This window comes from Oscillospiraceae bacterium (genome assembly GCA_034925865.1).
In the GTDB taxonomy this organism is placed as follows: Bacteria; Bacillota; Clostridia; order Oscillospirales; family SIG627; genus SIG704.
In genome coordinates this window covers 57,672-115,342 of record JAYFRN010000029.1, presented here as the reverse complement: position 1 = coordinate 115,342, position 57,671 = coordinate 57,672, and the positions used below count along the sequence as shown (strand labels likewise).

Sequence of the window (57,671 nt, the reverse complement as noted above, 5' to 3'; positions counted from 1 at the left end):
CGGTTCAAACATAATGCCGGTAATATCCTGCTTGTCTTTCTGATAACGCAGGATAAAACCAAACTTATGCGCGTTTTCCGCAAGCCATTTGGCGGCTGCTTCATCGGCAAATGACTGCTTGGCAGTATCGAGATTATGCATATCACAGCATAAACCTGTCTGGTGTTCGCTTGTGCCCGGAGGCGCGGTTCCGACGGCGGCTTTCTTTTTCGCTTCGGCTTCGGAACAGCCGTCCCGGCTCATAATACTATTTACACTGTTGTTGAAAAGGTATTCCTGGGTATAATAACTGCGGTATCCGCTGGTGACCGAAACGTCGGTGAAGCCGTTCGCTCGCATTTCGATATAAAGCGCCTCGAGAGCTTTTTCGGCGACAAGACACATCTGTTGAGCATCACGGTCTTTACGTGTGTCCGCGATATCGGTCAGATCTGACGGCTTATAATCGTTGCTGACAGAATGAGTTGAGTTTACAAGAATCAAATAATCATCCCTGTTTTCGGGATTCATGTATTTTTCATAATCCGAGAGATTAGAAATGAAGTCGGGCTTCGGGACAGGATCTGAAAAATCGTCTGGACGGCCGGGTTTCGTGTTGCCTGATATTTCCGAAGTCAAAGGAATAGAGGCCTCAACCGAAGCGGTTTTCTGAGTATATTCAAGCTTATCGGCGGTCTTTCTGAGAATGTAGTATCCGTTTTTATCGATTTCAAGTGAAATACCGATGATATCTGTGGTATAGAAATCAACAGGAAGGTATACTTCTCCATTCATTATATGGCAGGGAGCCGAGAGGCTTATGTTGGTGCCGTTGACAACCGCGTTTATATCTCCGTCGGAGAAGTTGGCGTATTCGCCGGAATAAAAAATAAAGCTTCTGATTTTGCCGGAACCGGTTACCGTCATTTCGGAAAAAGGATTAATTGCTATAATAGGCAGATACGGCTTTCCGTCCGGTGTCATGAACTGCGAAATATATTTTTTATATGTTCCGTTTTTATTTGATGAGGATTTTGGCGCTATTTCAATTTTGACGATTGTTTCTTTGGGTTTTGCCGAATGACCCGGGAGCAGCTTTATGCCGATAACAGCAAGATATGAAACCGAAATTATTGCGTAAAAAAACGCAAAAATCAATATATACGCGGGAAGACGTGAGAAAAAGCGCCGTCTGTTTTCACGGCGTCTGTTTTCACGACGTCTGTCCAGGGAGGATGTCTTGCGGATTCCCGAGGCATTTTTTACGGTTTGGGTCTTCATTATATGATCCTTTAAATATTGGCGTTTTTAAAAATTTTAGAACTTTCAGCTATCTGATTTTTACTTACAGCTTTTTTATTATATCAAATATGCCTTGCATTTTCCATAGTAATTGAAAATTTAACAAATTCAGCTGTTTTTAGTTAAAACACACTTGATTTTATAAGCGTGCGGCATTAAAATAAACTGATATATTATTAATGTTTTAAACACGGTGAAAGATGTATGCGAGATTTTTTAAGCCGCCTGCAAAATGAAAGCGTGAAGCTGTCAAAATCACAGCGTCGCCTCTCGGATTATATAACAGAGAATTACGATAAGGCGGCATATATGACCGCCGCGAAGCTTGCTGCTACCGTAGGCGTTTCCGAGTCTACAGTAGTGAGATTTGCCGACGAGCTCGGGTTTGACGGATATCCGGAGTTCTCGGTATATTTAAAAGAGATCGCCAACCGCAAGCTCACTTCAATTCAAAGAATTGCCTTGTCGGACGAGAGAATAGGCAATGTCAGCATACTTGACAGTGTTTTGTCCTCGGATATAGATAAGATCAAAAGAACAATTGAGAACATTGACCGCGCCGCCTTCGATGCGGCAGTCGATGCAATTTGCTCCGCGAGAAGCATATACATAATCGGAGTGCGCAGCTCGTCGGCCCTGGCTATGTTCCTCGGCTATTATTTGAATCATATTTGCGAAAATGTCCGGCAAATCACAGCGATTAGCGGAGTCGAACTGCTGGAACAGCTCATTCACGCTTCGGAAGGTGATGTCGTGTTCGCCATAAGCTTTCCGCGTTATTCAAAACGTATAATACGCGCTGTCGAGTATGCGAGTAAAAAGGGCGCGCGTATAATATCACTTACCGACGGGATGGAATCGCCTCTTGCTCCGATGTCAGATGTGTGTCTGTGCGCCCAGAGTGAAATGGTCTCCTTTGCCGACAGTCTTACGGCGCCGTTCAGCCTGCTCAACGCGTTGATCATTGCGATCGGGAGAAAGAAAAAGGACAGTGTCAGTAAAATCTACGGAGAGCTAGAGTCTATATGGGAGGCTCATGAGGTTTATGATAAAACAAACGAATGATACGGCGCGCGTATGTGTGATAGGAGCCGGGGCTTCCGGAATGACCGCCGCGGTATTTTGCGCGCGGCAGGGAGTTTCTGCCGTTATTTATGAACGGAACAGCGAACCTGGCAGAAAGCTTTTGATTACCGGAAAGGGAAGATGCAATGTAACAAACGACAGCAATGTGCGCGATGTTATAGAAAACATTCCGTCCGGCGGCCGTTTTTTATATTCGGCTATATCTGCATTCAGTCCCTCTGATACGATCGCTTTTTTTGAATCAGCCGGAGTAAAGCTGAAAACCGAACGTGGCGGAAGAGTTTTTCCGGTTTCGGACAGCGCGAAGGATATACGCGACGCGCTTGTCAGGGAGATGATGTCAACGGGACTGATTGAAAAAATAAATGCCCGGGTAATATCTGTTTCACATACGGACAATGGCTTTTTGGTGCGTACAGCGGGAACGGAAAGATCATTCGGCGCAGTCATCATTGCGACCGGCGGGCTAAGCTATCCGAAAACCGGCTCCACCGGAGACGGATATGATTTCGCGAAAGCGCTGGGGCATACGGTGACACCGCTTTATCCGTCGCTTGTGCCGCTTGAATGCGCGGGAGCTGTATGCAGGGAGCTTATGGGGCTTTCGCTTAAAAATGTGGCGGTCAGGTTTTACGATAACGGCGGCAAATGTCTGTATGAGGATTTTGGAGAAATGCTTTTCGCTCATTTCGGAGTGAGCGGTCCGGTGATACTAAGCGCATCCGCGAAGTTAGGAATTTTAAAGCGAGGTGAAAGCTGCCGGCTTTCGATAGATTTAAAGCCTGCGCTCGACCGCGAAACGCTTGACAGACGCGTGCTCAATGATTTTTCGGAGAATAAAAACCGTGAATTTTCGAATTCGCTTGCCCGTCTTCTTCCCGCAAAGCTTATCCCCGTAATCGTTGCCTTATCCGGAATATCGCCTGAAAAACGGGTAAACGAGATAACAAAAGAAGAAAGGGCGCGGTTTGTCTCACTGTTAAAGGATTTCACCTTGACTGTCATGGGGACGCGTCCTATCGACGAGGCTATTATTACCTCAGGCGGAATCCCCACGGAAGAAATAAATCCCAAGACAATGGAATCTCTGATATGTCCACGCTTGTTTTTCTGCGGCGAAATAATAAACTGCGACGCGTATACGGGCGGATATAATCTTCAGATAGCGTTTTCAACGGGTAAAAAAGCGGGGGAATCCGCCGCAATGCGTAGCTCGTATTAATAAATAAACGCTTTAATAACGAAATGGCAGATCAATGAACAGTTATTATGATAAGATAAGGAGTTTTCTGGCTCCTATAATTCATTTTTTGTTCCGATCCAGAGCAAAGGGAACGGAAAACATACCGCAGAACGGCGCGGTGATAATAGCTCCGAATCATTTTTCGTTTATCGATCCGTTTCTGGTGGCGGCGCATATGTCACGTCGGTTGACTTTTTTAGCAAAAGCGGAGCTTTTTAAAACGCCGTTCATCGGGAACATTATGAAAAAAATCGGCGCTATACCGATTAACCGCGACGGAAAAGACTCCGCCGCTCTTCGCGCCGCTATCAAAGCGCTGAGGGAAGAAAATGTGATTGTTATATTTCCGCAGGGAAAACGTTACCGCGGTAAAAAGCCCGAAAAAAGTCAGTTAAAATACGGAATAGGCTTTCTTGCCAATATAACAAAAGCTCCCGTTATTCCGACGGGAATATATACTCGGGGTTTTCGCAGCATATTATTCAGAAAATCCTTTGTTTCCTTCGGCAAACCGGTTTTTGCCGAGATATCCGAGGGAATAGAGGGAATAAAGGAAACAAACGAAGAAGTGAGCGAAAGAATACTTGCGCAGATAATGGACGAAATTGAATCCGCGCAATCGTCGGCCGTTTTCTCGGAATGATCGCGCTTATTATTAACTCGCATAAAATAATTACCACTCAAAGAGAGAAAGGCTATGGTATATGAGCACTTTACTTTCTCACGTTTATAATTTGCTGATTAATAATAATCTTACGATGCATGAGTTATTTTCAGAATCGCGAGGGCTTGCACAAGAAAGCTCATGGTACAAAATACAGGAAATCCATGTTAATTTAAAGAAAGACGGATACGCGTATGAGTATTATCATATCAAAACACGCGGGCTTTTGCTTTGGTGTCAGGCGCGCCGCCGCAATGACCGAACGCGCGCTTTGCGAAAGCGGCGGCAAGCGCGTGAATTTACTGGGCAAGCTGATTCATAATGACGATTATATTGCTGAGCTTGAGGCAAAGGGCGCGCGTGTCATAAGCGAAGAAGATATCCCATCGCTAATACCGGAGCTGGACGAGGTAGTTCTGCGTTCTCACGGAGTTCCGTTTTCTCTTATACAAAAACTTGAATTTTCTGGTATCGCATATATTGACACGACATGCCCGTATGTAAAAAAAATCCACTTGATTGTCCGCGACGAGCTCGCGCGCGGAGCAAAGCTTCTGATCGTTTCCGGCGACGCGTTTCATCCGGAGGTACAAGGAATAGTCAGCTTTGCCGCCGGAGCAAAGGTAATTATCGCTCCGACGCCTGAAAAACTGGAAGAATCATATTTTCCGGAGGATCGTGATCTGCCCGCCATAATGCTTGCTCAAACGACTCAGAATGTAAATATTTATAAAAAAAGTTTGAAAATCGCTAAAAAGCTATATACAAATCTATTTATTTTTGATACAATATGCAAAGTGACGGAAGAAAGACAGTCGGATTGCCGCAGGATTGCGGCCAATTCCGACTATATGCTTGTAATTGGCGGCGAAAATAGTTCGAACACCGAAAAGCTGGTTTCTATCGCGAAGGAATATTGTCCTGCGAAGAGAATCAGCAATTTCCGGGATATCCCCCCGGAACTTATCGGTTCAAATATTACGATAGGCATCACCGCCGGGGCGTCTACTCCGGACAGAATAATCAGGGAGGTTGCGAAACATATGTCGGACAAGATACTTGACGACAACATGAGCTTTGCGGAAATGCTCGATCAGTCATTCAAAACTTTAAATACAGGGGAAGAGGTAGAGGGCGTTATAACGAGCATTTTGCCGAACGAATTGCATCTCGATCTGGGCGTAAAGCACACCGGGATTCTGCCGATAGACGAAATAACCGATGACAACTCGGCCGACCTTCACCAAATGTTTAAAGTCGGTGACAAAATAACCGTATTACTTCAGAAATTCAGCGATGCGGACGGCACCGTTATGGTTTCCAAAAAACGTATTGATTCACGTCTTTCATGGCACAAGCTTTCGGAAGGACAGGAATCAGGCGATGTATTCACCGGGAAGGTCAAAGAGGCCGTCCGCGGAGGAGTGCTCGTCAACAGTCAAGGTCAGCAGATATTCATCCCCGCTTCTCTCACCGGACTTCCTAAAACAGCCGAACTTTCCAGCATTGTTGGCGATGAGGTCAAATTCAAAATTCTCGAGGTTGATCCGTCCAAGCATAAGCTTCTCGGCTCGATTCGCGCAGTCCAGAGAGAAGAAAAGAAGGCCGCTGCGGTCAAGTTCTGGGAAGATATCGAGGTCGGTAAGGTTTATACCGGCGTTGTGAAAACTCTTACGACTTACGGCGCTTTTGTTGATCTCGGCGGAGTTGACGGAATGGTACATATTTCCGAGCTTAGCTGGAAACGCATAAAGCACCCGAGCGAAGTATTAAAGGAAGGCGATACGATTACCGTATTCGTCAAAGCCGTAAACAAAGAGACAAAGAAAATTTCACTCGGTTATAAGACAGAAGATACCAATCCTTGGGTCATTTTCAACGAGAAATATAAAATAGGCGACGTTTGCACGGTTAAAATCGTGAGTCTTGCCGATTTCGGCGCGTTTGCCGAGATAGTTCCCGGCGTTGACGGACTCATCCACATTTCGCAGATTACCCGTAAACGCATCGCAAAGCCCTCCGAGGTTCTTGCGTCAGGCGACGAGGTTCAAGTCGAAATAACGGATATAAACCAGGAAAAGAAAAAAGTCAGCCTTTCAATGCGCGCTCTCCTCGATAAAGCGGATGCTCTTTCCGCCGAAGCGGAGAATGCGGAAAACGCTCCGGCAACGGAAGCCTTTGACGGCACCGCCGAAGGAAGCGGCAGCGTAGAAGCGTAACAACAGAATAAAGCAAAAACAGGCGCCGCAGATTTGCGGCGCTTTTGTTATCGAAAAGGTATACGCGGCTTCTTTGAAAAGAAGCCTGGCAAGAAACTGAATATAAAATGTCGCAGTGTCAGTTAACAGGTTGCCGTCGAAAATGCTACAATCTCCATTTCCGACGGAAAGGATAACAATAATACATATCTCAACTACAGGAATTCTCGACGCTGAGTATTTTATATTTCTTGCCATCGCATACAATCTGTTCTGCTGATGTTACAACAACATCCGGAATGTACCGAAATCGGAACATAACATTAACTGAAGAAAACGCTGCTCGGTTAGCACAACGTCCGCTTCTATTCTTGTTTTCCTTATAAGCTTTATCTCTAGAAAGTACAGTATCACCTCGAGTAACGAAGTCTTCGCTATCCTTGATCAGGGTGGTAGAAATTATCTCGATGTGTTTGTTAATTTTTCCAAAGCTCATAATATATCATCCTTTTTATAATTAATCAATTGTTGATAAAAAAACAACCGATTTATAATTGATTTATTCCATTATTGTTAATATAATATATTAACAGGCCTGAATCATATGAAAGAACGTGACGAAATGACTATAAAAATTGGTGAAAAGCTGAAACTTCTCCGCAAAAAAAATGATATTACACAAGATAAGCTCGCCGAATATCTTGGTGTAACTGCGCAGGCGATTTCTCGTTGGGAATCAGAGAACTGTTATCCGGACATTGAAATACTACCATCAATAGCATCATTCTTCAATATTACAATAGACGAGCTTCTCGGGTATAATGCTTCACAAAAAGAGCAAGATGATATAATAATGAATATCAATAAACTTGAAGTTGAAGGTCGTTTTGATGAAGCACTTGTAGAAGCTCGTCGGGCGATCGCATTATATCCGCAAAATTATGCACTGGCTGTTATGCTTGCGTCAAATTTAACTATGTTTAACTCAGCAGAGGACAATCCGACTATTTACGAAGCTATTGCTTTATGTAAAAGAGTATTGAGAGATTGCACAGGTGGTAGTGATGCAAATGATATTCTCAGATTGTGCGCAAAGAATATTCTTATTATGTCTCTGAATAAAAAAGAAAATTTTGATGAAGCATTACATGTTGCTCTTACAATGCCTTCGATCGTAATGGGACGCGAATTTATTTGTCAAATGGTTTTAAAAGGAAAATCAAAAATAGATTTCTCACTGTCTGTACTGCCGATTATTATAAACATGCTAAACTCGTGTTTCCTAAATGGTATTGCATATCCTGATGAAAAAATAAAACCGCTTTTTGAATATAGCTCTGAGGAATGCATTCGTGATATTTCTATTTGGGATGCTGTTTACGCGGCCATTGACAAAAATATCGGTGAAAACGAAAAGAAATCATGCTGGGTTTATATGTTTTTACATCAGCGTCTGGCAAGAAAATTACTTGAAGAAGATAATAAATCCGAAGCAATAAAACACTTTGAACTCGCAGTAAAGAATATGCCATATATAGATGCCGAGAAATTACAATATAATTTTAATCTTACTCAGCGGAGTTCAACGATTAAAAAAGACACATTATGTAAACAAGATAATTATACAGGGAAAAGCAGTGCTTATGTCTTTTTGCATGGATATGTTGAAAACGGTTATTATTTAGGCATGGAAGATGAACCAACCTTCAAAGAATGCTTGGAATTACTGACAAACTATGCAGGATAAACATTAATAATTTATACTTTAAAACAGATACTCTCTCCCCATCCTTAACAACATATCGACCGTATTCCATACCTGCTGTCCAGCCTGCACGTTGTCGGCAAAAAAGCTACCCGTGCTGCCGTCCCTGGATTCATAGACGTGGGAAGACAGCATGATGACGGCTTGTTCTGTTGTTGGCGGCATCTGATGTTCGGTGTAGTAGTTTTCTGCGAGATGCTGATAGCTCTCGGCGTATCTGACAGCGGCGGTGATGTACAGCTGAAGGAGTTCATTGTCTGAACAAATAGAAGAATTACGAAGCAATCCTTGCGTAGAAAGAGTTGTTTTATAAAGGATATAGCCATCATCATTATGGTTAAAATCGTCACCCATGACGACAAAATCGATAATTACTGCAAGCAGCATTTTCATATCAGCGACGGCAGACTGGTGTAGGGTCTGCAGAAAAATAAAACAGAATAACATTTATCGACGCGAGGCTTTTATTTATGCAAAAGCCTTGCGTTCCTTTACATATGGTTTTGTGAATGCAAATAGCCTTATTCTATAAATCATTTTTTTGTAATTACCAAAAAATCATTAAATTGGGATTATGTGTATTGACTTATTTTATAAAATATAATACAATACAGATTATTAACTCGGCGTTTAAATAATTACCGCTTAAAGAGAGAAAAGACTCTGGTATATGGGCTTTTCTCTCTTACAAAACACGACTTATTTAAATGCAGTTTTAATAAATCTCATATATGCAAATTTAGAAAATCCGCTTATTCTGTCGAATTATAGTGCTTTCAGCAGAAAAAAATTTATAAAACAGGAGCAGTATGTATCATCCTTATTTATATATGATCAAGATCAAAATATTGCTTGCCTTGAATTACAGATACGAGGTATTATTCAGCCTTATTTCAAAATTGCTGCTTTTATGCGCGTCTGTGTTTTTTTGGAAGGCCGCCTATCATAATTTAAATACCGTTTCCGCTGTAAACGAAAATCAGATGATCGTTTACTCGGTGTTTTCCATTATCTTATCTTCTTTGTTCAGTATGTCAGTGGAAGGAAATATCAGAAGCCGTGTGCGAAAGGGCAACATAGCCGTCGACTATATAAAGCCGATTGAAATATTTAAAATGTATTTCTGTGAAGACCTGGGAAATTCGGTTACCGCTTTTCTTCAGACAGTTATCCCGGTTTTGGCTGTGTCGGCTCTGTTTATAGTAAAACCATTGCCCGCCTCGCCGCTTAACTTCCTGTTGTTTTTAATCAGCGCGTGCTTCAGCTATGGTATTCTGTGGCTTATGTCCGCAATGTTCGGACTGCTGTATTTTTGGTTTATCGATATCGGTCCTTTAGGATCGATAAAAGATTATATTATTCTGATTTTATCCGGCTCGTTTATTCCGGTATGGTTATATCCTCAGCAAATTCAGTCTGTATTAAAATTTCTGCCTTTTATTTATACCTATCAGCATCCATTGAGTATTTACATAGGGAAAATTTCATTGACGCAGGCTTTGTACGGCATGCTGATCCAGGTAATTTGGATTTTCGCTTTTCTGCTATTGTTTTCATTTCTGAAAAACAAGGTGGAGAAGAACATATTGGTGCAGGGGGGATGATTTGATGATTAAAAAATTAAAGCGGTATTTTGAAATGATGCTGGTTTATTCAAAATATAATATTCAATCCAGCCTGGAGTATCCCGCTTATCTGATCGGATGGGTGTTTTCCAATGCGCTGCAGTTTGCCTTTGGCGTCATCACTCTTAATGTTATCACATCAAATTTTCAGCCTCTTGGCGGCTGGACCTTCAATCAGGTTGTCTTTATGTATGGCCTTGGCATCATAAGCCATGGCCTGTCGGTAGTGCTGTTTGTCCAAATGTGGTATATGGATTATTCAGTTACCGAAGGTGAATTTGACCGATTGCTTACGCGTCCACTGAGCACTTTCTTTCAATACAGCTTCAGCAATATTAATTTTATCGGCTTTACGGATATGATACCCGGAATTATTATTTTCATATACGGCTGTATTTCGATCGGTTTTTCCTGCTCTTTTATTAATATCATCAGGCTCATTCTTGTTATTGTAGGAGCGACTCTTTTAAGGGGAGGAATCTATACAATAATAGGCTCTTTGTCATTCTGGGTAAAAAGAACAAACAAGTTGATTGATGTTTCGCTGCAAATATTCGATTATTCCAACAAATATCCTATAAGCATTTATCCCGTTATATTGCAATCGGTTCTGACCTTTTTGATTCCGGTCGGGTTTATCTGTTTTTATCCGGCCAGCGAATTTTTAAATATAGAAACAACCTTTCACATTCCCGGAAGCCTGTGTTTATGGACGCTTTTCATTGGTATCATGACTTACATAATTAGTATCGTTATTTACCATTGCGGAATCAAAAGCTATGAGAGTTCAGGATCATAATTATAGATAGGAGCTTGCTATGTCTGAAGTATTGATTAAAGCAACTAATTTATCAAAAGAATTTATACAAACCGAAAAAAGCAGCGGTATAAAGGGCGCCTTTAAAAATTTATTCTTCGCGAAAAAATCGATTAAAAAAGCGGTAGATCATATAAACTTTGAAATTAAAAAAGGAGAAATAGTCGGCTATATAGGTCCAAACGGCGCGGGAAAAAGCACAACCATCAAAATAATGTGCGGAATTTTGCATCCTACTGACGGAGAGGTTACTATTTACGGATTGTCTCCGCAAAAAGACCGGCAAAAGATCGTAAACCGATTGGGAGTCGTGTTCGGACAGCGATCTCAACTTTATTGGGATTTGCGTTTGGGAGAATCTTTTGAATTGCTGCGCAGAATTTATCAGGTTCCGAAAGAGCAATATGAAAGCCAACTGTCGGAATTAGACAGAATTTTAGGGATAAATGAATTTATCAATACGCCGGTAAGACAATTAAGCTTAGGGCAGCGTATGAGAGGGGATCTTGCCGCCTCTATGCTGCATAATCCGGAAATTCTTTTTCTGGATGAACCGACTATAGGATTGGATGTGGAAGTCAAATACTCAATTCGGCAATTTATTAAAGAAATCAATGAAAAATATCAGACCACGATAATTCTGACCACTCATGATCTGGATGACATACAGGCGCTGTGCGAGCGGGTTATAATTATCAATCACGGACAAATAATATCAGATTGTCCGCTGAATGATTTGTTTGAAAAAACCGCAAAATATCGTCAGTTGATTGTTGAGCTTGATGGAGATGAAACCGAAATTTGTCATCCGAAAGCGGAGTTTGTAAAAAATGAAGGGCGAAGAATTTATTTAAGATTTCATAAAGGCGAGATTTCCGCGTCTCAGCTGATCAGCGATATTTCCGCCAAATATCCGGTTAAGGATTTATCTATAGAAGAAACGGAAATAGATGAAATAATAAGACAGATCTACAACGACGCAAAATGAGTAAAAAGAGGCTGCAGCAAAAATTTTCGTTTTGCTGCAGCCTCCTGCTTTAAATTATTTTCAACCTTCCCAACCTTTTCATTTTTATTTGTGTCTTATTTACAGCGCTGAAAAAGATTCCGGAATCATTATCAACTCGGTAATTAAATAATTACCGCTAAAAAACAAGACTTATTTAATTGATGTTTTAATAATATCCGAAAGGAGGATGCGTATTGCTTATGAAATATTCTGATTTGGATGACGAGTCACTGGTTATGCTGACCTTGGCTGGAGAGCAAACGGCATATGAGGTTCTTGTAATTCGCTATCAGAAGTCGGTGATTTCTGCGGCTGTCGCGGTTACACATAATCAGTTTATGGCGGAAGATGCTGCCCAAGATGCTTTTGTTGCAGCATGGATGAAGCTAAATCTGCTCCGTGAACCGGAAAAATTTCGCTTTTGGGTTTGCCGTATTGCGAAAAATTGCGCAAAAAATATGCTTGTGCGGTATCGCAGCTATGTCTGCCTTGATGAGCTGGAAAACTGCCTCTTTGACGAAACGGATTATGGCTCTCCTGATCAATGGTACGCATCCAAAGAAGAAAAAGAACAGCTTCATGAAAGCATTGGCAGACTGCCGGAAAAAGTCAGAGAGATCATTCATCTGCATTACTTTGACGGACTTTCCATCGTGGAGATTGCCGCAAAAATGTCGATCTCGACTGGCACAGTGAAGTCTCAGCTTTATGACGGCAGAAAAAAGATTAGAAAGGAAATGTGCGCAATGAACGAAGATATCAACGATACAATGACGGAACGAGTCATGAAAAAGGTTGAAGAGCTTAAAAACTGGCAATTTCAAAACAGCAAAAACGGATTTGAAACGGTCTATAACGATGTACTTACAGACGTTGAAAAACTTCCGGAATCAAAGGACAAATACCACGCTCTTGCCGATGTGCTTATGCTCGGCTGGTGGTGGCTTACGGGAGATAAAAACGACGCTTTGTTTTCCCGTATCAAGGAAGCCGCTGAGCTTGGTAAAAATGATGAAGTAATGAAATTTATTTCCGCCCGTGAGGACAGTAAAGTATGGGGGAATTCGAAAATCGAATTTATCCGCGACAAGCAGATTCCAAAGCTTGAAAACGCCGGCTTTCGGCTTGCTTTAGCTTCCGAATGGTACTGGCTTGGAGACGCGTATTTCAAGGAAAACAAGCCGGATGAGGGATTTGCCGCTTATGAGAAAGCGTTGAGCATTTTTAAGCCCTCCGATGCAGATTACGCAAAACCCCTCGCGAAACTCACGGCGGAAAAGAAATGTGCGGAGAGCTATAAGGAAATAGCCAAAGATAATTACATTATGAGGGCTATTGGCGAAGAGCTTCGGATCGGCGGCGGTAAAATCAGACACTGGAGCTTTGACTGGGACAGCACGGGATCTCTTTGGGCAACCGACATGGATGCCGACATGATTTTCCGCAACGCCTCCTTCTGTGACGGTCAGTTTATCTGCGAGCTGTCTGTCGGTGAAACACATATCGGCTCCGACGGGTCGTTACTGACATATGCTTCATCCGATGAGATTGTTGAGACCCCGGCGGGACTGTTTGACGGCTGTCAGCTTTGGGTGACAAAGCACGATAACGAAGCCTATAAAACTTATTATAAGGACGGAACCGGTATTGTAAAACAGGAACGGAAATGTGACGGTATTACCGAAATACGACTGTTGAAATCCTGCAATATCCGCGGAAAAGGATTACTCCCCTGTGCCAATGGCAATACCTGGGAATATGAAGCTCTTTATGATCCGTCTGTCAAGGAGCATACCTGTCGGTATACTATCTGCTTTGCTGACGGAAAAAAGGCGATTCTTTCCGGTAACTGGGATATTCACCGGCTGAGATATGACGAGAATTGCTGGATTGATATGATTGAGCAGATCCGCAACGATTATTGGGACGAAGACAAAGTCTGTGATGTGTCTTTCCCCATGGAAAGAGCGAAGGTACTGGCGAAAACGCCACTTCAAAAAGCGCATACCAACGCCGCTTGTTCGGTCGCACAGCGTATTCTTGCCACAGATATTAAGTTTAATCCCAACTATACGGAAACAGGACATTGGAACTTTTTCAAGCGTTGTGTCGCAAAAAATCAGGAAGGAATTATTCGTTATTACGATAACTTCCGTTGGTCATTTGAACTGAAAAATACCGATGGCGGAGCTGACCAACCGCTTCTGTATAACGATATCTACGGTATTTTACAGGATGCGGCCAATCACATATGGTCAAATGAATGGAAACCGGGTGTAAGTACGACTGAAAAATATCTGCGTTGGGATTCAATGCCAATCCGAACGGAAACACGGTGCGAAGCATGCGGAACGGTTACAACAAAAGCAGGTTCTTTTGAAAACTGCATGAAGCTGTCTCTCGATATCACCGGGCTTGACGAAGGACTTGCATATCGCGGAGGTAAAAAAGAGTATTATTTCGCGCGCGGTGTCGGTATTGTCCGTACCGTCAACTATTACTGCAGCGACACGCTTGCCGCCGTTTATGAGTTGACTGCGTTTGAAGGCACCGGTGACGGATATATGCCGTTTTGCGACGGAATGATGCGTCGTTATGATGCGCTTGACCTGACTGATGGATATATAGGAAGCACAGTATATACGTATGTGTCGGATGATGACGGATATATTGTGGTTTTTGAAGATCGCTGCGGCGTCCGTAAAAAGCCGGAGAAGATCACGCAATACGCTTCCATTTACGGCGAGGTCATAGAAGATCAGCTATGGGAGGCCGACAAACACGACGAAAGCCGTCTGCGCCATGCCGTGAACAATTTTAATATACTTATGCATTTTCTTGGTCGTCCCAGCCGTTATTGGGCGGCGCCTGATAAGGCGGTAGCGTGGAATAAGTATCGTATGAAAATATTGGAGAGCATGGGAGACGGAAAAGTACCGTCTGCATGGCTCGGCCTGTATTCTTCCACTTGCTTTCGCACCGCCTGTGCCTTGTTCGGGATGGGCAAAAACGACGAGGGTTACGAGTATCTTGACCGCTCACTTGAATTGATGCCGGAATGGTCTGAGATACCAGACGGTGAGCTTTTAGATGTAGGCGATCCTTTGATTTACGGCGGTGTACGTATCGTAAAAGGCAAGGAACTTCTTGAGCTGCCGGACGGCAAACGAGAGCCACTGTCTGATTATGCCTCGGTTCTTGACTGCGGCAAAAGCCTTGCATATTATGGCATGACAGCGTCACATGGTTGGGAGTGGTTCAACGGCGTGAGAAACGAAGATCGTTATAAAACGGCGGTCGAACGTGCAAAAGCACTGATGGAATAAAAAACAATACTCAATTAGCCGTAGGAAAATTTTCCTACGGCTAAGCTTATAAGAACAGGTTGTTTTTTCAAGATGATAGAACCGAGTTATTAAAACGGCATTTAAATAAGTCGTGTTTTATAAGAGAGAAAAGCCCATATACCAGAGTCTTTTATCTCTTTAAGCGGTAATTATTTAAATGCCGAGTTAATAATAAATACCGGTTGATCAGGGCAAGCTATAAAAAGCTTATGTCCATGCAAAAGAAAGAAGCAACCGGGATTATTTGATTTTATTTTAAGAGGGCAGATTTTAAATGTGGCTTATTTTCGCGCTTTTATCCGCGCTTTTTGCCGGAATTACGGCAATACTCGCCAAGGTTGGCATTAAAAACGCTGATTCCGACGTTGCGACTTCGATAAGAACGGGCATTGTGCTTGTGATTTCATGGCTTGCGGCCTTTATCGCCGGATCTGTAAATTATGAGGCGTTTGCTTCTGCCGGAACCCGGACTTATCTTTTCCTCGTGCTTTCGGGGACGGCGACAGGTATTTCATGGCTCTGCTATTTCAAGGCTCTGAAACTCGGAGATATAAGCGCGGTAACGCCGGTTGAGCGATCAAGCAATGTTTTGACAGTTCTTCTGGCGTTTATAATTTTAAAAGAAAGCGTAACGCTTTTTAAAGGAATCGGTACCGCGCTGATGACAGCCGGAACGCTTCTTATGATATTGAAAAAGAAATACGATTATAAAAATCATGATCGCCGATGGATCATATACGCGGTTTTATCCGCAGCATTCGGAGCGTTGAATGCAATTTTCGGCAAAATTGGCGTATCGGGAATAGAATCTGATCTCGCGACTGCCATAAGAACCGTTGTCGTGTTTATTATCGCGTGGCTGATTGTATTCGGGCAGAAAAAGCAATCACTTGTACGATCTGTTGACAGGCGGAGCATGTTTTTTATCTGCCTTTCCGGGATTACAACCGGAGCGACATGGCTCTGTTATTACCGCGCTCTGCGGACAGGAGAAGCCTGCATAGTTACGCCTATAGATAAGCTGAGTATTATTCCTACTGTTGCTTTTGCCTATATATTCCTTAAAGAAAAGCTTTCCGCAAGAGCGTTTTTCGGGCTGTGTCTGATTGTCGCCGGCACTGTCATGATGATTTAAGAAAGGATTAACTCGGTATTTAAATAATTACCGTTGAAAGAGAGAAAAGGCTCTGGTATATGGGCTTCATCACGTATAAACGAGGATTATTTAATTTTCGATTTTTACTTGCAATTTTTACGACAATTAAACTTGCAATTTTTACTTCACCCCCGCGGTTTATCGGGACATTGACTTTTTTTATTATAAGTGATATAATCAACTTTGACCGCTTGATGATTATTAAACGGTTACCGCGGATTTTTATCTGACTATATCCTTTTATTTCGCGGTATGTCTTCGACCCGTCAGACATAGAATAATTTTGGTTGATATTCATATAATACGCTCACTTTTCTGCATTTACATGGAGAAGGAGCATTTCATAAGAAAGCGGTCTGGTATTAATTAGAACGGCAATGAAATATGATTGTTTGATGTTTATTGACTCGAAAATTATAAAACGGCTATTAAATAAGCTTTACTGCGTTAATATGTGAAATAAAACATGGTATATTTGATCTTTGAAGCATTTGAAAAGGAGTAAATTGCATGACCGATCCGGATAAGAGTTTAAAAACAAAAGCCGCGTCTTTAGACATTATATGTCCGGATAAAGAAACAGAAAATCCGGCGGCTGAAACTGAAAAAAATAAAAATATTAAAAATTCTTACATAAATATAGATACCGATAAAAATTCAAATTCGGAAACAAACGCGGACAATCCTCCGAAGCAGAATAAAAGGACCCGCAATATAAGCATCATTGTTTTTGCCGTTATCAACGCAATTGTTATTTGCTATACGGCATCGAATGAGTTTACGGGCGAAAAAGTAAGCGCTGAAGCTTTTTCAAAAATCAGAATCAACGTGTTTTTTATTCTCATAGCGATCGGATGTATTGTCGTTTCGATCGCCGCGCAGACTGCAAAATATGTGCTGATGATGAAAAAGCTTACCGGCTCTTTTTCAATCAAAACGTCATATGAGGTGGCTGTGCTTGGAAAATATTATGACAATCTCACGCCGTCCGGCATAGGCGGACAGCCATTTCAAATATTTTATTTAAAGAAAAGCGGAGTACCGACCGGTGCGAGCGCCGCAATGCCGACCGCGGGCTTTATGTCCATGCAGGCTGCTTTTGCCATTGTCGCCGTTCTTGCATTTATATTTAAAAATTCGGTAATTGACAGCGTGGCAGTGAAAATTGCCGCATATTTCGGAATTTTACTATACCTCTTTATTCCGTGCGTGATCCTTTTATTCACTTTGGCGCCGTCGTTTACAGAAAGAGCGGTCGGTTCCATTATCAAATTCTGCAAGAAGCTGAGAATTGTAAAGAACGAGGAACATTCGCGAGAAACCGCGATATCAACTCTGAGAGAATACAGAGAAGGCATAAGATATTTGCTGTCAAAAAGAAGCGTATGGGTCGGAGTGCTCGCGTGCGACATCCTTTATCATATTGCCATTCTTTCTGTCCCGTATTTTGTTATCATCGCTTTCGGCGGGCAGGTTGCGTTATTCGATGCTTTTTCGGCTTCCGCTTTCATATATGCCGCGATCACCTTCATTCCGACGCCAGGAAACTGCGGCGCCGCCGAGGGATCATTTTACATTATGTTTTCATCCCTCACTAAAGGATATATTTTCTGGGCTATGCTGGTATGGAGGGTATTGACCTATTATTCGTTTATTTTTCTCGGCTTACTTGTCTATTTCGGAAAGACTATCAAAAAATATACAGATTCGCACACTTAATATTTTTTCCAGTTGATTTTGTCTCTGATATGTGATATAATCTGCGCGAAGTTTATGAAGGAGTTATTCATGACTAATATTGCTTTTTGCGGTTTTCGCCACGTACATATATTTGCGCTGTATGCTTTGGCAAAAGCCAATCCCGATGTTAAAATTATCGCCGCGTTTGAAGAAAACGCGGAGGCAAGAGCCGCCGCCGAGGCAAAGGGAGTTGTATTTACACACGATTCATACGAGGCTATGCTTGCCGAAAAGGATATTGATATAATAGCCATAGGCGATTATTTCGGGATACGCGGCTCCAGGGCGATCGCCGCTCTCAAGGCCGGAAAGAACGTATATTCCGACAAGCCTCTGTGTACATCGCTTGACGAGCTTGACCAGATCGAGGCTCTTGTCAAAAAAACGGGCTTAAAGGTCGGTTGTATGCTTGATGTAAGATATCATCAGTGGGTGCAGCCGATAAAGAAATTTATCGCCGAAGGCAAACTCGGCGAAATAAATTCAATCAGCTTCGGCGGACAGCATCCCCTACTGTGGGGCAGCCGCGCCGGCTGGTATTTTGAAAAAGGCAAGCATGGCGGAACAATCAACGATATCGCCATTCACGGCATTGATCTCGTCGAATATCTGACCGGGCTGGGTTTCAAACGCGTTATCGGCGCCAGATGCTGGAATGGCTTTGCCAAGGAAGCCCCCGATTTTAAAGACTGCGGTCAGTACATGGCCGAACTTTCAAACGGCGCGGGTCTGATGGCAGACGTGAGCTATGCGGCCCCCGATTCCTGCGGCTATTCGCTGCCCACCTATTGGAGATTTACCGTGTGGGGAACAAAGGGCGTCATGGAATTCTGTTACGGTGAAAAGGATTTCCGCGTCGCGCTCAACGGAACGGGCGGATTCGAAACCGTGAAAACACCCGATGTGGACACCGGAAATTGCCTTGCCGTGTTCCTTGATGAGCTTGCCGGAAAGCCGGCTCAGATTGACACGGTCCATACTATTGCCGTTTCCCGCGAAACCCTGCTGATTCAACAGGAAGCGGATAAATAAAATAATTTATTAACTGCGAGGAGAAAAAAATGAAAAGAGTTTTTAGCATTATCATTGCCGCACTTATGATCGCGGTGATGGTTCCGTTCGCTGTTTCGGCTGATGTCGTAAGAATGCCGGACGCCGCATTCGCCCGTAAATTCGCGACCGCGCCGACGATTGACGGAGTTATTTCCGAAACCGAATGGGGCAAACCCACCAGAACCGTCAAAGACGACGGAACACTTCCCAGCGTTTTCTCAATGAGAACCGATGAAGCCGGTGCGTTAACGGCAGATAAGGCAAATCCTGACCAGTCTTATGATATATGGCTCCGTTGGGACAAAGATTACTTCTATATGGCAGTAAAAACTGCTGACAAAACCCACTTCAATAAAAACACCGCCTCTGAAAGTATCTGGGACGGCGATGCGCTTCAAATGGATTTTAATGCATGCAATATGTGCTTTGGTCTAGGTAACGATGGTAAAGTAGGCAAATATTTATGGAGCGGTAAGTTTGATAATTCAAAGCTCGATATAAAGAATGACGGATCGTTTACATCATATGAAATCGCTTTCGCATGGAAGGATATCTTCTCCGGCGATGCTTTAGCAGGCACAAAATTAAATCTTACTACTGTTGTCCTTACAGCTACCGAAGATAAAGGCACTGAATCCTCATACGACGGATGGCTTACATGGGGCGACGGCTGCTGCGGTCCGCAGGAAGCCAGCTGCAAAGTTGGTTATAACAAGATTATCCTTTCCGATACAGACGCTAAGGATGCCGCTGCAGATCCCGCAGTTAAAACATATACAGTTAAGTTCCAGGACGCAGACGGAAACGACCTTTCTTCACAGCTGGTATATGAAGGTGATGACGCCGTTGCTCCCACTAATCCCACCAAAGAAGGCTATAAATTCACAAGCTGGGACGCAAGCTATTCAAATATAAAAGCCGATACCACAGTAAAGGCTCAGTTTGCTAAGCTTTGCATTGTAACCTTTGCAGATTATGACGGAACAGAAATTAAAAAAGTTGATGTAGAAACCGGCAAAGCGGCAACCGCTCCGAAGGATCCGACTCGTGAAGGATATACATTCACAGGCTGGGATAAGGATTTCTCAGCAGTTACCGAGGATATAACGGTTACCGCTCAGTACGAAGAAGCTGCAGTGACACCCGCAACCGGCGAAACCTCGACGGCTACAGGCACAGCCACCGCAACCGGTGCACCCGCAACCGGCGAAACTCCGGCAGAAGAGAATCCCTCCAATGTTTGGATATATGTTGTGATCGCTGTTGTTGTTATAGCGGCCGGCGCTGCAATCATAATCTTCTCAAAGAAGAAAAAGGCGTAATCAGATTTAACGGTATAAACCGCTGAATTCAAGATAAGATATACGAAATTAAAGGAGAAAGCATAATGTCATATCCGGTAATAATGCACATCAATTATTGCGAGCAGGGGCAGACAATCGAACAAGTGTGCAGAAAAGCCGCCGAGCTGGGCTTTGACGGGATCGAATTCCGTCATCAAAGCAAGGCTTTTGCTACCGACAAGGAGTATCTTGATTCCGTCAGGAAATATACATATCAGTATGGAATCAGATGTGTTCTATTCGGCGGCGGAGTAAATGTTATGACAAAGGATGCCGCCGCCCGCAAGGCTGAGGTCGAAAAGTATTGCGCTTTTCTCGATCTCGCGTCCGAAAGAGTGCCGCTGTCAGTCATGAACTTTTTCACCGGTTCGCTTTACGACCCAAATAAGCCGATGAACGATGCTTCATACGGACTTCACGGATCGTTCTGCGCGGAAGAATGGCATTATGAAGTTGCCGCTGAGGCGTGTCAGTTGGTAAGCGATTATGCGAAGCAGTACGATGTGAAATTCGCATTTGAGACGCATATGAATTATCTTCATGACATATCTGAATCGGCAATGAAGCTGGTCAATATGATTGACCGCGAAAATTTTGGCGTAAACCTTGACTATGGCAACTCCGCTTTCTTTTCCGGTGTGCTTCCGCTTGAACAAGCGATTGAACTGTGTGGCAAAAAGCTGTTTTATACACATATGAAGAATTATCAGCCATTGCCCCGCACGGGCGGACTTCTTCCGACGTCACTCGGCGACGGTATGATAAATCATCGCATATACGTTAAAAAGCTTATGGAAATCGGTTTTACCGGTCTTATCGGCATCGAGGCTCCGCGTCCCGGCGACCGCGAATGGTATGCAAAAAACGACATCGCATATATCCGTTCGGTCTTAAAGGATTTGAACGCTTGAATACCCTTTAAACTATAAATTATTAAAAGCGCGGCATGCGATTATTAACTCGTTTAATGATAATCGCATGCCATATTTTTTGTCTAGAAGAAATCGAAAAAACGCGATAGAGTATAAATAAAGAATAAAATATTAACAATATGGTAAAAATATATTGACTTTTAAACCATATCTTGATATAATGATCACGCTATGAAAAGCAAAAAATTTGGAGGTTTTGAAGTAAACATGAAAAAACTGATTGCAATTATTCTTGCGCTTACTCTTGCCGTTGCGATCGCAATTCCTTCTGCGGTTCTTGCTGAAGAAGTAAAAGCGAATGCCGGCGGGACTATCCTTCAATGCGGCATGTACCGCACTCGTTCCGGATTTTTCAGAATAGAAATGCCCAGCGCTCCTTCTTCCTGGAATTATTCTGTTAAATTTGATTTCAAGTACAGCTCTGTTGCTACACCTAACGATTTAGTCGTTTACTCTTCATATGACGGAACTGCATATGAAGGTGGAAGAATCAATCTCAAAGGCGATAAGCTCAATTTTGATTTGGTAGCCGAAGGCAAAGTCGAAGCGGACAATTTGGCTCTCACCGCAGACGCATGGCACAGCTTCGAGCTTATTTACACCGAAGGCCCGAAGGTTTCTCTTAAGGTTGACGGCGCCGCTGTCACCTTCGGCGGAAACGCACAGCTTACCCCAAGCTCAACGACTCTCAGCAAATATATAGGTTTTATAGGCGATTTGTCCAATCAGGGAACCAATGACCAGCCTGGAACAGCTCCCTGTCTTGCCGGCGCCGGATATTATGACGGCTTCGGATTCTGGGACAATTTCGTTCTCACCGAAGGTAGCACTGAAAAGTATTCAATAGACTTTGAATCAGAAGATGCCAATAAAGCTGTTACATTGTATCCGGTTGACAGAACAATAGTAAACACAAGCGGATATGTGACAGAAGAAGGCGATCATGCCACAGTTGTCAATAATGCAAAGCCCGAAGGACAGAACGGTCACGTAAGAATCAACATCGCAACTCAGCCCAAAGGCGACGACTGGAGCCTTGGATTTGACTTCCGCATTCCGAGCTATGTTCCGGATGCCGGACTTGAAGCAGGATTAAGCGGATATTGGATGTATCAGGCATACAACGGCACAACAGCTTACGAAGGCCCGAGATTCTGTATCAAAGGATACCAGCTTTATTATCTTGATGGCGGAACAGAAGTCGGCGCATTCGAAAACTTCACATTCGTAATGGGAACGTGGAATCATTTCGAGATCAAATATATGAGCGGAAATAAATTCTCGCTTATAGCAGACGGAACTCCCCTTACAATAAACGGCGAAAGCGAATTCACAGCTTCAACCGCTCCCCGCAAGGATGTTATAGGATTTATCGGCGATACTTCCGGAAGCACTCATGACGGTTCCGGCCAATATGATAACTTCGTAGTAACCGAAAACGGCGCGATAGTATGGCAGAACAACTTCTCATATGACGCTCTCCGCACTGTCGGAACAGCTGGTCTTCTCAGTCAATATACCAACACTGAATTCATAAACATCGGTGGCGATGAAGAAAATCTTGCTCCCGCAACAGAAGAACCCAGTGATGACGGTGATGATACTGAAACTCCTGTAAAAACAGGCGACAACGGAATCATATTCGCTCTCGTTGCTCTCGTTTCAGCAGCCGGTGCTATCACAGTAGCAAAGAAAAGAAAATAATCGGCTGACTCAATAACAATTTCATTGCAGAAATGAAAACGCCGGAACAGGCATTTTACCTGTTCCGGCGTTATTGTGTGCTTGGCAGGCTCGTTTACTCGGCGGAGAAAGGTCAGCTACAGACTTGTCAGTAGGAACTGTTAGCTTGATTTCATTCACGTTTTTCATTTATTTTCATATAGTGTATTGAATTGTCTTATATAATCGGTTATATACTATTAAAACGGCATTTAAATAAGCCTTGTTTTACAAGAGAGAAAAGCCCATATAGCAGAGCCTTTTCTCTCTTTAAGCGGTTATTATTTAAATGCCGAGTTAATAATAATCACTTTAAATGAAAAAGGTAGAATATGCTTGGTTCAAAGAGAGTATTTACAAATAATAATCAAAATAATTATGTTCAAAGTGTAAATATACCGATAGAATTATTCGAGTCAATGAAAGGCGAATATTTTGTAGGTTATGCTGAAAATTTATTATTTGGAAAAGGGACGAAAGCCTGGGCGAGATTATATAATCCGTATAATTCCGGTGTAAATCTGCATGTAAACGTATGGACGGTGAGCGATATTTCAGCGGGACCGTATAATGCACAGTTTTGGTTTAACGCCAATCCTTCGTGCGGCTTCACTGAATCTAAATTGTTTACATGCTCTAACACGGCCATTTGGCCTGTTCCTGTGCCGAAAAGCATCATTCAAAAAGCTATTAATGTCACCAACGATCCTTATGGAGGCGCAAAAGCATTCGTCAGAACAAGTCAACCTGGAATAACAATAGCCGATAATGAAAACGGGAAATTCATATTTCCTCCCGGAGGCTCGTTTCTTGTGCTTATATCACTCGTGGAAGGATATGATGATCCTGCGGATGGCAGAATTGCCTTCGGATGGTGGGAAGAAAAAATACCAAACGGCGGAAAACAGCTGATTTGAAAATATATATGACTCACAACAAACTTATTATTATTAACTCGGCAATTTAATTACCGCTCAAAGAGAGAAAAGGCTCTGGTATAAGGGCTTTTCTAAATCACCGTTAATTGCTGTGTTAATTATCACCTCATTATTATCATGAAGTTGAATAACTTCAGATTAATTTCTTTGTTCGCATTATTTCCCATATAAAAAGAGCTGCAGCAGAATATTGTTTGCTGCAGCTCTTACTTTATTATTCAGCTTCAAATATAATAAGTTCGGATGTCAGGCTTCCGGGCATATACAACCGGAGTCCGTTATTTACAAGTTCATATCCTGAGGCTTCCGCTGTTTCACCTGATGAACAGAAGGATACTTTATATTTTTTACTTCTGTCTATACCTTTCGGATATAAAATATAAAAATCATTTCTACTGTAAGACAGGCGAAAAACCGCAGCGAGTGATTTCGTTTTATCTGGAGCAGAATATTCAAATACACACCACTCCGCGCTTTTTCTTAAGGGAAGCCACGGAGTATGATGATATACGAGACAATCGCGCATGAGCGGTCTTATAAGATTTTTAAATAATTGAAGATTATTGTTAATACGTTGTTTCAAGCAGGGATTAAAGGAATCCACGTTCGGAGCGATCCCTCGCATATTCGGATGGCATATGTAGATATATCTCATCTGGAAATCAATATCCGATTCCATAACATGATCTCCGCTTTCAACTCCGAAAGCTCTGAGACATTTATCCGGAGGAAGGACCATAGTTATTCCGTTGAGTATCTTTGTTCCTCTGGGTTGGCGCATCCAATCCGAAATATCGGTGTTATGAAATCTTTGCAGTATTCCCAGATCAAGCCGTCCGCCGCCACCCGCGCAGTTTTGAAAAACGACATCGGGGAATTTCTTTCGTAGGCTATCGAAAATTCTGTAAAGAGCTTCATAATAACGCCACATTACATTTTCGCAAAAGCCGTCTCTTTCGATTGTGCCGCCTATTTCCAAATTGTTGTTGTGATCAATTCTGAGAGTATCAAGTCCGTAGCTTGTTATTATACGTGACAGCTCTTTTTCAAGATAATCCTCTACCTCGGGCTTTGACAGGTCAAGAGCTCTTCCGCAATAAACCGGAACGCCGCATCTTTTCATGACCCAGTCGGGATGCTTTTCCATCAGCGTGCTTGTCGAGCCTATTGCTTCAAATTCGACCCAAAGACCGAATTTCATACCATAACTATGCAGTCTGTCGGTTATCGGAGCGAGACCCCCCGGAAGCCACGGACCGGGGATCCAGTCGCCGGCGGTATACCACCAGTCATTCGGCGGCTTTGTGCCGCTCCAGCCGGCATCGAACAGATATGTTTCCGCGCCGGCTTCATGCGCTACGTCGATATCGGTGAGCACTCCGTCAAGCGTTTCGCTGTCTCTCATATATCCACGCTGATTGGCTTCTATTTCATTTTCTCTTCCGGCAGGGTAAGCCGGCATTACTGAATCTCTGACATGACGGTGCAGTGATTGAACAATTTCATCATCATTGCCGAGGAAGAGCGCGAAATGCACAGCAGGTGTTATTACGGTTTCTCCGGGAGAGAGAACCCTTATCGCTTCGCCGGTTATCTCCGGCATGCCGATCGCAAAGCCCGCCTGTGTATGCTCGGGTGAGTCGTCGTAATTGAATTTCATCTCCCAGTTTCCACTCCATGCATATTCGCATACGAATGTATGACCGTTTAACAGATTTCGAAGCCAGAATGCAGGCCGCGACCATCCCGATTTGCCATTAATTCCACCGTTATACGATGTTTCGCCGGGTTTTAAAGGCTCGAACCAAATATCGCCTTCTTTACCCCAGCCGGAGGAATGATTATAAGCCGCTATAAACGGAGAGCCTTCTTCTGGCGACATGACTTCTTCGGCGGGATATGAGTATTTTTCTGTTCCGCGTATATGGTTGTGTAGCCATAATCTCCCTGACATAGGATAAACCGAGGTTATCGGCAGTGAAGATGACCCCATATTCGTTATCTCGAGCCATCTCTCGATAAACTCGCTGCCGTCGAGCTTTGTGCATACGCGAACAGATATGGGGCATTCGTCTGTTTCCAGTATAAAAACTCCGACTTCGGATTTGCCGGAGGCGTTTCTTAAGCCGGATTCGGCATATTTCCATCCGGAGATTATTTTACCGCCGATACTGAGTGAAAATGAATCAAGAGAGAAATCCTTTATTGAGCTTATAAAACCGGAATCGCTTAATGACAATTCAGGTATTATCTGTCCGCATGCGGACCAATAACGCCCGATAAGATGACCGTCGAGCAGCGCCTCGTCATATACTGCTTCGCATGAACAGTATCTTGCGCCGCACTTTGTATCGTTTCTGAATTTAATATCGGTATAACCGTTTCCCAATCCCAGGCTTTTCATAAACACTCTCCTTTATTTTACCGTTTTAAAAAAACAATGTGTATACCAATTATACTATTAAGCTGTCATGAGATATAAACACTTTCACAGCTGAGAGGAATAGTAAATCCGGCGTTTTCACATATATCATAAATATATCCTTTTTCCGGGTGGTATATATCGCTCAGTCCTCTTATGAACGTGACATCTCCAATGCCAAGAGTCCATTTTCCGTCTGTCGATCGTGATGCGCTTTTTATTTCATAAAAAGCATTTCTGATCTTATCGTTTTCAATGTCAATAAATTTTCCGGTGAGCTCGGCATAACCGATATCCTCGCCGTTCTCAATATCCACTGTAATAACGTTGCTGTCACAAAGCTCTTTTGTAAAGCTGATGACCCTTCCTCTGATCCGGCGGCATTTTCCATCCGCGATGATCTTGCCGTTCAATGTACAGAAGCTGATATCGTTAAAATAGCTGTAAACGATCCTGCCGTTTAAAAATGAAATCAATCCTAGAAAACCGCTGAAGCAGATCACGTCTCCGTCAGCTTTAAAGCTGTATATTTTATCGTCAATACTGCTGAATAAATAATCTACTCTGCCGGAAACAAGCTCTGTTCTAACTACGCGCGCGCAGATACCTGCCGATATATTGCCTTCATATAAAAGTGGAATGAGACCCACACTTTTTATTGCGCTATTATTTTCAAAGGGTTCGATCAGCGCGCAGAAACAACTTTCCGCCATGCCGTTTTCCGCGTGGCTGCCGTTGTGAGCGATGAGATAAGAAAATTTATCCGGATTTGACTGATTATTCTGAGGAGGCTGTCCGTATGCGACGGCGGCGTCTCCGACTGTGCCAAGCATCGTAAGCTTCAGATGTACGTTTCTTTCCCTGTCCCAGACCTTCCAGGAGTCTGTGATTTTATAATCAAGACTGAACGGAACCAAGGGGGAAGTATCGCGCCGGACATCATACAGATAATCAAATCCGTCGGAATAATATATATCGTAAGAAGGATCTTTATATTTGATATTCTCTCCCGCATAAGTTCCCGATTGCTGCTTGGTAAGGTTAAGGTTCTCGGCTGCGGTGTCTCCCTCCGCTCCGTGAAAGCTGTAATAATGATCCTTTCCACCTTTAATTCTGAAAAAATCCATGACATACATATCGTTTTCGCCGATGCATATATTTACGGTGCTTCTGCGGAAAAGCTCTGACTGAGGATATACTCCGGGAGCTTCGACATCCATTATGCCGACTTTATGCCTTGAATCGTAATGATGCGGCAGACCGACAAACTGATAATGCTCCGCGCTCGTATCGTGCCAGCCGCTCAGCTCATGTTCGCTTTTCGGGGGTTCTTTGCGGATCATCGCCGTATTGTGAGATATCATGTTTGATGTCCAGCGCGACCGCTCCATATCCGGGCCGGTATAATTGGGATAGCCGTGCTCCGGCATCATATCGATACCGAAAGCGTGAATACCTATTTGAAGCGTGTCACAGTGACCATGGCCGTTGTTTCTGCCGTAATACATATATAGACTCTTATTTCCGCCGGCAGTTTCGGAGGTTATACTCGACAGTCCGTATCCTGAAAGACATCTGCTTCGGGAGCTGTATTTGCCATATTTTTTTACTGTATTTTTTATCCTAAGATCGATATTTTCACAGTCCTTAAATATGTTTTTGCAAATGCTTTCTCCGTCGGACTTATAATATAAAAGCTGCGCGCTTTGAACGCTTCCGGTCTTTTCAAAAAAAGAGATATGTGCGTCGGTATTCACAAAAACGCCCGGATTTCCGGCTCCGGAAGCGTCGCCGACGGAAAGGGTGTAATTATCAAGCATTATGACGTTTGCTTCATTGTTGAACAGCTTAAAAAACTTTATATTACGGTACAGGTCATACTTTTCGTTTCCGTAAAGCATTTCTGCGACATTGGAAAATCCGCCTTCCCACAGCGAATTATAGTGAGGCGAGGCTTCGTTTCCGGCTCCGTCGCGGTCGACATCGTTAATAAAAAGTCTGTCGAGCTCGCCCGGACCGTCCGGACGGTTTTCGATATGATGATACATGAAAGAACAGTATTCGTCAAGAAGCTTGTCATTTTCAAGAACAACGCCGGTAGTTATAAGAGTGTTCTGATGCATTCCAGCATTTCCGCTGATCCTGAAGTTTTTCACATTCGGGAACACTTCCATAAGTATCCCATTTTCAATATTCGATATTATATCGCTTTTTGTTTCCGGCTTTTTCCCGACATAATAATATGGATACGAGCCGATCTTTGCGGCAATTTCATTGTCTATTTCCGGGAAAAAAGCATCATATGCGCGGACAAGCTCTAACAATAGGTTGCATTCCCATATACATCCGATGGCTTTGCCTTTCCCGCTCAACCCGTGAAAATTTTTAAATCCGTCTTCCCATTTGAATTTGCCGGAGTCCATTTCGGGATAAAAATATGCGATCCGGTTCAATATCGCTATTCCTGCCTCCGCATATTTCCTGTCGCCTGTAAAAAGATATGAGTCTTTTAAATTCCGGATGGCAGGCAGCAGAAATCCTTCGTTTTTAAACTTTGACATGCTGTCCGCCGGCCACCAGGCCATCATATGATTATACCACGCTATGAAGGTATGGTTGTTTTCTCCCTTACTGCCGCTTCCGCTTTCGTCGATCCAGCCATATCCGTCGTCGACGCACCAGTCAGCGGGTTTATCAGGGTAAAGGACATTTACAAGATATTTACTATCGGCTTTTTCACGTCTGAAAACGCCGTTTTCATCAAAACCACTTTTATAATATGAATTAAAATCGTTTGACGGAAATTCGCTTTGGCACGACGGGCAGAAAATTTTCCACGGGTAATTTATATAATCTGTTTTCCATGAATAATTACCAAATATCAAGGCTTTTTCACCGCATATTGGGCATCCGTGTTCCTGATTTACGGCAAAGCTCCTGGGTATATCCTGCGGGGCGGTATTCATGATTATATTTTCGACTCCGTAATCAAGAAATGTGTCAGCGGCATTGACCGCTTTATCGCAAACAACTTTCGCCCAGTTGTATTTTTGAATGTTATTTTTCGCGTTTCTTATTTTTTCATCTGTGTAATATGCGCGGCTTGTTTTGACGCTTATATATAAATCATTCATTACTTAAGTTCTCCCTTTGTCTGCGCTTCTGAATAAGAAAACTGCTTCCGTCTTGTTGGGCTTTCTCTCATATAAAAACTGTTTATTAAATAATTATACTATAATCAGCTATAAAAAAATGTATAAAATTCAAATTAAATTTAACTAAAAATTGGGCATAATATCATAAAATATGTTATAATAAAAGCTTGCAACCGATTAACAGGAATAATATATTAAGCGGCAGGCAAATAATAATTTTTTTGAAGAACATCCAGAGGTTTTTGCTCGTGGTAGATTGTCAATATATGATTGACATGTAAATAAATTGGTATTATAATATCAATATCGAAAAATCGAAAAAGGATACAAAATGAATGCCGAGAACTATTTGACAGTACAGGCATTACAGAGAATGCCATACTATCTTCAATATCTGCGCAAGGCGAAAGAAAACGGAGCAAACGTTATTTCCGCGACCTTGATAGCAAACGAACTTAAATTAAACGACGTACTTGTACGCAAGGACATTGCGGCAGTCTGTACAGCAAAAGGAAAGCCCAAATCGGGATTTCCGGTTAATGAACTTATAAAGAATATTGAGGATTATCTGGGATATAACTGTACTATGGACACTGTTCTGGTGGGTGTCGGTTCGCTTGGCAAAGCGCTTTTGGGCAACGATGAATTTGAAAAATACGGGCTGAACATCGTTGCCGCGTTTGATATTGACGAGGCGCTTATAAATCAGATAATATACGGGAAAAAAGTATTTCCGTTGGATAAGCTCCCGGATCTCTGTGAAAAAATGCACATTCATATCGGCATAATTGCCGTTCCTGCCGAGTTTGCCCAGGATGTCGCCGATCGTCTTGTTCACAGCGGTGTAAAAGCAATATGGAATTTTGCTTTGGTAAAGCTGAATGTTCCGGAGGAAATTCTTGTCCAGAATGAAAACCTCGCCGCGTCTCTCGCAACTCTTTCACGGCATTTAAGGAATAAAATGGATGAACAAAAGTGAGGAAGCCCGATGAATACGCTGCATTTCAAGTATGCGGTCGAGGTGGAGAAAACCGGGTCTATTTCACAGGCCGCCGAAAACCTTTTTATGGCACAGCCGAATCTCAGCAAAGCAATAAAAGAGCTTGAGGATACGCTCGGAATTGTTATTTTTGAACGCACCTCAAAAGGCGTTACGGCTACCGAGCAGGGTAAAGAATTCCTTGAATACGCAAAACGTATTCTCGTACAGCTTGATAAAATGGAATCGATTTATATTTCCAAAGAGGAGCGGGAAAAGCAGCAGGCGCTCAAGGTGTCGATCCCCCGAGGCAGTTATATCTCCGCGGCATTTGCGGATTTTGTCGCCGAACTTGATATGAAACAGTGCATCGATATCACGATCCAGGAAACCAATTCAATACAGACGATTACAAACGTTTCCGACAACGGCTACAGCCTTGGTATAATAAGATATCAGACCTTATATGAAAACTATTTCATGGATTATCTGAAAGAAAAGTCGCTTTCAAGCGAAACAATATGGCATTTCTCATGCCTTGTGCTGATGTCGGCCGAGCATCCGCTGGCTAAAAATGAAATTCTTGATGTCAAGAAGCTCAAAGAAAAATACATTGAGATCGTGCATGGAGACAATGTCGTTCCGTATCTGCCGGCTCCGGAAATAAAACAGAACGCATTTACAAATGATTATCTGCATAAGAAAATATACCTTTATGAACGCGGAAGCCAGCTGGAGCTGCTCACCAAGGTAAAAAACACCTTTATGCTTGTTTCTCCCATACCCAAAAAACTGCTTGAACGTTATAATCTGGTTCAACGGAAATGTGAAATTGTCAACAACAGCTTTAAAGACGTGCTTATATATCCCATCGGATACAAGTTGAAACCCGCAGACAGGATGTTTCTCAATAAGCTTTATGAGGTCAAGAACGATGTCGCTTTTATTGAATATAAATAATTTTGGCATTGATATATCGATATATGAATATCGATATGCGATTATTATATTACATGAATAAACAGTATTCCTTCAGTCTATACTTATGAGAGGGAATTACTGTTTGAAAACAGAAGGAAACCGCATTTTATTTATAGAATAACGGACAAATACCGCCATATTGTTCCGTTATCCGCAATACCTCCGCCAGCTTTCTGATTTCGTTAATAATTTCCTATATCGATATATAAATATCGATATCCGACATTTATATTTCACAAAGCTCTTTTACTGTGATAAATTATACGTGTCCGGAAGAGATAATAACGGAAGATAAAATTTATGGAGGATGAAAATATGGCAAGATTTACTTTACCGAGAGACCTTTATTATGGGAAAGGCGCTATTGATGCCCTTAAGAAATTTGATGGCAAAAAAGCAATGATATGTGTCGGCGGCGGATCAATGAAGAAGTTCGGATTTCTTGATAAAGCCGTCGGATATCTGAAAGAAGCCGGCATGGAAGTCGAGGTTTTCGAAGGCATTGAGCCCGACCCGTCCGTTGAAACCGTTATGCGCGGCGCGGATGCCATGCTTAAGTTTCAGCCAGACTGGATCATCGCGATGGGCGGAGGCTCTCCGATTGATGCGGCCAAGGCAATGTGGATAAAATACGAATATCCGGAAATTACATTTGAAGAGATGTGCAGGGTGTTCGGCATTCCTTCCCTCCGTCATAAGGCCCGTCTTTGCGCAATATCGTCTACCTCAGGCACAGCAACCGAGGTGACGGCGTTTTCTATAATCACCGATTATAATAAAGGCATCAAATACCCGATTGCAGATTATGAAATTACCCCGGATGTCGCTATCGTAGATCCCGATCTGGCGGAAACCATGCCGCAGAAGCTTGTCGCTCATACGGGCATGGACGCTATGACCCATTCGATTGAAGCATACGTTTCTACAGCGAACAGCGATTATACGGATCCGCTTGCGCTTCATTCCATCAAGATGATACAGAACGATCTCGTGAAATCCTATAACGGCGACATGGCCTGCCGCGATAGTATGCACAATGCACAGTGCTTGGCGGGTATGGCGTTTTCAAACGCGCTCCTCGGTATAGTTCATTCCATGGCTCATAAAACCGGCGCTGCCTTTGCGGACTTCGGCGCGCATATCATCCATGGCGCCGCAAACGCGATGTACCTTCCGAAGGTTATCGCTTTCAACGCGAAAAACACAACTGCGGCAAAGCGTTATGCGGATATCGCGGATTTTATGAATCTCGGCGGAGGCTCTGTTGATGAAAAGGTCAGGCTTCTTATCGAATATCTTAGAAAAATGAATGACGAGCTGCGTATACCGCACTGTATAAAAAGCTACGGCAAAGACAGTTATCCGTGCGAACAGGGCTTTGTTCCGGAGAATGTTTTCCTTGAGAGAGTTCACACTATAGCGGTAAACGCGCTCGGCGATGCCTGCACAGGCTCAAATCCACGTCAGCCCTCAGTGGAAGAAATGGAAGAACTGCTTAAGTGCTGCTATTACGATACGGAAGTTAAATTTTAAAAGATAAATAAATCCAGATTGATCGGCATTATAATCAGTAAATTATAAAATCTGCGTTAATAATAAAATCAATACCGGATGAAAATCGGAGGGGCTGTTGCATCAGCGGCAGCAGCCTCTTTTTCCGGGAGAAAGGTCATCTATGTTTGAAATACTTAAAAAACAAGCGCTTAATCCGTCGGTCACTCTTATGGAAATTTCCGCGCCGATGGTTGCAAAAAAAGCGGAACCGGGTCAGTTTATAATTCTGAGAACCGATGCCGAAGGAGAACGGATTCCGCTTACAATAGCCGATTATGATCGCGAAAAGGGAACAGTGACGATTATTTATCAGATAGTCGGATCGACGACCGAAAAGCTCAATCATATGAATCAGGGCGACTGTCTGAAGGATTTTGTCGGGCCGTTGGGCAAAGCGACCCATACCGAGGGGCTGAGGAAGGTTGCCGTGGTAGGCGGCGGAGTGGGATGCGCTATTGCGTTTCCAGTCGCAAAAAAGCTGCACGGACTGGGCTGTGAGGTGCATTCAATTATCGGTTTCCGTTCCAAAGAGCAAGTTATTCTTGAAAAGGAATTTGAAGCGAACAGCACTCTCGTAAAGAAAATGAGCGACGACGGCTCCTGGGGAGAAAAAGGGCTTGTTACGGACGCGCTGAAGGCTCTTATCGAGTCCGGCGAGAAGTATGATGAGGTAATAACCATCGGGCCGCTGATCATGATGAAATTTGTATGCGCTCTGACGAAACAGTTTGGAATAAAGACTGTCGCATCAATGAATCCGATTATGGTAGACGGCACCGGGATGTGCGGCGGCTGCCGCCTGACCGTAGGCGGTAAGACGGTTTTCGCCTGCGTTGACGGACCTGAATTTGACGGTCATGAAATTGATTTTGACGAAGCCATGAGGCGAGGCGGCATGTATAAGCCGTTTGAAAGGGTAAAGCGAGAAGAGACATGCAATCTCTTTAAAGCGGAGGTAAAGTAAAATGCCGAATATGTCACTTAAAAAGAATCCGATGCCCGCTCAGGATCCGGCTGTCCGGAACAAGAATTTCAATGAGGTCGCGCTCGGATATACAAAAGAGCAGGCTGTCGACGAGGCAAAACGCTGTTTGAATTGTAAAAACAAGCCCTGCGTTTCCGGCTGTCCTGTCAGAATATATATTCCCGAATTTATTGCCAAGGTAGCGGAAGGAAAATTTGAAGAAGCCTATAAAATTATCAGCGAATCATCCGCCCTCCCGGCGGTATGCGGCCGCGTTTGTCCTCAGGAAACCCAATGCGAAGAAAAATGCGTGCGCGGTATCAAGGGCGAGCCTGTCGCGATAGGCCGGCTTGAACGCTTTGTCGCCGATCTTCACAACAAAATCAGCACGGAGAAAGCCGTCCGTCCCATACAAAACGGCCATAAGGTGGCTGTCATCGGTTCGGGCCCGTCTGGGCTTACCTGCGCGGGAGAGCTTGCAAAAAAGGGCTATCAGGTGACGGTTTTTGAAGCTCTGCATCTTGCCGGAGGCGTTCTTGTCTACGGCATCCCTGAATTCCGTCTGCCGAAGGCGATCGTGCAAAAGGAAATCGACGGACTTAAAGAACTCGGCGTAGAAATAAAAACGAACATAGTTATCGGTAAAACAATTTCCATAGATGAGCTTATGAATGAATACGGCTATGAAGCGATTTTTATCGGTTCAGGAGCTGGGCTTCCGAAATTCATGGGCATCAAGGGAGAAAATTTGAACGGCGTTTATTCCGCGAATGAATTTCTTACCCGCGTTAATCTTATGAAGGCATATAAGCCCGAAGGCGACACACCGATCCATACAGGGAAACGCGTTGTCGTCGTCGGCGGAGGAAATGTCGCAATGGATGCGGCAAGGTGCGCAAAACGCCTGGGCGCTGACGTTAAGATCGTATACCGCCGTACCGAAAAAGAGCTGCCCGCAAGGCGTGAAGAAGTGGAACACGCAATGGAGGAAGGAATTGAGTTTAAATTTCTGACCAATCCTGTCGAGGTTTTGGGCGCCGACAGCTGGGTGGTTGGTATCAGATGTCAGAAAATGACTATGGGAGAGCCGGATGAATCCGGGCGCAGAAGGCCAGAGCCGCTCAATGGCAGCGAGTATGACCTTGATACAGATTGTGTCATCATGGCACTCGGCACCTCTCCGAACCCATTGATAAAATCCACCACCGAAGGACTTAAAACACAAAAATGGGGCGGGATCATCTCCGATGAAACAACGGGGCTTACTTCTCGTGTGGGCATATACGCGGGAGGAGACGCGGTCACCGGCGCGGCAACCGTTATTCTTGCAATGGGGGCAGGCAAAAACGCCGCCGCGGCCATTGACAAATATTTGATGAAAGCTTAAAGATATTATTTGATTGCCGTTTTTAACACTATCATAATTATGGAAAGGCATTGTCAAAATGAGCGAATTACGGGATAGAGACGGTCTGACTGAAAAAGAATTTCTTGCCGCCTATAAAGAAAAAAACTATCCGAAGCCTTCTCTGACTGCGGATATTCTCATATTCAAGAAAAACGGCGACATTACGAAGCTGCTGCTGATTAAACGCGGAGGTCATCCGTTTCTCGGAAAATGGGCTCTGCCTGGCGGCTTTGTTAATCCGGATGAAAGCGCCGACGCGGCGGCGGCGCGTGAGCTGGAGGAAGAAACGCATATCAAGGCAGCCGGTCTGAAACAGCTCGGACTATACAGCAAGCCCGGACGCGATCCGCGTACTTGGGTCGTGACAGAGGCGTATATCGCATATATATCAGATTCGGCGCCGGATGCTGATTATGTCGCGGTTGCGGATGACGACGCGGACGCGGCAAGATGGTTTGACATAAGCTGCGAAGCCTCTGAGAAAAAGACGGAGCTTTTATTGCGATCGGACAATCTGAAGCTGATCATCAGAATCAACGGCGACGACGTGACAAGCGAGGAATTGGCATTCGACCACAGCCGTATTATATGGGACGGATACAGACAGATTTGGGAAAGAATACAGACGGAAGAACCAATAAAAAATCCGTTTATATGAAAGGGATACACAACCATGGATAATAATGAAAACAGGCTTGTTGACAGCATTGAATCTTTAGAAACGCTGCTTGACGGAGTAAGAAAAGCGCAGCGCGAATTTTCCGGATATACGCAGGAGCAGGTCGACAAGATATTTCTTGCGGCCGCTTCCGCGGCTAATAAAGAAAGAATTCCTCTCGCGAAGCTGGCTGTAAAGGAAACAGGCATGGGAGTCGCGGAAGACAAGGTCATTAAAAATCATTATGCATCCGAATATATATATAACGCGTATAAAGACACAAAAACCTGCGGGGTTATCGAAGAAGACAAAGCTTTCGGCATAAAGAAAATCGCCGAGCCGGTCGGCGTCATAGCGGCGGTCATTCCGACCACCAATCCTACGTCAACAGCAATTTTTAAAACTCTTATTTCACTGAAAACGAGAAACGGAATCATCATCAGCCCGCATCCGAGAGCAAAGGCCTCTACTATCGCGGCGGCAAAGGTCGTTTATGATGCGGCGGTTGCGGCGGGAGCGCCGGAGGGCATTATCGGATGGATAAACGTTCCGTCTCTTGAATTATCCAATCTGCTTATGAAAGAAGCGGACATTATCTTGGCGACCGGCGGCCCGGGCATGGTCAAGGCGGCATATTCCAGCGGAAAACCCGCGGTTGGCGTCGGTCCCGGTAATACGCCCGCCATTATAGACGACACCGCGGATATCGTTCTCGCGGTTAACTCGATCATTCACTCAAAGACCTTTGACAACGGCATGATCTGCGCGTCGGAGCAATCCGTAATAGTGCTTGACAAGGTATATGAATCGGTAAAAAAAGAATTTATAGACAGAGGCTGTTATTTTTTGAATTCTGAGGAAACAGAAAAGGTTCGCAAGACGATAATCATCAATGGAGCGCTGAACGCGAAGATCGTCGGACAAAAGGCGGCCGCGATTGCCGCGCTTGCGGGCTTCAAGGTACCGGATGAAACAAAGATTTTAATCGGCGAAGTGGAAAGCGTGGATATATCGGAAGAATTTGCTCATGAAAAGCTGTCGCCGGTGCTTGCAATGTACAGGGCAAAGGACATTCACGACGCTTTTGAAAAAGCGGAGCGCCTGATTGCCGACGGAGGTTACGGTCATACCTCCTCGATTTATTTGAATACAGTGACAGAGCAGGAGAAGCTCAACGAATTTGCCTCGCGCATGAAGACCTGCCGTATTCTCGTAAACACGCCCTCCTCTCAGGGCGGTATAGGCGACCTTTACAACTTCAAGCTTACTCCGTCACTGACGCTCGGCTGCGGTTCCTGGGGAGGCAACTCAGTTTCCGAAAACGTAGGAGTCAGGCATCTGATAAATATAAAGACCGTAGCCGAAAGGAGAGAAAACATGCTTTGGTTCCGCGCTCCGGAAAAGGTTTACATCAAAAAGGGTTGTCTGCCGGTCGCTTTGTCCGAGCTTAAGGACGTCATGCGTAAGAAAAAGGCATTCATTGTGACCGACAGCTTTTTATATAATAATGGCTATACAAAGCCGATAACAGACAAGCTTGACGAAATGGGGATCCGACACACCTGCTTTTACAATGTCGCGCCGGATCCGACGCTCGCCTGCGCCAAAGAAGGTGCCGAGCAAATGAAAGCCTTTGCGCCGGATGTGATAATTGCCGTCGGCGGCGGTTCCGCCATGGACGCAGGCAAGATCATGTGGGTGCTTTATGAACATCCCGAGGCTGATTTTACAGATATGGCGATGCGCTTTGCGGATATACGAAAGCGTGTTTACGCTTTTCCTAAAATGGGTGAAAAGGCATACTTTATCGCGGTGCCGACATCCGCCGGCACAGGCTCCGAGGTCACGCCTTTTGCCGTCATCACCGATCAGGACAGCGGCATAAAATATCCGCTTGCCGATTATGAGCTGATGCCGAAGATGGCGATCGTAGACGCGGATATGCAAATGTCAGCGCCCAAGGGGCTTACCTCCGCCTCGGGAATAGACGCCGTAACGCACGCTCTTGAAGCGTATGCTTCGATGCTGGCGACCGATTATACAGACGGGCTTGCTCTCCGCTCCTTGAAAATGATCTTTGAATATCTTCCGCGCGCCTATGACGACGGTCCAAACGATCCGGCTGCCCGCGAAAAAATGGCGAATGCGGCAACCATGGCCGGTATGGCATTTGCCAACGCGTTTTTAGGAGTATGCCATTCCATGGCGCATAAGCTCGGCGCTTTTCATCATCTGCCGCATGGTATAGCGAACGCGCTGATGATCGATGAGGTTCTCCGCTTCAACGCTTCCGAAAAGCCGGTAAAAATGGGCACCTTCCCTCAATATGACCATCCGCATACACTGGAGAGATACGCGGAGATTGCGGATTATCTCGGTATACAGGGGAAGACCGATACCGAAAAGCTCAATAAACTGATTCAGGCAATAGATAAGCTGAAAGAGCATATCGGCATAAAAAAGACAATCAGAGATTACGGAATCCAAGAAGAAAGCTTTCTTGCCAGGCTTGATGAAATGACAGAACAGGCCTTTGACGACCAATGTACCGGAGCAAATCCGAGATATCCGTTGATGAGTGAAATTAAACATATGTATCTTAACGCTTACTACGGAACGTATGAGGAGGTATGACATGAAGCTTGATAATATAATCGCAGTACGACCGACTAAAACGGTATATCGTGACGGTGACAAATGTATAAAAGTATTTAATGAGGAATCCGCATCCTCCGTTTTACGTCAGGCGCTGAATCTTTCTATTGTGGCCGAATCGGGAATACATGCTCCGAAATTTATCGAGGTCGTGAAAACTGACGGAAAATGGGCGCTTGTCAGTGAATTCATAGAAGGCAAGACAATAGAACAGCTGATTCGCGAAAACCCCGGTAAATACGAAGAGTATATGGATCGTTTTGTAGATATCCAGCTGGAAATGCATATGGCTGCCGCGGCGGGATTAAACAAGCTCAAGGATAAAATGCACAGAAAAATCCGCGAATCCGGTTTAGACGCAACCGCGCGTTATGAGCTTCACACAAGGCTTGACAGCATAGAGGAGCATAAAAAGTTATGTCATGGCGATTACAATCCCTCCAATGTCATTATTACAGATAAGGACGAGGCTTATATTATCGACTGGGCACACGCGACGCAGGGAAACGCTTCCGCGGACGCGGCCAGGACATATCTTTTGTTCCGGCTTTCTGGCGATATAAAAAGCGCGGAGCTCTATATGAAGCTTTTTTGCATAAAAAGTGATACCGCGAAGCAGTATGTAGAAAAGTGGCTTTCGATCGTTGCCGCTTCGCAGCTCGGTAAAAATAAGTCGGAACAGCGTGAATTTCTTATTCACTGGGCAAATATTGCGGATTATGAATGAACGGAAAAAGCTAAGTAAACGCGATATTACATGAAAAGAGGCCTTTAATTTATCTTTAAAAGAGAGAAAAGGCTTTGATATACGGGCTTTTCTCTTTTGTATTTAAATGCCGTTTATAAATACGCGAGAGTATTTATTGATCACTTTGACGCAAATATTAACATTGTGTAAATTGGTTATAAATAAGTTGACATGGCAATTATAATATGATATACTATTTGTATATACTGTAAAAGGAATCCATCGTTATTATGAATATTCTGTTTATGCTTGCAATAATTATTCTTGCCGCTATTGAACTTGCCCTTATTTTCAATAACGGATTTTTGCGTTGCATGCGGACAGACGATTCGATATAAACGGATAGAGTATACGAATCAAAAGGCCTGCGGCGCAAACTGCCGCAGGCCTTATTTTTTATCAGTATAAGACGGCAATAAAAATGCCTTAAGGCATTGCCGCCAAAATAAATATCGGTCAAACAGACCGGAAGGAGGAAACCATGTCAAGTCGAGTAAAAATATTTGATACGACTCTGCGGGACGGCGAGCAGGCGCCGGGCTGCAGTATGAACCTGCAGGAAAAAATCGAGGTCGCGAAGCGGCTTGAACTTTTAAAGGTCGATGTGATTGAAGCGGGATTCGCGGCTTCCTCATCCGGCGATTTCAAGTCGGTCGCGTCGGTCGCGGAATGTATTCGCGGCTGCTCTGTCGCGTCTCTTGCCCGCTGTACGGAAAAGGATATAGACGCCGCATATGAAGCGATAAAGAAAGCGGTATCACCGCGCATTCATGTCTTCATTGCCACTTCGCCTATCCATATGCAGTATAAGCTGAAGCTGAATCCGGAGCAGGTCATTGAAAAAGCGGCGGCTATGGTTAAGTACGCACGGAGGCTTTGTGCGGATATCGAATTCTCCGCGGAAGATGCAACCAGGAGCGATCAAAAGTTTCTGGCGCGTGTTGTCCGTGCGGCAATCGAAAGCGGAGCATCGGTAATCAATATTCCGGATACGGTGGGATATACGACTCCATATGAAATGCGGTCGATTATAGAACGGCTCCGTGCGGATGTGCCGGAATGCGAAAGCATCGTGCTTTCCGTGCACTGCCACAACGATCTCGGAATGGCAACCGCGAATACGCTGGCCGGTATTTTGGGCGGCGCGAGGCAGGCGGAGTGTACGGTCAACGGACTCGGAGAGCGTGCAGGAAACGCTCCGCTTGAGGAAATTGTCATGGCATTGAAGACGCGGCCCGATCTTTATAACGCGGAAACATCCGTTGACACGTCGTATATCTACCGGGCGAGCAAGACTGTATACGGGGTTATCGGAAGAACCGCACCAATAAATAAACCCATCGTGGGCACAAACGCGTTTTCGCATGAGGCCGGGATTCACCAGCATGGCATGCTGGCGAACCGGAACACTTATGAAATAATACAGCCAGAGACGATCGGGATTCCATCGGGACAAATTATTCTCGGAAAGCATTCCGGAAGACATGCCTTTGAGGAAAAGCTCGTGTCTATGGGCTTCACGCTTTCCGCGGAAGATACTGAACGCTGCTTTGTTTCCTTTAAGGAGCTTTGCGATAAGAAAAAGGATGTGACCGATCGCGATATTGAGGTTCTTGTATGGGACAGCACGCCCGAATCAAATCAGGACGTATATGTATTGAAGCGGTTCTCTGTGCACACGGGTGACGCGGAGGCGGCGACTGCCGTTATTGCGCTTGAAAAGGACGGCGTTGTGACAGAGGATGTCGCTCTCGGCAACGGTCCGGTCGACGCTTCTTACAAGGCGGTCGACAAAATTATGAATCCGCCGGCATATGTTTTTGAGAACTACGTCATTCAATCGGTTTCCGAAGGCAAGGACAGCCTTGGCGAGGTCATTACAACACTTCGTTATAAAGACAGGACCTTTACCGCAAAGGGTCTTTCCACGGACGTGATTGAAGCAAGCATTTTGTCGTATATACACGCGCTTAACAAGCTGATGGAATTCAATAAAAAGGAAGGTGAATAGAATGTCAATGACAATGACGCAAAAAATTATTTCCGCTCATTGCGGGGGTCAGCCTGTTCATACCGGAGAGATCGTTCTTGCCGATGTAGATCTCGTTATGGGTAACGACATTACCTCTCCGGTAGCCATCCGTGAATTCAAAAAGCATGGATTCCGGCAGGTTTTTAACAAGGAAAAGGTTGCCTTGGTTCTCGACCATTTCGTTCCCTGCAAGGACATTGCTTCCGCAAAGCAATGCAAAGAGGTGCGGGAGTTTGCAGATGAACAGAAGATCTGTCATTTTTTTGACGCCGGAGAAACGGGAATAGAGCATGCGCTGCTTCCCGAAAAAGGGCTTGCACGGAGCGGGAGCCTGATTGTCGGCGCCGATTCGCACACCTGTACCTACGGCGCTCTGGGCGCGTTTTCCACAGGAATGGGATCAACCGATATGGCTTTTGCTATGGTCACCGGAAAAACATGGCTGCGCGTTCCTCCGGCGATCTGCTTTGTGATTAAAAACAGTCTTTCGGAATGGGTCGGCGGAAAAGACGTGATTCTGTATATTCTCGCAAGAATCGGCGTGGGAGGCGCGCGCTATAAATCCATGGAATTCTGCGGAGATGGGCTTTCCTCTCTCTCGATCGATGACCGATTCACCATCGCAAACATGGCAATCGAGGCTGGAGCGAAAAACGGGATCTTTGAAACTGATGAAATAACAGAGAATTACGAAATGGAAAAGGGCAATGAAACCGTTCCCTGCTCGGTCGGCGGAATGCCGGATTATGAAGAGACCTATGAGCTAAATCTTGCCGATATCAAACCTATGGTGGCCATGCCGCACTCACCGGATAACGTGGTTCCCGCAGATACGCTTGGAGAGGTCAGAATTGATCAGGCGGTCATCGGCTCCTGCACCAACGGGAGACTTTCCGATCTTGCAGTAGCCGCGAAAATACTGAAGGGAAAAAAGGTTCATCCGCGCTGTCGCACTATAATCATTCCCGCGACACAGCGGATTTATCTCGAGGCATTAAACAGCGGTATGATAGATACATTCATCCGCGCCGGCTGCGTGGTCTCCACGCCGACATGCGGACCGTGTCTCGGAGGGCATATGGGAATTCTCGCGGACGGAGAACGCGCTATATCGACCACAAACCGCAATTTCGTAGGACGCATGGGGCATACAGGCAGCGAGGTATGGCTTTCCGGACCTGCCGTCGCGGCCGCTTCCGCAATCGCGGGGAAAATAGTGCTGCCTGACAAAGGAGATAAATGACAATGCTGATACGGGAACGAATAATTAAGTATGGAGACAACATAGACACGGACGTTATCATTCCGGCCAGATATTTAAATACCGCGGATGAAAACGAGCTTGCGAAGCACTGCATGGAGGATATCGATCCCTGTTTCCATGAAAAGTTGAAAACAGGCAGTATCATTGTCGCGGGCGGCAATTTTGGCTGCGGTTCTTCCAGAGAACACGCGCCGATTGCGATCAAGGCAAGCGGAGCGGCGTGTGTAATCGCAAAGGATTTTGCGCGAATATTTTTCCGAAATGCCATAAATATCGGGCTTCCGATTGTCGAATGCCCGGAAGCCGTTATTGAAAGCTCCGAACATGACGAATTTATTGTCGACTTGGACAACGGTGTTCTGAAAAATCTGACAAAAGACAAGCGGTATATAATTCAGCCCTTTCCGGATTTTCTGCAAAAAATTATTAATTCCGGGGGACTTATGAATATGGCCGAGGAGCTTGTCTGGGAGGCGAAAGTATGAACTGCAGAATCGCCGTTATTCCGGGAGACGGAATCGGGCCTGAGGTAATTACTTCGTCGGTTGCGGTTTTAAACCGCGTCGGCGAATTATACGGACATACTTTTACCTATGCCTATGCGCTTGCCGGAGGCGCTGCGATCGACGCTTACGGCATTCCGCTTCCTGATGAAACCGTCCGCATATGCCGCGAAAACGACGCGGTGCTTCTCGGAGCTGTGGGCGGCCCGAAGTGGGACGGTCTGCCCGGGGATCTCCGTCCGGAGCGTGCGATTCTCGGGCTTCGGTCACAGCTTGGGCTTTACGCCAATATCCGTCCGGCCAGGCTTATGCCCTCGCTTGCCGGGGCGTCTCCGCTTCGCGGGAGCATAACGGAAAAGGGAATAGATATCATATTTGTGCGTGAGCTTACGGGCGGAATATATTTCGGTGAACGCGGACGGATGAAATCTTCGGTAGGATCAGTTTGCGCATATGATACCGAATGTTATTCCGAGGATGAAGTAATTCGCATAGGCTGTAAGGCCTTCGAGCTTGCCGCCGTCCGGCGCAGGAATCTTGTCAGTGTCGACAAGGCAAACGTATTGGAAAGCTCGCGTCTGTGGCGCGAGGTCATGCACGGTTTGGCGGAGCGTTATCCTGATGTCAGGTATCGGGATTTGTATGTCGATAACGCGGCAATGCAGCTTGTCAGCAATCCATCGGATTTTGACGTGGTCGTGTTGAGCAATCTGTTCGGAGATATTCTTACAGACGAAGCTTCCGCCATAACCGGTTCTATCGGGCTTATACCCTCCGCATCTGTCGGCGACGGGACTTTCGGTCTGTATGAGCCTATCCACGGATCAGCTCCGGACATTGCCGGTAAAAATATCGCGAATCCGGTCGCTTCGATTCTTTCCGCCGCCATGCTGCTGCGCCACTCCTTTTCTCTTGATGAAGAGGCGAAACAGATTGAGGACGCGGCGGAGCGGGCGATACGCGATGGTGCACGGACAAAGGATCTGACAGACAGCGCCGGAGATGCTTTTTTGTCGACAAGAGAGATGACAGAAGCGATTCTGAGCAGGATATGCGGATGAACATATATAATTGAATTTCAGCCGTCTTCGGAATTTGTATCAGGAGGCGGCTGTTTTATGTTTAGCTGGCAGAGAATTTTTATTACAATTTCACCTGTCAGGCGAGTGATATAAAAAACGCGGTTATTGTATTATAAAACGTTGCCAAGTATAATGAATGCATCAGCTGATAATGCATTTTTACGGAGAAATTAATATGGAAATAAAGCTTGGCGCGGCAATAAAAAAGCTGCGGACAGAAAAAGGCGCCACACAGGAAGAGCTTGCCGAATATGTCGGTGTATCCTTTCAAGCTGTTTCAAAATGGGAAACCGATACCACAATGCCTGATATATCACTGCTTCCAAAGCTCGCAATGTTTTTTGGCGTGCGGATAGACGATTTGTTTTCAGTAAATACAGATGATGAGCTGGAACGTATTGACTATATGCTCGAACACGAAAAGCTGACTGACGAAAATTTCACTTATGCAAAACGCACTCTTGATTCGATTTTACGTAACAATGAAAAAGATGTAGGCGCACTAAAGCGTTATGCACGGCTTTATTTGTCAAGGCCCAATCCTGCTGCCAGTATGCTTGAAAAAGCAATGCCGCTTGCTCCGCTTGACCCGGAAATATTTACGATGTACCGACAGGCGCGCGGTGGAGACAATTATTCTGCACGAAGCGGAAATGACTGGTTCATCCGCGTCTGTGAGCCGTATGCAAGGAAATATCCTGCAAATACGAGGCTTTGTGAAAGGCTTATCGATGCGATGATTGAAATGCGATATTTTGACAGAGCGGAGGAAATAATAAATCTGATGAAAACCGATGATGAGTATTCCGCTTGTCTGCCGGATATTTTCAGAGGCGACATTGCATTCGCAGAGGGTAACCTCAACAAGGCAGTAACAATTTGGAGCGGCATTGACTCAACAAACCACAAAGCTCAATATGAAATCGGAGAACGCTTCAACCGGATAAACGAATACGAAAAGGCGATAGTATGCTTTGATAACTCATTCAAAGCCGTAAAAGCTCCACGAGATTTATCAGCAGTATATTCACTTGCTTTCCTATATGCAAAGCTGGGTCAATATCAGAAGGCTATCGATTCCTGGCAATGTATTCTTGACGTCCTCCGTTCAGATTATAATACCATCGAAGGAGAGACTGTCGAATGGCCTAAGCAAGAGATCGAAAAACTCAAAGCAAAATTATAACCACAAGAAAAACGCGGCAGTCTGCCGCGCTTTTTTGCCGTTTATGTTCAGCCTTTTAATAAATCTCCCGGAAAGTTCGGTTGATTCTTTCCCTTGACGCTTTCGATAAGCGATTGAATCACCGAGTCAACATTTGATATGCATTCGCAATAAATATAGACATTCTGGATTTTTTTGGCCTGGATTCCGGGTTCCGGCTCTATGACAGGCTGAGATGCGGAGCCTTCAGTATAAAACTTGAACACAATCGCCATCTGCCCGGGACGCATTTTACGTATTTTTTTGAAGGTAAAATCCCTTTTTTCAATGCCAAGATAATCGTGAATGACCGTGTCGATCACCCGGTCCGAATAGCAGCAGAGAATATCCTTAGAATCATAGGATTCGATCAGATATTTCGCGTCTTCAAATGACATTTTATCAATGCGGAACCACCCTGTGCTGAGAACGTTCATTGTTGAATTGTCAAGCAAAAGCAGCGGCAGATCATTTTTCTCTTTGTGCATTATTAATTACCTCCTCTTCTGATTTCCGGCAAATCGCGACCGTCTCTATTTCCACGAGAGCGTTTTTAGGCAGCCCTTTAACAAAGACACACGAGCGTGCCGGGCTTGATGTGAAATATTTGGCATAAACTGAGTTGAAAGGTGCGAAATCTTCGCCGTTGATCAGAAAGCAGGTCGTTTTTACAACATCGTCAAAGCTGAGCCCGGAGGCGCGAAGGACAGCGCCGATATTTTTGCATACCTGTTCTGTCTGAACGGAAACATCTTTATCGTTGAACTCGCCGGTTTCCGGATTGATCGCTATTTGTCCGGAGCAGAACAAAAAGCCTTCCGCTTTAACAGCCTGCGAGTAAGGACCGACCGGCTTTGGAGCTTCTGTAGTATTGATAATATTAATTTTTCTCATATTTAAGAACATGATTTAATCATCAAAAAGCATGATAATTAAATTACTCCTTCTCTGTAAAATTCGATCTATTATTTGCACAGCTTGAATCCGTGATTTTGAAGCGCCAGACGAATGCTTTGTAAATGCTCGTGATTTCTTGTTTCCATTGATATGTTCAGGAAGCATCCGTTTATGTCCATATTTTCCCCACCGGGGGTATACTGAACCCTGATTACATTTGCGCCTTCTTCCGCGATCAAGGCGGACACGGCCTTCAGCTGACCGGGCTTGTCTATCAGCTCTATGGTCAGATTCGTAAGACGGCCTGAGTTTAACAAGCCTCTGTTGATGACTCTGGAAAGAATGTTGACGTCAATATTTCCGCCGGATATCAAGGCGCAGACCTTTTTGCCTGACAAAGGCAGTTTATTAAACATGGCAGCCGCGACTGCGACGGCTCCGGCGCCTTCGGAAACCAGCTTTTGTTTTTCCATCAGAGATAAAATCGCGGTGGCCGTTTCGTCATCCGATACCGTGACTATATCGTCAACATAATCACAGCACAGGCTGTAAGTCAGATTTCCGGGAGTTTTGACCGCGATTCCGTCCGCGAACGTCATAACCGTTTTCAAAGAATCCCGCTGCTTACAACAAAACGACCTGCACATGCTGTCGGCACCCGCCGCCTGCACGCCGTATACCTTGCACGATGGATTTAAGGATTTTACGGCAAAAGCGACGCCGGAAATAAGACCCCCGCCTCCGATAGGCACTATAACCGCTTCAACATCGGGCAGCTGATCGAGAATCTCAAGACCAATGGTTCCCTGTCCGGCTATGACATCCTCGTCATCGAAGGGATGCAGGAACATTGCGCCGGTTTCACGGCTGTATTTTAACGCTTCCGTGTATGCGTCGTCATATACGCCATCTGACAACCTGATTTCCGCCCCGTAGCTCCGGGTGGCTTCTATTTTTGAAAGCGGCGCGGAACCCGGCAGGAAAATCGTCGCCCGGATGCCGAACTGCTGAGCGGCGAGAGCAACGCCCTGGGCATGGTTGCCCGCGGAACAGGCTACAACGCCTTTTTTTCTTTCTTCTTCCGAAAAAAGCGACATTTTATAGTATGCGCCCCTGAGCTTGAACGAACCTGTTCTCTGAAGATTTTCCGTTTTCAGATAAAGCATCATGTCCCGTGCCAGCCCGCTTGAATGAATAATATCTGTTTTTCTTGCGACTCCGGACAGAACTGATCCCGCCTGCCGCACACTGTCAAGTGTAAGCATTTTCTCCCTCGTCAGATAATTACTGCGCCTTTGTCGGCGGATGACACATGCTCGCGATATCGTTTTAAATATCCATTCAGAGCCTGCCGCGGACATACAGTATGTTCTTTTCTTCTTTCCTCAAGTTTTTGATCTGATACCATGAGCTCAAGCTTGTGATCGGGAATGTCAATTCTGATCTGGTCTCCGTCGCGCACAAGAGCGATCGGACCTCCCGCGGCGGCCTCCGGAGAGATATGTCCTACAGCCGCGCCGCGTGTCGCGCCGGAAAAACGTCCGTCGGTAAGAAGCGCCACGGTTTCGTCAAGCCCCATTCCCATTATAGCGGATGTGGGAGAAAGCATCTCGCGCATGCCCGGTCCTCCCGCGGGGCCTTCATATCGTATAACCACCACATCACCTGATTTGATCTTCCCGCCGTAAATAGCTTCAATGGCGGCCTCCTCGCTGTCAAAGGTTTTCGCCGTACCTGTAAATTTTAACATGGACTCTTTTACGGCGCTTCTCTTTACGACAGAGCCGTTCGGCGCAAGATTTCCGAAAAGAACAGCGATTCCGCCGCTCTGCGAATACGGGTTTTCCGCCGGACGGATCACGTTGTGATCGATGTTGCCGGATGCGGCGTAAACAGCGGCTTTAAGTGCGATCCCTGATGCAGTAACCGCGCTTCCGTCCAGAAGTCCGGCATCCATCAGCTCGCGCATTACACCATAAACTCCTCCGGCAAGCCACAGATCCTGCATATGGTGTTTTCCCGCGGGAGCGAGGCGGCACAGATTCGGTGTGCGGTCGCTGATCTCGTTTACCATGTTGAGATCGACATCGATACCAAGCTCATGCGCAAGCGCAAAAAGATGTAAAACCGAATTAGTTGAGCATCCGAGCGCCATATCCGTGGTAAGCGCGTTTTTTATGGCGGCGGGAGTAAGTATATCCGAAGGCAAAAGCCCCTTTTCGACCGCGCGCATTACCGTCTGACCTGCCTGCTTTGCGAGGATCAGCCTGTCTGAATAAACAGCCGGTATCGTACCGTTGCCGGGAAGCGCAATTCCGAGAGCCTCACAAAGGCAATTCATCGAATTGGCAGTAAACATACCCGAACATGAACCGCAGCCGGGACAGGCGCGGCATTCCAGCTCATCAAGCGTTTTTTCGTCCATTTTTCCGGAGTGAAATGCTCCCAACGCCTCAAAAACCGTGTTGAGATCAGTTCCGTCAACAGACAGCATGGGACCGCCGGAGACAAAAACGCACGGACGGTTCAGACGCGCCGCGGCAAGCAGCATTCCCGGCACGGTTTTGTCACAGTTGGGGATAAAGACGATTCCGTCAAAATTATGCGCCATGACCATGCATTCAATGCTGTCCGCGATAAGCTCGCGTGACGGAAGAGAATATTTCATCCCAATGTGTCCCATCGCAATTCCGTCGCATACTCCGATGGTATTGAATTCCATCGGAGTACCGCCGGCCATAAGAACGCCCTCCTTCACCGCCCGGGCGACGGATTCGAGATGTATATGGCCGGGAGCGACTTCATTGAAAGCGCATGCTATTCCGATCAGCGGCTTACGCATCTGCTCCGGAGTATAGCCCATCGCCCGCATCAGAGCGCGCTTCGGTGCTTGTAACGGCTCGTCAAGCCGAAGTCTGTTTGTCATGTTCACGCCTTCTTTTCATCATTCTTCGGCTGCCAACTCATCTTCTTCCGAAGCTCGGCGCCGACCTTTTCAACCGGATGCTCAGCTTCTTTCTGACGCCGGGCAGTAAAATTGGGCCGTCCGGTTTTGTTTTCATCAAGCCAGTTTTTCGCGAATGTCCCGTCCCGGATCTCCCCGAGCACACGCCGCATTTCCGCTTTGGTGTCGTCCGTTATGATCCGGTCGCCGACACAATAATCTCCGTATTCTGCCGTATCGCTTATCGAATAGCGCATAAAGGAGAGGCCGCCCTTATTAACAAGGTCGATGATAAGCTTCATTTCATGCACGCATTCGAAATACGCGCTTTCCGGTTGATATCCCGCTTCGACAAGAGTTTCAAACCCGGCTTTCATCAAAGCGGAAACGCCTCCGCAAAGCACGCATTGTTCTCCGAAAAGATCCGTTTCGGTCTCCTCCTTAAAGGTGGTTTCAAGAACGCCGGCACGGGCGCCGCCGATTCCCATTGCATATGCAAGCGCAAGCTCATGTGCCTTTCCGTCATAATCCTGATAGACGGCGATCAGGCATGGCACGCCTTTGCCTTCCGTATATTGACTGCGGACGGTATGACCTGGTCCTTTTGGCGCGATCATAATGACATTTACATAGTCCGGAGGAACAATTTGCTTGAAATGGATGTTGAATCCGTGCGCAAAACATAAGGTCATGCCTTTTCTGAGATATGGAGCGACCTTTTCCGTGTAAATTGCCGCCATTTTTTCGTCGTTGACGAGCATCATGACAACATCGGCTTTTTGTACCGCTTCATCCGTGTTCAGAACTGTGAATCCGTCTTCCTTTGCGCGTTCGGCGCTTTTGGAGCCCTCATACAGGCCGACAATGATGTTCATTCCGCTGTCTCGCAGGTTTTGCGCGTGAGCGTGTCCCTGACTTCCATATCCTATTACCGCGATCGTTTTTCCGCTTAAAGCCATGGGATTGCAATCTTTTTCATAATACATCTGTGCCATCTTCGTTTTCTCCTTGTTTTGTTTCATAAGTTATTTGAAGTGTGTTTTTGATATCCGTAGATAAAGCAAGCGCGCCCGAACGGCAAAGCTCGTAGATCCCAAGTGATTTGCTTTGGTCGATGAAAGCCTGTATTCTTTCGGGGCTTCCGGTAATATCAGCGATAATGAACTGGTCGCAGAGATGCAGAACCTTACCGCCGTATTCATTGATCAGCGCCGTTATCCCGTTGTTGCCGTTTCCGTTTATTTTCAGCTTTATAAGCAGATGCTCCACGGATATGGATCCTGATTTATCCAGGATTACGGCGGACTTTACGTCATATAGCTTATTAAGCTGACGTATCACCTGCGTTTGTATATATATGTCTCCGCTTGATACAATAGTCATCCTTGAATATCGTGGGTCCTCCGTTTCTCCGACGGAAAGACTGTCGATGTTGTATCCTCTTTTCCCGTACAGCCCGGCAATCCGGTTTAAAACGCCGTGCCGGTTGTTCACTATCAGTCCTACGGTAAACCTTTCTATCATTTTTATTACCATAATTTATTAATCAAAAATGATGAATAAATCTGTCCTTATAATAATATTTTAGCGCAAAAAGCACTTTAACTTCGAAGCTGAATTTATAGAGACTTATCTGTCCTCCCCTCCAAGCCGGATTTCCTTGACGGAGCCTCCGGGCGGTATCATCGGAAACACTTTCGCGTCCATATCAATTTTGCATTCCACCAAGAACGGGCCGTCATGCGGAATTCCCGATTCAAGAACTCCGCGAAGAGCGTGCAGGGAATCAACCGTGCATCCATCCGCGCCAAACGCCTTTGCAAGAGCGACAAAATCTGTTTTTCTTCCCAGCGTTGTCGACGAGTACCGTTTTTCGTAAAACATATCCTGCCATTGACGCACCATTCCGAGAACTCCGTTGTTCATCAGTATGATCAATATAGGCAGTCTTTGTGAAACCGCGGTCGCCAGCTCGTTAAGGTTCATCCCAAAGCTGCCGTCTCCCGTAAATAATACGGTTTCAGCCCCTGATGACGCGACGCAGCCGCCGATCGCCGCGCCAAGACCGTATCCCATTGTTCCAAGCCCGCCGGAAGTCAATAATGTACGCGGCTTTTCAAAGGGATAATATTGCATGACCCACATCTGATGCTGTCCTACGTCGGTTGCGACTACGGTATCGGGTTTGCAGAATTCCTTGACACATCCGATGATGTTGCCTGGCGTAAAGCTTGTGAGATCGTCACAAACGTCTTTTTTCTTCCATTCAAGGATCGATTTTGTCCATTCGGTGTTTTCTTTTTTCGGAAGTTCGTCTAAGAGTCGGGAAAGGATTTGCTTCGCGTCTCCGCATACCTCGATAATCGAGGGTATATTCTTGCCGAGCTCCGCTTCGTCGATATCGATATGAACCACAGTGCATTTTTTTGTGTATTCCTCAAGATTTCCGGTAGCTCTGTCGCTGAAGCGCACTCCCACCGCGATCATCAGATCCGCCTCCGACTGCGCAACGCTGGAGGCATATTTGCCGTGCATACCGCACATGCCGAGATTAAGCGGATAGGAATTCGGAATGGCGGTCAGACCCATCATGCTCAGTCCTATCGGAGCGGAAAGCCTTTCTGACAGCTTCAGCACTTCTTTCTCCGCATGAGCCGCGATCACGCCTCCTCCGCAGTAAATATACGGTCTGCGGCAGCTCTTGATTGCTTCGAACGCTTGATCAAGCTCCGGTTTGATCTGCCGCGGCGCATAGAAAGAACGGCAGTTTCCGGAATACTCGCAACGGGCTTTCTGGACGCTTTTCGGTATATCTATCAGCACTGGACCGCGCCGCCCGGACATCGCCAGCGCGAAAGCCTCCGTAATGACCGATTCAAGCTCATTAACCTCGCGAACGATGAAGTTATGCTTAACGATCAGTTGTGTGATACCGACAACATCGACCTCCTGAAAGCTGTCCTTCCCAAGGAGAGGCACGGCTACATTTCCGGTAATCGCGATTAAGGGGACGGAATCGAGATATGCGTTCGCGATGCCGGTGACAAGATTAGTCGCGCCCGGGCCGCTGGTGGCGATCACAACGCCGGGTTTGTCTGATACTCTCGCATATCCGTCCGCGGCATGAGCCGCGCCCTGTTCATGAGCGGCAATAATGTGCCTGAGCCGCTTAGCATTTTTATACAGCTCGTCGTAAATATCCAGGACCGCTCCTCCCGGATATCCGAACACGGTGTCGGTGCCGTGCCGGATGAGTTCTTCCACAAGGATTTGTGCGCCGGTTAAAGTCATAATGTTGCCTCCGTTTGTTATTGCCGCGCCAAATAAACACTGAAGAAAAAGAAAGGGCCTGCAGCGTTTCTGCTGCAGGCCCTTGAAAGAGTTTTTCTTCTACTTTCTCACCTTGTCAGCGCAACGCCAATAAGCATTATCGGTAATTACGATAATGCTAATAAGGACGACTACTATTACGCTGACGGTGAATGTGTACATAGGTATCTCCTAAGGCGGACAAGGTTATAAATTTAATAAATGCCGCCACGGTATCTTATATGCTGATAGTATACAGTACGATTTTTAAATTGTCAACACATATTTTTAAAATTCACATAATGTTTATATTTGATGCTTGTAAGAAGAGATTTGTTCTTACAAGAGTTATCTGCCACCATTCAGAATATGTTTTTCAAGTATGTCGACAGCTTCTAAATACCCTTGAAAATGTTTTCCGGTTATCGTTGCGATGCACGCTTCGGAAGTAAAAGATATGCGCCTGAATTCTTCTCTTGATTGAATATCGGATAAATGAACCTCTACGCATGGAATGCCCACCGCCCTGATGGCGTCCGGTATTGCGATGCTCGTATGCGTATATGCCGCGGGATTTATGATGATCCCGTCACGGCATCCGTATGCCTCCTGAATTTTGTCGACAATCGTTCCCTCATGATTTGAACAGAAAAAATCCGTTTCAATACCTTTTTTTCCGCAATATTCTCTTATCAACGCCGTAAGGTCGGCGAGAGTTCTGTTTCCGTAAATACCCGGCTCGCGGATTCCGAGCATATTCAGATTGGGTCCGTTGATCACCAGCAGTTTCAAAGCTTCATGTCCTCCTTGATTTTTATCGCGGTTTCATGTGAATTTTCATTCTTATAAATTCTGTCGCTCCATGAGCGGTAAAGAGGCATACGTTCTTCCAGAAGCTTTTTTATGCCCTTAGTCTGAGATATCGGTCTGTCCGTAACATCCAGTCTTGACGGATCCGAGTCGAGGAACACGCAGATGCTGTTCTGACGGATAAGCGCTCTGTTCTCCGGGACAGTCACGACGCCTCCGCCGGCGGCAATTATCAAGCCGCTTTCCTTTGACACCTCACGCAGGGCTTCTGTTTCCAATTCGCGAAAATGCTTTTCTCCATACCGGCTGAAAATCTCAGGTATTCTGATGCCTGTCTGCTCATAAATAAGCATATCCGTATCGACTGCTTTTCGCCCGGTTATCTCCGACAGATACTGCGCCACCGTTGTTTTTCCGCAGCCAGGCATTCCGATGAGCACGATGCTCTCCGTTTTACGCCGGATGCATTCGATTATCTCCTCCGTCAGATTTTCATTCGATTTTTTCCCCAGAAACAGCTCTCCGGCCTTCACTCCCTGTGCGGCCAGCATGGCAAGCCCGTTGCGCGCGGTGATTCCCAGTTCTTCCGCCTGAAGCAGCAGAGCTGTTTTGGTCGGATTGTAAATCAGATCAATAACTAGGCGGCAGCGCGGAAACCGGCCGAGGTTGACCGGCGATTCTCCGTTATTCGGGTACATACCGACCGGAGTTGTGTTGACGATTATTTCCGCGTCCGAATGAAGGGATAAATTACCGTAGTTGTTTTCTCCGGTTCTTGAAATTACCGTGTGAGAAACGCCAAGCTCCCTGAACACGGCACAAACTGTCTGCGAAGCTCCTCCGCTGCCGAGTACCAATGCTTTTTTATCCTTAAGCGTTTCCGCGTCCCGCCCGAGCAGGTATACAAAACCATAATAATCTGTATTATCGCCGAACCAGCTTCCGTCCGTCATTCTGAGCATGGTATTTACGCTTCCTATAGTCTTTGCGCGCGGAGAAAGCTCACGGCACATCGGAATGACATCCTTCTTGTATGGAATTGTCACATTGATACCATCAAGCTCTGTATCACGCAAAAACAGCGCAAGCTCTTCCGGTTCCAGTGGGTATAATTTGTATTCATATCCACCGACCATGCTGTGTATATCGGGAGAAAAGCTGTGTCCGAGCTTTCTCCCTATCAAGCCGAAGCGTTCCATATCACACCAATTCGGTATAGCTGCCGAGATATTTAAGTCTTGTGACCGCACCCTCAAGATCGGTGAACACACGAAGGAATTCATCAGAATAAACAGAAGTATCGAGGTCGAAATAGAACATGAAATCAAAATCACTGTTTACGAGCGGACGGCTTTCCAGCTTTATGAGGTTTATGCCGAGCGTGTTGAAACGCGACAGCACTCGGTAAAGCGAGCCCCGCCGGTTTGGCAGCACGGCCATCAGACTCGTCCGGTTCGCCCCCGGATAAATTTCGAGTTTTTTGGAAATGCAGATGAATCGTGTAAAGTTGCTGCCCTTATCCTGAACGGAATCAATCAGACATTCAAGACCGTAAAGCTGGGCGCAGTAAAGCGAAGAAAGCGCCGCAATGTCGTTCCGTCCGGATTCCTGAACTGATTTAGAAGCGGCGGCGGTATTTTCACATGGAATTATCTTTACATTTTTAAGGCTTTGCAGAAAATCCTGACATTGGGCAATCGCCTGTTCATGTGAATAAATTTCTCTTATATCTTTGAGTTTTGTGCCTTTATTGACCAGCAGGCAGTGATCAACCTTGACCCGGCTGCTGCGCACTATATAGCAGTCGTGCTCCATCATCAGGTCGTAAATACGGTTTACGGAGCCGGCAGTGCTGTTTTCCAAAGGCAAAATGCCGTATTGGCACAGCCCCTTTTCCACAGCAGAAAATACACTGTCAAACGTGTTGAAATACATGATGTTTCCCGCCGGGAATATTTTCGTACATGCAAGCTGAGAATACGATCCCTCCACGCCCTGACAGGCTATAAGCGGACGAACCGGAAATTGCTTTTCCGTTTCCGCAAGCGCCTTACGGATTTGATTCCCAATCGGAGACTCGCCCGAAATGATTTTATTCTGAGCGGAACGGCTTAAATCAAAGATAACCGAAAACATCGTATCAGTCACTGACGCAAGCTCGCCGCCGACCTGTTCGGCAAGCGACGCCAGCTTTTCACGTTCCCGCTGCGGATCATAAATGGGGATGTTTTTCTGAGCCTTAAATTTTGCGATGCTTTCCACAGTCTTCATACGTTTTGCCATAAGTTCCGCGAGCTGACTGTCGATTTTGTTTATTTCAACACGCATTTCATCGAGTTCCATATATTTTCTCCTCAAATATTTGTTAATAATTACCGTCAAGAATCTTCTATTGCTTATTCAATAATGATTGCCGGCAAGCCATGCGTCGCAAACCGCCAATGCCGCCGCCGCTTCGATACAAGGCACCGCGCGCGGTATGATGCACGGATCGTGTCTGCCGTGAATATTCAGCTCTTTTTCTGTCATTTCCTTCAGACTCACCGTCTGCTGAGTTATCGCAATCGATGGTGTCGGCTTGATTGCAGTCCGGAATATCAGAGGCATACCGGATGTGATTCCGCCGAGAATCCCGCCGTGATTGTTGGTCTTTGTTCGGACGGTATCGCCGTCTGTAATGAAAGGATCGTTGTTTTCGCTGCCACGTAGAGCGGCGCAGACAAAGCCGTTGCCGAATTCGATGCCTTTAACTGCCGGAATACCAAACACGACCGAAGCGATGCGGTTTTCCATACCGTCAAACATAGGATCGCCTATACCGGCCGGCAAGCCGATGACAGCGCATTCAATCACGCCTCCGACCGAATCGCCCGCGTTTCTCGCTTCATTGATGCGTTCCGCCATTGCTTCGCCGGATGCTTTGTCTATAACGGCAAGCGGCAGCTTTAATATGCCGCCGAAATCGGACAGCGATACATTAACCGGGTCAAAGCGCCGGTCGGCGACATCCGCAATCCGTTCAATATGCGCGCCGACATATATATTGTTCAAGGCAAGCAGCTGAAGGCATATGCCGCCCGCCGCACACAGCGGAGCGGTAAGCCTTCCGGAAAAGTGACCGCCGCCGGAAATATCCTGATACCCGTGATATTTCATCTGAGCCGTAAAATCCGCGTGCCCCGGGCGCGGCAAGTCGGAAAGCCCGGAATAATCCTCCCGGCGTATGTTCGTGTTCCGGATCATCGCGCACAAAGGCGCTCCGCAGGTTTTATCGCCGACAAGCCCGGAAACAAATTCGACTTCATCCGTTTCCGTCCTCGCCGTGGTCATACTGCTCCGACCCGGCGCGCGACGCAGCATGAAAGTCTGTAATTCCTCTGTGTTTATACGCAGACCGGAGGGCAGACCGTCTATCACGACGCCAATCGCCTCAGAATGCGACTGCCCGAATATTGAGATATGAATATTGTTGCCCCAGAATGAGCTCATGCTTTCTTCTCCCCTTCCTTTACACATCCGCCGAGAACAGTAAAGTCCTTGAAAAATTCTGGATATGATTTGCGAACGACCTCCGCTCCGGTGATTATAACGCTGTCTTTGCATATTACCGACGCGGCAGCGGCCATCATGACAATTCTGTGATCGCCGAAGGAATCAACTTTTCCCCCGGATAGAAAGCCTCTACCGCGAATTAATATAGTATTATCATCCGCTTCGGCATTACCGCCGAGCTTTTTCAACGTATCGCACACAGAATTGACGCGGTCGCTTTCCTTTAACCTGAGGCGGCTGACGTTTTCAATTACAGTCGTCCCGTTTGCGGCTGCGGCTGCAACGGCCAGGGCAGGGACGAGATCGGGAATGTCGGCCGCGTCTATTCGAATGCCGTTCAGATGCCCGGGGAAAACGGATACCAAATTGCCATCCCGGCTTATCCCTGCTCCGAAATGCCTGAGAATATCGCAAACCGCCCTGTCTCCCTGACAGCTTTCGGGCAGCAAGCCGGATACGGTAATTCCGCGCCCTGCCGCGGCGGCCGCGCAAAGCCATAACGCGGAATTAGACCAATCGCCTTCCGGCTTAATTATGTCAGGCGTTCGGTATGTCTGCCCCCCTGGAATCCTGAAACCGTATTCTGTCGGAAATACTTTTATCGAAAAATCATCCAATACCGCAAGTGTCA

45 protein-coding genes (2 of these 45 cut by a window edge) are annotated in these 57,671 nt (G+C 45.5%); 29 read left to right on the top strand and 16 right to left on the bottom strand.

All coding sequences use genetic code 11. The features are described 5' to 3' along the window. Positions 1–1,260 carry the 5' portion of a M15 family metallopeptidase gene (locus tag VB118_10795; protein ID MEA4833086.1) on the bottom strand. It extends 96 nt beyond the left edge of the window, so only the first 1,260 of its 1,356 coding nucleotides appear in the window; the start codon lies at positions 1,258–1,260; its stop codon lies beyond the left edge, outside the window. 225 nt (positions 1,261–1,485) lie between these two features. Between VB118_10795 and VB118_10790 the strand changes: the two genes are divergently transcribed. The 5 genes from VB118_10790 (at position 1,486) to VB118_10770 (ending at position 8,219) form a co-directional block, all read left to right on the top strand. Further along, positions 1,486–2,346: a MurR/RpiR family transcriptional regulator gene (locus VB118_10790; protein ID MEA4833085.1), complete on the top strand. Its 861-nt coding sequence runs from the start codon at positions 1,486–1,488 to the stop codon at positions 2,344–2,346. Further along, entirely contained in the window at positions 2,327–3,589 is a 1,263-nt protein-coding gene (locus tag VB118_10785) for an NAD(P)/FAD-dependent oxidoreductase (GenBank protein MEA4833084.1), read from the top strand. The genes VB118_10790 and VB118_10785 overlap by 20 nt, the downstream gene beginning before the upstream one ends. A gap of 34 nt (positions 3,590–3,623) precedes the next feature. Continuing rightward, positions 3,624–4,253: a lysophospholipid acyltransferase family protein gene (locus tag VB118_10780; protein ID MEA4833083.1), complete on the top strand. Its 630-nt coding sequence runs from the start codon at positions 3,624–3,626 to the stop codon at positions 4,251–4,253. Positions 4,254–4,468: 215 nt separating this feature from the next. Next, complete coding sequence (locus tag VB118_10775; protein MEA4833082.1) at positions 4,469–6,493, top strand: bifunctional 4-hydroxy-3-methylbut-2-enyl diphosphate reductase/30S ribosomal protein S1; 2,025 nt, start codon at positions 4,469–4,471, stop codon at positions 6,491–6,493. A 583-nt stretch (positions 6,494–7,076) separates the two neighbouring features. Continuing rightward, positions 7,077–8,219 carry a helix-turn-helix transcriptional regulator gene (locus VB118_10770; protein MEA4833081.1) on the top strand — a complete coding sequence of 381 codons (1,143 nt, stop codon included), beginning with the start codon at positions 7,077–7,079 and terminating at the stop codon, positions 8,217–8,219. 18 nt (positions 8,220–8,237) lie between these two features. Here VB118_10770 and VB118_10765 read toward each other — a convergent pair whose 3' ends face one another. Further along, the gene (locus VB118_10765; protein ID MEA4833080.1) at positions 8,238–8,630 is read right to left on the bottom strand and encodes a head-tail connector protein; all 393 of its coding nucleotides are present in this window, start codon (positions 8,628–8,630) and stop codon (positions 8,238–8,240) included. 416 nt (positions 8,631–9,046) lie between these two features. Here VB118_10765 and VB118_10760 point away from each other — a divergent pair, with 416 nt between their 5' ends. The 11 genes from VB118_10760 (at position 9,047) to VB118_10710 (ending at position 23,898) form a co-directional block, all read left to right on the top strand. Beyond that, positions 9,047–9,841, top strand: a complete 795-nt coding sequence (locus tag VB118_10760) for an ABC-2 family transporter protein (GenBank protein ID MEA4833079.1) — start codon at positions 9,047–9,049, stop codon at positions 9,839–9,841. Positions 9,842–9,845: 4 nt separating this feature from the next. Beyond that, positions 9,846–10,661 carry an ABC-2 family transporter protein gene (locus VB118_10755; GenBank protein ID MEA4833078.1) on the top strand — a complete coding sequence of 272 codons (816 nt, stop codon included), beginning with the start codon at positions 9,846–9,848 and terminating at the stop codon, positions 10,659–10,661. A 19-nt stretch (positions 10,662–10,680) separates the two neighbouring features. Continuing rightward, a complete protein-coding gene (locus tag VB118_10750; GenBank protein MEA4833077.1) occupies positions 10,681–11,667 on the top strand; it encodes an ATP-binding cassette domain-containing protein in 987 nt (328 codons plus the stop codon). Between the two features lie 221 nt (positions 11,668–11,888). After that, entirely contained in the window at positions 11,889–15,014 is a 3,126-nt protein-coding gene (locus VB118_10745; protein ID MEA4833076.1) for a sigma-70 family RNA polymerase sigma factor, read from the top strand. 295 nt (positions 15,015–15,309) lie between these two features. Next, positions 15,310–16,170, top strand: a complete 861-nt coding sequence (locus VB118_10740; protein MEA4833075.1) for an EamA family transporter — start codon at positions 15,310–15,312, stop codon at positions 16,168–16,170. 531 nt (positions 16,171–16,701) lie between these two features. Continuing rightward, the gene (locus tag VB118_10735) at positions 16,702–17,910 is read left to right on the top strand and encodes a lysylphosphatidylglycerol synthase transmembrane domain-containing protein (protein ID MEA4833074.1); all 1,209 of its coding nucleotides are present in this window, start codon (positions 16,702–16,704) and stop codon (positions 17,908–17,910) included. 69 nt (positions 17,911–17,979) lie between these two features. Further along, entirely contained in the window at positions 17,980–18,963 is a 984-nt protein-coding gene (locus VB118_10730) for a Gfo/Idh/MocA family oxidoreductase (GenBank protein MEA4833073.1), read from the top strand. A 29-nt stretch (positions 18,964–18,992) separates the two neighbouring features. Then, on the top strand, positions 18,993–20,306 hold the full coding sequence (locus VB118_10725) for an InlB B-repeat-containing protein (GenBank protein MEA4833072.1): 1,314 nt from the start codon (positions 18,993–18,995) through the stop codon (positions 20,304–20,306). Positions 20,307–20,371: 65 nt separating this feature from the next. Beyond that, positions 20,372–21,238, top strand: coding sequence for a sugar phosphate isomerase/epimerase family protein (locus VB118_10720; protein MEA4833071.1), 867 nt, complete (start codon positions 20,372–20,374; stop codon positions 21,236–21,238). A 228-nt stretch (positions 21,239–21,466) separates the two neighbouring features. Further along, positions 21,467–22,963, top strand: a complete 1,497-nt coding sequence (locus tag VB118_10715; GenBank protein MEA4833070.1) for a hypothetical protein — start codon at positions 21,467–21,469, stop codon at positions 22,961–22,963. Positions 22,964–23,313: 350 nt separating this feature from the next. Then, entirely contained in the window at positions 23,314–23,898 is a 585-nt protein-coding gene (locus tag VB118_10710) for a DUF6143 family protein (GenBank protein MEA4833069.1), read from the top strand. A gap of 235 nt (positions 23,899–24,133) precedes the next feature. Here VB118_10710 and VB118_10705 read toward each other — a convergent pair whose 3' ends face one another. Continuing rightward, positions 24,134–26,323, bottom strand: coding sequence for a glycoside hydrolase family 36 protein (locus tag VB118_10705; GenBank protein ID MEA4833068.1), 2,190 nt, complete (start codon positions 26,321–26,323; stop codon positions 24,134–24,136). 65 nt (positions 26,324–26,388) lie between these two features. After that, complete coding sequence (locus VB118_10700) at positions 26,389–29,475, bottom strand: heparinase II/III family protein (protein ID MEA4833067.1); 3,087 nt, start codon at positions 29,473–29,475, stop codon at positions 26,389–26,391. 352 nt (positions 29,476–29,827) lie between these two features. Between VB118_10700 and VB118_10695 the strand changes: the two genes are divergently transcribed. From VB118_10695 to VB118_10635, 13 genes are all read left to right on the top strand, one after another. Then, positions 29,828–30,475: a redox-sensing transcriptional repressor Rex gene (locus tag VB118_10695; protein ID MEA4833066.1), complete on the top strand. Its 648-nt coding sequence runs from the start codon at positions 29,828–29,830 to the stop codon at positions 30,473–30,475. Between the two features lie 9 nt (positions 30,476–30,484). After that, entirely contained in the window at positions 30,485–31,435 is a 951-nt protein-coding gene (locus VB118_10690; protein MEA4833065.1) for a LysR family transcriptional regulator, read from the top strand. 336 nt (positions 31,436–31,771) lie between these two features. Beyond that, entirely contained in the window at positions 31,772–32,989 is a 1,218-nt protein-coding gene (locus tag VB118_10685; GenBank protein ID MEA4833064.1) for an iron-containing alcohol dehydrogenase, read from the top strand. Between the two features lie 142 nt (positions 32,990–33,131). Then, positions 33,132–33,974: a sulfide/dihydroorotate dehydrogenase-like FAD/NAD-binding protein gene (locus VB118_10680; protein MEA4833063.1), complete on the top strand. Its 843-nt coding sequence runs from the start codon at positions 33,132–33,134 to the stop codon at positions 33,972–33,974. 1 nt (position 33,975) lies between these two features. Beyond that, the gene (gltA, locus tag VB118_10675; protein ID MEA4833062.1) at positions 33,976–35,361 is read left to right on the top strand and encodes an NADPH-dependent glutamate synthase; all 1,386 of its coding nucleotides are present in this window, start codon (positions 33,976–33,978) and stop codon (positions 35,359–35,361) included. Positions 35,362–35,419: 58 nt separating this feature from the next. After that, a complete protein-coding gene (locus VB118_10670) occupies positions 35,420–36,040 on the top strand; it encodes an NUDIX domain-containing protein (GenBank protein MEA4833061.1) in 621 nt (206 codons plus the stop codon). A gap of 15 nt (positions 36,041–36,055) precedes the next feature. Then, on the top strand, positions 36,056–38,674 hold the full coding sequence (adhE, locus tag VB118_10665; protein MEA4833060.1) for a bifunctional acetaldehyde-CoA/alcohol dehydrogenase: 2,619 nt from the start codon (positions 36,056–36,058) through the stop codon (positions 38,672–38,674). A 1-nt stretch (position 38,675) separates the two neighbouring features. Next, positions 38,676–39,422 (top strand): aminoglycoside phosphotransferase family protein, encoded by a 747-nt coding sequence (locus tag VB118_10660; GenBank protein MEA4833059.1) that lies wholly within the window; start codon positions 38,676–38,678, stop codon positions 39,420–39,422. Positions 39,423–39,924: 502 nt separating this feature from the next. Continuing rightward, on the top strand, positions 39,925–41,454 hold the full coding sequence (locus VB118_10655; GenBank protein ID MEA4833058.1) for a 2-isopropylmalate synthase: 1,530 nt from the start codon (positions 39,925–39,927) through the stop codon (positions 41,452–41,454). Between the two features lies 1 nt (position 41,455). Continuing rightward, positions 41,456–42,718, top strand: a complete 1,263-nt coding sequence (gene leuC / locus VB118_10650) for a 3-isopropylmalate dehydratase large subunit (protein MEA4833057.1) — start codon at positions 41,456–41,458, stop codon at positions 42,716–42,718. Positions 42,719–42,720: 2 nt separating this feature from the next. After that, on the top strand, positions 42,721–43,224 hold the full coding sequence (gene leuD, locus VB118_10645; GenBank protein MEA4833056.1) for a 3-isopropylmalate dehydratase small subunit: 504 nt from the start codon (positions 42,721–42,723) through the stop codon (positions 43,222–43,224). Further along, positions 43,221–44,303: a 3-isopropylmalate dehydrogenase gene (leuB, locus tag VB118_10640; protein ID MEA4833055.1), complete on the top strand. Its 1,083-nt coding sequence runs from the start codon at positions 43,221–43,223 to the stop codon at positions 44,301–44,303. The genes leuD and leuB overlap by 4 nt, the downstream gene beginning before the upstream one ends. Positions 44,304–44,499: 196 nt before the next feature. Next, entirely contained in the window at positions 44,500–45,510 is a 1,011-nt protein-coding gene (locus VB118_10635; protein ID MEA4833054.1) for a helix-turn-helix domain-containing protein, read from the top strand. A gap of 47 nt (positions 45,511–45,557) precedes the next feature. Here the strand turns inward: VB118_10635 and VB118_10630 are convergent, their stop codons facing one another. The 12 genes from VB118_10630 to aroA form a co-directional block, all read right to left on the bottom strand. Beyond that, positions 45,558–46,016 (bottom strand): hypothetical protein, encoded by a 459-nt coding sequence (locus tag VB118_10630; protein ID MEA4833053.1) that lies wholly within the window; start codon positions 46,014–46,016, stop codon positions 45,558–45,560. Next, complete coding sequence (locus tag VB118_10625) at positions 45,997–46,413, bottom strand: RidA family protein (protein MEA4833052.1); 417 nt, start codon at positions 46,411–46,413, stop codon at positions 45,997–45,999. The genes VB118_10630 and VB118_10625 overlap by 20 nt, the downstream gene beginning before the upstream one ends. Before the next feature lie 80 nt (positions 46,414–46,493). Continuing rightward, positions 46,494–47,690, bottom strand: a complete 1,197-nt coding sequence (gene ilvA, locus VB118_10620; protein ID MEA4833051.1) for a threonine ammonia-lyase — start codon at positions 47,688–47,690, stop codon at positions 46,494–46,496. 11 nt (positions 47,691–47,701) lie between these two features. Next, positions 47,702–49,351, bottom strand: a complete 1,650-nt coding sequence (gene ilvD, locus VB118_10615) for a dihydroxy-acid dehydratase (GenBank protein MEA4833050.1) — start codon at positions 49,349–49,351, stop codon at positions 47,702–47,704. A 2-nt stretch (positions 49,352–49,353) separates the two neighbouring features. Further along, positions 49,354–50,364 (bottom strand): ketol-acid reductoisomerase, encoded by a 1,011-nt coding sequence (ilvC, locus tag VB118_10610; GenBank protein ID MEA4833049.1) that lies wholly within the window; start codon positions 50,362–50,364, stop codon positions 49,354–49,356. Continuing rightward, on the bottom strand, positions 50,345–50,893 hold the full coding sequence (ilvN, locus tag VB118_10605; GenBank protein MEA4833048.1) for an acetolactate synthase small subunit: 549 nt from the start codon (positions 50,891–50,893) through the stop codon (positions 50,345–50,347). Before ilvN ends, ilvC begins: the two co-directional genes overlap by 20 nt. A 105-nt stretch (positions 50,894–50,998) precedes the next feature. Further along, positions 50,999–52,660 carry a biosynthetic-type acetolactate synthase large subunit gene (gene ilvB, locus VB118_10600; protein ID MEA4833047.1) on the bottom strand — a complete coding sequence of 554 codons (1,662 nt, stop codon included), beginning with the start codon at positions 52,658–52,660 and terminating at the stop codon, positions 50,999–51,001. A 366-nt stretch (positions 52,661–53,026) separates the two neighbouring features. Next, the gene (gene aroQ, locus VB118_10595; GenBank protein MEA4833046.1) at positions 53,027–53,470 is read right to left on the bottom strand and encodes a type II 3-dehydroquinate dehydratase; all 444 of its coding nucleotides are present in this window, start codon (positions 53,468–53,470) and stop codon (positions 53,027–53,029) included. Further along, positions 53,467–54,687 carry a shikimate kinase gene (locus tag VB118_10590; protein ID MEA4833045.1) on the bottom strand — a complete coding sequence of 407 codons (1,221 nt, stop codon included), beginning with the start codon at positions 54,685–54,687 and terminating at the stop codon, positions 53,467–53,469. Before VB118_10590 ends, aroQ begins: the two co-directional genes overlap by 4 nt. Position 54,688: 1 nt before the next feature. Further along, complete coding sequence (locus tag VB118_10585; GenBank protein MEA4833044.1) at positions 54,689–55,831, bottom strand: prephenate dehydratase domain-containing protein; 1,143 nt, start codon at positions 55,829–55,831, stop codon at positions 54,689–54,691. 57 nt (positions 55,832–55,888) lie between these two features. Then, a complete protein-coding gene (gene aroC / locus VB118_10580; GenBank protein ID MEA4833043.1) occupies positions 55,889–56,977 on the bottom strand; it encodes a chorismate synthase in 1,089 nt (362 codons plus the stop codon). Next, a protein-coding gene (gene aroA / locus VB118_10575; GenBank protein MEA4833042.1) for a 3-phosphoshikimate 1-carboxyvinyltransferase crosses the window boundary here: on the bottom strand, positions 56,974–57,671 show its 3' portion. 577 nt of this gene lie beyond the right edge of the window; the window shows 698 of its 1,275 coding nt (coding positions 578–1,275); its start codon lies beyond the right edge, outside the window; it ends in the stop codon at positions 56,974–56,976. Before aroA ends, aroC begins: the two co-directional genes overlap by 4 nt.

What these genes read in the sequence shown, in the direction of transcription:
- VB118_10790 (MEA4833085.1), top strand. Translation starts at nt 1,486, where the DNA reads ATGCGAGATTTTTTAAGCCGCCTGCAAAATGAAAGCGTGAAGCTGTCA.
- VB118_10785 (MEA4833084.1), top strand. Translation starts at nt 2,327, where the DNA reads ATGATAAAACAAACGAATGATACGGCGCGCGTATGTGTGATAGGAGCC.
- VB118_10780 (MEA4833083.1), top strand. Translation starts at nt 3,624, where the DNA reads ATGAACAGTTATTATGATAAGATAAGGAGTTTTCTGGCTCCTATAATT.
- VB118_10775 (MEA4833082.1), top strand. Translation starts at nt 4,469, where the DNA reads ATGAGTATTATCATATCAAAACACGCGGGCTTTTGCTTTGGTGTCAGG.
- VB118_10770 (MEA4833081.1), top strand. Translation starts at nt 7,077, where the DNA reads ATGAAAGAACGTGACGAAATGACTATAAAAATTGGTGAAAAGCTGAAA.
- VB118_10765 (MEA4833080.1), bottom strand. Translation starts at nt 8,630, where the DNA reads ATGAAAATGCTGCTTGCAGTAATTATCGATTTTGTCGTCATGGGTGAC.
- VB118_10760 (MEA4833079.1), top strand. Translation starts at nt 9,047, where the DNA reads ATGTATCATCCTTATTTATATATGATCAAGATCAAAATATTGCTTGCC.
- VB118_10755 (MEA4833078.1), top strand. Translation starts at nt 9,846, where the DNA reads ATGATTAAAAAATTAAAGCGGTATTTTGAAATGATGCTGGTTTATTCA.
- VB118_10750 (MEA4833077.1), top strand. Translation starts at nt 10,681, where the DNA reads ATGTCTGAAGTATTGATTAAAGCAACTAATTTATCAAAAGAATTTATA.
- VB118_10745 (MEA4833076.1), top strand. Translation starts at nt 11,889, where the DNA reads ATGAAATATTCTGATTTGGATGACGAGTCACTGGTTATGCTGACCTTG.
- VB118_10740 (MEA4833075.1), top strand. Translation starts at nt 15,310, where the DNA reads ATGTGGCTTATTTTCGCGCTTTTATCCGCGCTTTTTGCCGGAATTACG.
- VB118_10735 (MEA4833074.1), top strand. Translation starts at nt 16,702, where the DNA reads ATGACCGATCCGGATAAGAGTTTAAAAACAAAAGCCGCGTCTTTAGAC.
- VB118_10730 (MEA4833073.1), top strand. Translation starts at nt 17,980, where the DNA reads ATGACTAATATTGCTTTTTGCGGTTTTCGCCACGTACATATATTTGCG.
- VB118_10725 (MEA4833072.1), top strand. Translation starts at nt 18,993, where the DNA reads ATGAAAAGAGTTTTTAGCATTATCATTGCCGCACTTATGATCGCGGTG.
- VB118_10720 (MEA4833071.1), top strand. Translation starts at nt 20,372, where the DNA reads ATGTCATATCCGGTAATAATGCACATCAATTATTGCGAGCAGGGGCAG.
- VB118_10715 (MEA4833070.1), top strand. Translation starts at nt 21,467, where the DNA reads ATGAAAAAACTGATTGCAATTATTCTTGCGCTTACTCTTGCCGTTGCG.
- VB118_10710 (MEA4833069.1), top strand. Translation starts at nt 23,314, where the DNA reads ATGCTTGGTTCAAAGAGAGTATTTACAAATAATAATCAAAATAATTAT.
- VB118_10705 (MEA4833068.1), bottom strand. Translation starts at nt 26,323, where the DNA reads ATGAAAAGCCTGGGATTGGGAAACGGTTATACCGATATTAAATTCAGA.
- VB118_10700 (MEA4833067.1), bottom strand. Translation starts at nt 29,475, where the DNA reads ATGAATGATTTATATATAAGCGTCAAAACAAGCCGCGCATATTACACA.
- VB118_10695 (MEA4833066.1), top strand. Translation starts at nt 29,828, where the DNA reads ATGAATGCCGAGAACTATTTGACAGTACAGGCATTACAGAGAATGCCA.
- VB118_10690 (MEA4833065.1), top strand. Translation starts at nt 30,485, where the DNA reads ATGAATACGCTGCATTTCAAGTATGCGGTCGAGGTGGAGAAAACCGGG.
- VB118_10685 (MEA4833064.1), top strand. Translation starts at nt 31,772, where the DNA reads ATGGCAAGATTTACTTTACCGAGAGACCTTTATTATGGGAAAGGCGCT.
- VB118_10680 (MEA4833063.1), top strand. Translation starts at nt 33,132, where the DNA reads ATGTTTGAAATACTTAAAAAACAAGCGCTTAATCCGTCGGTCACTCTT.
- gltA (MEA4833062.1), top strand. Translation starts at nt 33,976, where the DNA reads ATGCCGAATATGTCACTTAAAAAGAATCCGATGCCCGCTCAGGATCCG.
- VB118_10670 (MEA4833061.1), top strand. Translation starts at nt 35,420, where the DNA reads ATGAGCGAATTACGGGATAGAGACGGTCTGACTGAAAAAGAATTTCTT.
- adhE (MEA4833060.1), top strand. Translation starts at nt 36,056, where the DNA reads ATGGATAATAATGAAAACAGGCTTGTTGACAGCATTGAATCTTTAGAA.
- VB118_10660 (MEA4833059.1), top strand. Translation starts at nt 38,676, where the DNA reads ATGAAGCTTGATAATATAATCGCAGTACGACCGACTAAAACGGTATAT.
- VB118_10655 (MEA4833058.1), top strand. Translation starts at nt 39,925, where the DNA reads ATGTCAAGTCGAGTAAAAATATTTGATACGACTCTGCGGGACGGCGAG.
- leuC (MEA4833057.1), top strand. Translation starts at nt 41,456, where the DNA reads ATGTCAATGACAATGACGCAAAAAATTATTTCCGCTCATTGCGGGGGT.
- leuD (MEA4833056.1), top strand. Translation starts at nt 42,721, where the DNA reads ATGCTGATACGGGAACGAATAATTAAGTATGGAGACAACATAGACACG.
- leuB (MEA4833055.1), top strand. Translation starts at nt 43,221, where the DNA reads ATGAACTGCAGAATCGCCGTTATTCCGGGAGACGGAATCGGGCCTGAG.
- VB118_10635 (MEA4833054.1), top strand. Translation starts at nt 44,500, where the DNA reads ATGGAAATAAAGCTTGGCGCGGCAATAAAAAAGCTGCGGACAGAAAAA.
- VB118_10630 (MEA4833053.1), bottom strand. Translation starts at nt 46,016, where the DNA reads ATGCACAAAGAGAAAAATGATCTGCCGCTGCTTTTGCTTGACAATTCA.
- ilvA (MEA4833051.1), bottom strand. Translation starts at nt 47,690, where the DNA reads ATGCTTACACTTGACAGTGTGCGGCAGGCGGGATCAGTTCTGTCCGGA.
- ilvD (MEA4833050.1), bottom strand. Translation starts at nt 49,351, where the DNA reads ATGACAAACAGACTTCGGCTTGACGAGCCGTTACAAGCACCGAAGCGC.
- ilvC (MEA4833049.1), bottom strand. Translation starts at nt 50,364, where the DNA reads ATGGCACAGATGTATTATGAAAAAGATTGCAATCCCATGGCTTTAAGC.
- ilvN (MEA4833048.1), bottom strand. Translation starts at nt 50,893, where the DNA reads ATGATAGAAAGGTTTACCGTAGGACTGATAGTGAACAACCGGCACGGC.
- ilvB (MEA4833047.1), bottom strand. Translation starts at nt 52,660, where the DNA reads ATGACTTTAACCGGCGCACAAATCCTTGTGGAAGAACTCATCCGGCAC.
- VB118_10590 (MEA4833045.1), bottom strand. Translation starts at nt 54,687, where the DNA reads ATGGAACGCTTCGGCTTGATAGGGAGAAAGCTCGGACACAGCTTTTCT.
- VB118_10585 (MEA4833044.1), bottom strand. Translation starts at nt 55,831, where the DNA reads ATGGAACTCGATGAAATGCGTGTTGAAATAAACAAAATCGACAGTCAG.
- aroC (MEA4833043.1), bottom strand. Translation starts at nt 56,977, where the DNA reads ATGAGCTCATTCTGGGGCAACAATATTCATATCTCAATATTCGGGCAG.